General features: G+C 69.6%; 63 protein-coding genes, 1 tRNA gene and 1 other RNA gene (2 of these 65 running past the window's edge). 57 read left to right on the forward strand and 8 right to left on the reverse strand.

Annotated features, from left to right (window positions below; translation table 11 throughout):
• The 26 genes from RN743_RS13335 to selB all read left to right on the forward strand — a co-directional run.
• Positions 1-1,013 carry the 3' portion of an acetyl-CoA carboxylase biotin carboxylase subunit gene (locus RN743_RS13335; protein WP_310780522.1) on the forward strand. 478 nt of this gene lie to the left of the window's left edge, so the window shows 1,013 of its 1,491 coding nt (coding positions 479-1,491); its start codon lies off the left edge, out of view; its stop codon occupies positions 1,011-1,013.
• Positions 1,014-1,020: 7 nt separating this feature from the next.
• Positions 1,021-1,524, forward strand: a complete 504-nt coding sequence (locus RN743_RS13340) for an acetyl-CoA carboxylase biotin carboxyl carrier protein subunit (RefSeq protein ID WP_310780524.1) — start codon at positions 1,021-1,023, stop codon at positions 1,522-1,524.
• Positions 1,521-3,083, forward strand: coding sequence for a methylmalonyl-CoA mutase family protein (locus tag RN743_RS13345; protein ID WP_310780526.1), 1,563 nt, complete (start codon positions 1,521-1,523; stop codon positions 3,081-3,083). Before RN743_RS13340 ends, RN743_RS13345 begins: the two co-directional genes overlap by 4 nt.
• Before the next feature lie 42 nt (positions 3,084-3,125).
• Positions 3,126-3,458 (forward strand): zinc ribbon domain-containing protein, encoded by a 333-nt coding sequence (locus RN743_RS13350; RefSeq protein ID WP_310780529.1) that lies wholly within the window; start codon positions 3,126-3,128, stop codon positions 3,456-3,458.
• Complete coding sequence (argS, locus tag RN743_RS13355) at positions 3,455-5,143, forward strand: arginine--tRNA ligase (protein WP_310780531.1); 1,689 nt, start codon at positions 3,455-3,457, stop codon at positions 5,141-5,143. Before RN743_RS13350 ends, argS begins: the two co-directional genes overlap by 4 nt.
• Positions 5,140-6,096, forward strand: a complete 957-nt coding sequence (locus tag RN743_RS13360) for a PfkB family carbohydrate kinase (protein ID WP_310780533.1) — start codon at positions 5,140-5,142, stop codon at positions 6,094-6,096. The genes argS and RN743_RS13360 overlap by 4 nt, the downstream gene beginning before the upstream one ends.
• A 7-nt stretch (positions 6,097-6,103) precedes the next feature.
• Entirely contained in the window at positions 6,104-7,129 is a 1,026-nt protein-coding gene (purM, locus tag RN743_RS13365) for a phosphoribosylformylglycinamidine cyclo-ligase (RefSeq protein ID WP_310780536.1), read from the forward strand.
• On the forward strand, positions 7,126-8,286 hold the full coding sequence (ribD, locus tag RN743_RS13370) for a bifunctional diaminohydroxyphosphoribosylaminopyrimidine deaminase/5-amino-6-(5-phosphoribosylamino)uracil reductase RibD (RefSeq protein WP_310780538.1): 1,161 nt from the start codon (positions 7,126-7,128) through the stop codon (positions 8,284-8,286). Before purM ends, ribD begins: the two co-directional genes overlap by 4 nt.
• 12 nt (positions 8,287-8,298) lie before the next feature.
• Positions 8,299-8,907, forward strand: coding sequence for a riboflavin synthase (locus tag RN743_RS13375; protein WP_310780540.1), 609 nt, complete (start codon positions 8,299-8,301; stop codon positions 8,905-8,907).
• A gap of 17 nt (positions 8,908-8,924) precedes the next feature.
• Positions 8,925-10,139 (forward strand): bifunctional 3,4-dihydroxy-2-butanone-4-phosphate synthase/GTP cyclohydrolase II, encoded by a 1,215-nt coding sequence (locus RN743_RS13380; protein WP_310780542.1) that lies wholly within the window; start codon positions 8,925-8,927, stop codon positions 10,137-10,139.
• A gap of 56 nt (positions 10,140-10,195) precedes the next feature.
• Complete coding sequence (gene ribH, locus RN743_RS13385; protein ID WP_343219040.1) at positions 10,196-10,660, forward strand: 6,7-dimethyl-8-ribityllumazine synthase; 465 nt, start codon at positions 10,196-10,198, stop codon at positions 10,658-10,660.
• Positions 10,657-11,091, forward strand: a complete 435-nt coding sequence (gene nusB / locus RN743_RS13390; protein WP_310780546.1) for a transcription antitermination factor NusB — start codon at positions 10,657-10,659, stop codon at positions 11,089-11,091. Before ribH ends, nusB begins: the two co-directional genes overlap by 4 nt.
• A gap of 8 nt (positions 11,092-11,099) precedes the next feature.
• Positions 11,100-12,224, forward strand: coding sequence for a glycosyltransferase family 4 protein (locus tag RN743_RS13395; protein WP_310780548.1), 1,125 nt, complete (start codon positions 11,100-11,102; stop codon positions 12,222-12,224).
• Between the two features lie 6 nt (positions 12,225-12,230).
• Positions 12,231-12,578 (forward strand): HPF/RaiA family ribosome-associated protein, encoded by a 348-nt coding sequence (locus RN743_RS13400; RefSeq protein ID WP_310780550.1) that lies wholly within the window; start codon positions 12,231-12,233, stop codon positions 12,576-12,578.
• On the forward strand, positions 12,575-13,531 hold the full coding sequence (hprK, locus tag RN743_RS13405) for an HPr(Ser) kinase/phosphatase (protein WP_310780551.1): 957 nt from the start codon (positions 12,575-12,577) through the stop codon (positions 13,529-13,531). The genes RN743_RS13400 and hprK overlap by 4 nt, the downstream gene beginning before the upstream one ends.
• Positions 13,521-13,922, forward strand: a complete 402-nt coding sequence (locus RN743_RS13410; protein WP_310780554.1) for a hypothetical protein — start codon at positions 13,521-13,523, stop codon at positions 13,920-13,922. The genes hprK and RN743_RS13410 overlap by 11 nt, the downstream gene beginning before the upstream one ends.
• A 9-nt stretch (positions 13,923-13,931) precedes the next feature.
• The gene (locus RN743_RS13415) at positions 13,932-14,411 is read left to right on the forward strand and encodes a PTS sugar transporter subunit IIB (protein ID WP_310780556.1); all 480 of its coding nucleotides are present in this window, start codon (positions 13,932-13,934) and stop codon (positions 14,409-14,411) included.
• Positions 14,408-15,097 carry a PTS sugar transporter subunit IIC gene (locus tag RN743_RS13420; RefSeq protein WP_310780558.1) on the forward strand — a complete coding sequence of 230 codons (690 nt, stop codon included), beginning with the start codon at positions 14,408-14,410 and terminating at the stop codon, positions 15,095-15,097. The genes RN743_RS13415 and RN743_RS13420 overlap by 4 nt, the downstream gene beginning before the upstream one ends.
• A complete protein-coding gene (locus RN743_RS13425) occupies positions 15,094-15,822 on the forward strand; it encodes a PTS system mannose/fructose/sorbose family transporter subunit IID (protein WP_310780560.1) in 729 nt (242 codons plus the stop codon). The genes RN743_RS13420 and RN743_RS13425 overlap by 4 nt, the downstream gene beginning before the upstream one ends.
• Before the next feature lie 85 nt (positions 15,823-15,907).
• The gene (locus RN743_RS13430) at positions 15,908-16,210 is read left to right on the forward strand and encodes an HPr family phosphocarrier protein (RefSeq protein WP_310780562.1); all 303 of its coding nucleotides are present in this window, start codon (positions 15,908-15,910) and stop codon (positions 16,208-16,210) included.
• A complete protein-coding gene (ptsP, locus tag RN743_RS13435; RefSeq protein WP_310780564.1) occupies positions 16,207-17,955 on the forward strand; it encodes a phosphoenolpyruvate--protein phosphotransferase in 1,749 nt (582 codons plus the stop codon). The genes RN743_RS13430 and ptsP overlap by 4 nt, the downstream gene beginning before the upstream one ends.
• A gap of 106 nt (positions 17,956-18,061) precedes the next feature.
• Positions 18,062-19,204, forward strand: coding sequence for a methionine adenosyltransferase (gene metK, locus RN743_RS13440; protein ID WP_310780566.1), 1,143 nt, complete (start codon positions 18,062-18,064; stop codon positions 19,202-19,204).
• 36 nt (positions 19,205-19,240) lie between these two features.
• On the forward strand, positions 19,241-19,780 hold the full coding sequence (locus RN743_RS13445; protein WP_310780568.1) for a bifunctional nuclease family protein: 540 nt from the start codon (positions 19,241-19,243) through the stop codon (positions 19,778-19,780).
• Between the two features lie 254 nt (positions 19,781-20,034).
• Entirely contained in the window at positions 20,035-21,171 is a 1,137-nt protein-coding gene (locus tag RN743_RS13450; RefSeq protein WP_310780570.1) for a hypothetical protein, read from the forward strand.
• Positions 21,172-21,198: 27 nt separating this feature from the next.
• Positions 21,199-21,930, forward strand: a complete 732-nt coding sequence (recO, locus tag RN743_RS13455) for a DNA repair protein RecO (RefSeq protein WP_310780572.1) — start codon at positions 21,199-21,201, stop codon at positions 21,928-21,930.
• Between the two features lie 29 nt (positions 21,931-21,959).
• Entirely contained in the window at positions 21,960-23,870 is a 1,911-nt protein-coding gene (selB, locus tag RN743_RS13460) for a selenocysteine-specific translation elongation factor (protein WP_310780573.1), read from the forward strand.
• Positions 23,871-23,897: 27 nt separating this feature from the next.
• Here the strand turns inward: selB and RN743_RS13465 are convergent, their stop codons facing one another.
• Together RN743_RS13465 and RN743_RS13470 are read right to left on the reverse strand one after the other, a co-directional pair.
• The gene (locus tag RN743_RS13465) at positions 23,898-24,254 is read right to left on the reverse strand and encodes a hypothetical protein (RefSeq protein WP_310780574.1); all 357 of its coding nucleotides are present in this window, start codon (positions 24,252-24,254) and stop codon (positions 23,898-23,900) included.
• A complete protein-coding gene (locus RN743_RS13470; RefSeq protein WP_310780575.1) occupies positions 24,254-24,706 on the reverse strand; it encodes a PTS sugar transporter subunit IIA in 453 nt (150 codons plus the stop codon). Before RN743_RS13470 ends, RN743_RS13465 begins: the two co-directional genes overlap by 1 nt.
• 193 nt (positions 24,707-24,899) lie before the next feature.
• On the opposite strand from RN743_RS13470, the gene ssrA reads away from it, so the two are divergent.
• Positions 24,900-25,270, forward strand: a transfer-messenger RNA (tmRNA) gene (gene ssrA / locus RN743_RS13475).
• Between the two features lie 98 nt (positions 25,271-25,368).
• Positions 25,369-25,836 carry a GreA/GreB family elongation factor gene (locus RN743_RS13480; protein ID WP_310780576.1) on the forward strand — a complete coding sequence of 156 codons (468 nt, stop codon included), beginning with the start codon at positions 25,369-25,371 and terminating at the stop codon, positions 25,834-25,836.
• A gap of 30 nt (positions 25,837-25,866) precedes the next feature.
• On the opposite strand, the gene RN743_RS13485 is transcribed toward RN743_RS13480, so the two are convergent.
• Genes RN743_RS13485 through RN743_RS13495 form a run of 3 tightly spaced genes read right to left on the reverse strand, consistent with a single transcriptional unit; the run spans position 25,867 to position 28,576 of the window.
• Positions 25,867-26,847 (reverse strand): MlaD family protein, encoded by a 981-nt coding sequence (locus RN743_RS13485; protein ID WP_310780577.1) that lies wholly within the window; start codon positions 26,845-26,847, stop codon positions 25,867-25,869.
• Between the two features lie 42 nt (positions 26,848-26,889).
• A complete protein-coding gene (locus tag RN743_RS13490) occupies positions 26,890-27,732 on the reverse strand; it encodes an ATP-binding cassette domain-containing protein (RefSeq protein ID WP_310780578.1) in 843 nt (280 codons plus the stop codon).
• Positions 27,733-27,745: 13 nt separating this feature from the next.
• Complete coding sequence (locus tag RN743_RS13495; protein WP_310780579.1) at positions 27,746-28,576, reverse strand: ABC transporter permease; 831 nt, start codon at positions 28,574-28,576, stop codon at positions 27,746-27,748.
• Between the two features lie 207 nt (positions 28,577-28,783).
• Between RN743_RS13495 and RN743_RS13500 the strand changes: the two genes are divergently transcribed.
• The 3 genes from RN743_RS13500 (at position 28,784) to RN743_RS13510 (ending at position 29,816) form a co-directional block, all read left to right on the forward strand.
• Positions 28,784-29,173 carry a RidA family protein gene (locus RN743_RS13500; RefSeq protein WP_310780580.1) on the forward strand — a complete coding sequence of 130 codons (390 nt, stop codon included), beginning with the start codon at positions 28,784-28,786 and terminating at the stop codon, positions 29,171-29,173.
• 38 nt (positions 29,174-29,211) lie between these two features.
• Positions 29,212-29,307, forward strand: a tRNA-Sec gene (locus RN743_RS13505).
• 266 nt (positions 29,308-29,573) lie between these two features.
• Positions 29,574-29,816 carry a hypothetical protein gene (locus RN743_RS13510; protein WP_310780581.1) on the forward strand — a complete coding sequence of 81 codons (243 nt, stop codon included), beginning with the start codon at positions 29,574-29,576 and terminating at the stop codon, positions 29,814-29,816.
• Between the two features lie 7 nt (positions 29,817-29,823).
• Here the strand turns inward: RN743_RS13510 and RN743_RS13515 are convergent, their stop codons facing one another.
• Positions 29,824-30,567, reverse strand: coding sequence for a UDP-2,3-diacylglucosamine diphosphatase (locus tag RN743_RS13515; protein WP_310780582.1), 744 nt, complete (start codon positions 30,565-30,567; stop codon positions 29,824-29,826).
• Positions 30,568-30,651: 84 nt separating this feature from the next.
• Here RN743_RS13515 and RN743_RS13520 point away from each other — a divergent pair, with 84 nt between their 5' ends.
• From RN743_RS13520 to hemC, 18 genes are all read left to right on the forward strand, one after another.
• On the forward strand, positions 30,652-31,095 hold the full coding sequence (locus RN743_RS13520; RefSeq protein WP_310780583.1) for a thioesterase family protein: 444 nt from the start codon (positions 30,652-30,654) through the stop codon (positions 31,093-31,095).
• 660 nt (positions 31,096-31,755) lie between these two features.
• Complete coding sequence (gene lptE, locus RN743_RS13525; protein ID WP_310780584.1) at positions 31,756-32,268, forward strand: LPS assembly lipoprotein LptE; 513 nt, start codon at positions 31,756-31,758, stop codon at positions 32,266-32,268.
• A gap of 163 nt (positions 32,269-32,431) precedes the next feature.
• A complete protein-coding gene (locus tag RN743_RS13530) occupies positions 32,432-32,911 on the forward strand; it encodes a Na+/H+ antiporter subunit E (protein WP_310780585.1) in 480 nt (159 codons plus the stop codon).
• The gene (locus RN743_RS13535; RefSeq protein ID WP_310780586.1) at positions 32,908-33,189 is read left to right on the forward strand and encodes a monovalent cation/H+ antiporter complex subunit F; all 282 of its coding nucleotides are present in this window, start codon (positions 32,908-32,910) and stop codon (positions 33,187-33,189) included. Before RN743_RS13530 ends, RN743_RS13535 begins: the two co-directional genes overlap by 4 nt.
• The gene (gene mnhG, locus RN743_RS13540) at positions 33,189-33,509 is read left to right on the forward strand and encodes a monovalent cation/H(+) antiporter subunit G (protein WP_310780587.1); all 321 of its coding nucleotides are present in this window, start codon (positions 33,189-33,191) and stop codon (positions 33,507-33,509) included. Before RN743_RS13535 ends, mnhG begins: the two co-directional genes overlap by 1 nt.
• Positions 33,510-33,592: 83 nt before the next feature.
• A complete protein-coding gene (locus tag RN743_RS13545) occupies positions 33,593-34,087 on the forward strand; it encodes a DUF4040 domain-containing protein (protein ID WP_343219041.1) in 495 nt (164 codons plus the stop codon).
• The gene (locus RN743_RS13550; RefSeq protein WP_310780589.1) at positions 34,084-34,506 is read left to right on the forward strand and encodes a Na(+)/H(+) antiporter subunit B; all 423 of its coding nucleotides are present in this window, start codon (positions 34,084-34,086) and stop codon (positions 34,504-34,506) included. Before RN743_RS13545 ends, RN743_RS13550 begins: the two co-directional genes overlap by 4 nt.
• Positions 34,503-34,874, forward strand: coding sequence for a cation:proton antiporter subunit C (locus RN743_RS13555; protein WP_310780590.1), 372 nt, complete (start codon positions 34,503-34,505; stop codon positions 34,872-34,874). Before RN743_RS13550 ends, RN743_RS13555 begins: the two co-directional genes overlap by 4 nt.
• Positions 34,871-36,370, forward strand: a complete 1,500-nt coding sequence (locus tag RN743_RS13560) for a monovalent cation/H+ antiporter subunit D family protein (protein WP_310780591.1) — start codon at positions 34,871-34,873, stop codon at positions 36,368-36,370. Before RN743_RS13555 ends, RN743_RS13560 begins: the two co-directional genes overlap by 4 nt.
• Positions 36,367-37,833 (forward strand): monovalent cation/H+ antiporter subunit D family protein, encoded by a 1,467-nt coding sequence (locus RN743_RS13565; protein WP_343219033.1) that lies wholly within the window; start codon positions 36,367-36,369, stop codon positions 37,831-37,833. The genes RN743_RS13560 and RN743_RS13565 overlap by 4 nt, the downstream gene beginning before the upstream one ends.
• Before the next feature lie 3 nt (positions 37,834-37,836).
• Positions 37,837-38,148 carry a hypothetical protein gene (locus RN743_RS13570; protein WP_310780592.1) on the forward strand — a complete coding sequence of 104 codons (312 nt, stop codon included), beginning with the start codon at positions 37,837-37,839 and terminating at the stop codon, positions 38,146-38,148.
• A complete protein-coding gene (locus RN743_RS13575) occupies positions 38,138-39,880 on the forward strand; it encodes a Na(+)/H(+) antiporter subunit D (RefSeq protein ID WP_310780593.1) in 1,743 nt (580 codons plus the stop codon). The genes RN743_RS13570 and RN743_RS13575 overlap by 11 nt, the downstream gene beginning before the upstream one ends.
• Complete coding sequence (locus RN743_RS13580; RefSeq protein ID WP_310780594.1) at positions 39,877-40,317, forward strand: PaaI family thioesterase; 441 nt, start codon at positions 39,877-39,879, stop codon at positions 40,315-40,317. The genes RN743_RS13575 and RN743_RS13580 overlap by 4 nt, the downstream gene beginning before the upstream one ends.
• Positions 40,318-40,321: 4 nt before the next feature.
• The gene (locus RN743_RS13585) at positions 40,322-41,332 is read left to right on the forward strand and encodes a zinc-binding dehydrogenase (protein ID WP_310780596.1); all 1,011 of its coding nucleotides are present in this window, start codon (positions 40,322-40,324) and stop codon (positions 41,330-41,332) included.
• Positions 41,329-42,666, forward strand: a complete 1,338-nt coding sequence (locus RN743_RS13590) for a divalent metal cation transporter (RefSeq protein WP_310780598.1) — start codon at positions 41,329-41,331, stop codon at positions 42,664-42,666. Before RN743_RS13585 ends, RN743_RS13590 begins: the two co-directional genes overlap by 4 nt.
• Positions 42,666-42,890: a hypothetical protein gene (locus tag RN743_RS13595; protein WP_310780600.1), complete on the forward strand. Its 225-nt coding sequence runs from the start codon at positions 42,666-42,668 to the stop codon at positions 42,888-42,890. Before RN743_RS13590 ends, RN743_RS13595 begins: the two co-directional genes overlap by 1 nt.
• Positions 42,887-44,479 carry a class I adenylate-forming enzyme family protein gene (locus RN743_RS13600; RefSeq protein ID WP_310780602.1) on the forward strand — a complete coding sequence of 531 codons (1,593 nt, stop codon included), beginning with the start codon at positions 42,887-42,889 and terminating at the stop codon, positions 44,477-44,479. Before RN743_RS13595 ends, RN743_RS13600 begins: the two co-directional genes overlap by 4 nt.
• Entirely contained in the window at positions 44,476-45,438 is a 963-nt protein-coding gene (hemC, locus tag RN743_RS13605; protein ID WP_310780604.1) for a hydroxymethylbilane synthase, read from the forward strand. The genes RN743_RS13600 and hemC overlap by 4 nt, the downstream gene beginning before the upstream one ends.
• Here the strand turns inward: hemC and RN743_RS13610 are convergent.
• Positions 45,428-46,072: an HmuY family protein gene (locus RN743_RS13610; RefSeq protein WP_310780606.1), complete on the reverse strand. Its 645-nt coding sequence runs from the start codon at positions 46,070-46,072 to the stop codon at positions 45,428-45,430. The genes hemC and RN743_RS13610 overlap by 11 nt on opposite strands.
• A complete protein-coding gene (locus RN743_RS13615; protein ID WP_310780608.1) occupies positions 46,054-46,281 on the reverse strand; it encodes a hypothetical protein in 228 nt (75 codons plus the stop codon). The genes RN743_RS13610 and RN743_RS13615 overlap by 19 nt, the downstream gene beginning before the upstream one ends.
• Positions 46,282-46,409: 128 nt before the next feature.
• On the opposite strand from RN743_RS13615, the gene RN743_RS13620 reads away from it, so the two are divergent.
• The 8 genes from RN743_RS13620 to RN743_RS13655 form a co-directional block, all read left to right on the forward strand.
• The gene (locus tag RN743_RS13620; protein WP_310780610.1) at positions 46,410-47,300 is read left to right on the forward strand and encodes a P-loop NTPase; all 891 of its coding nucleotides are present in this window, start codon (positions 46,410-46,412) and stop codon (positions 47,298-47,300) included.
• Complete coding sequence (locus RN743_RS13625) at positions 47,297-47,740, forward strand: PCP reductase family protein (protein ID WP_310780612.1); 444 nt, start codon at positions 47,297-47,299, stop codon at positions 47,738-47,740. The genes RN743_RS13620 and RN743_RS13625 overlap by 4 nt, the downstream gene beginning before the upstream one ends.
• Before the next feature lie 27 nt (positions 47,741-47,767).
• The gene (locus RN743_RS13630; protein WP_310780614.1) at positions 47,768-48,037 is read left to right on the forward strand and encodes a ferredoxin; all 270 of its coding nucleotides are present in this window, start codon (positions 47,768-47,770) and stop codon (positions 48,035-48,037) included.
• The gene (locus RN743_RS13635; RefSeq protein ID WP_310780616.1) at positions 48,034-48,981 is read left to right on the forward strand and encodes an ABC transporter ATP-binding protein; all 948 of its coding nucleotides are present in this window, start codon (positions 48,034-48,036) and stop codon (positions 48,979-48,981) included. Before RN743_RS13630 ends, RN743_RS13635 begins: the two co-directional genes overlap by 4 nt.
• Positions 48,978-49,685, forward strand: a complete 708-nt coding sequence (locus tag RN743_RS13640) for an ABC transporter permease (protein ID WP_310780618.1) — start codon at positions 48,978-48,980, stop codon at positions 49,683-49,685. Before RN743_RS13635 ends, RN743_RS13640 begins: the two co-directional genes overlap by 4 nt.
• A 212-nt stretch (positions 49,686-49,897) precedes the next feature.
• A complete protein-coding gene (locus tag RN743_RS13645) occupies positions 49,898-52,159 on the forward strand; it encodes a universal stress protein (protein ID WP_310780620.1) in 2,262 nt (753 codons plus the stop codon).
• The gene (locus RN743_RS13650) at positions 52,156-53,568 is read left to right on the forward strand and encodes a radical SAM protein (RefSeq protein WP_310780622.1); all 1,413 of its coding nucleotides are present in this window, start codon (positions 52,156-52,158) and stop codon (positions 53,566-53,568) included. The genes RN743_RS13645 and RN743_RS13650 overlap by 4 nt, the downstream gene beginning before the upstream one ends.
• Positions 53,565-55,373, forward strand: partial view of a cytochrome ubiquinol oxidase subunit I gene (locus tag RN743_RS13655; RefSeq protein WP_310780624.1) — the 5' portion only. It continues 12 nt past the right edge of the window; 1,809 of the gene's 1,821 nt are visible here — the first part of the coding sequence; it begins with the start codon at positions 53,565-53,567; its stop codon lies beyond the right edge, outside the window. The genes RN743_RS13650 and RN743_RS13655 overlap by 4 nt, the downstream gene beginning before the upstream one ends.

Here is a 55,373-nt window from a genome sequence, read left to right on the forward strand (position 1 = left end):
CGGGAGGGGGCGGCAAGGGCATGCACGTCGTCTCGGACGCGGAGGAGATCGCCGGGGCGTTCGGGCGTGCGACGCGGGAAGCGCGGGCCGCCTTCGGTGACGGACGGGTGTTCGCGGAGCGCTTCCTGCGTGCCCCCCGGCACATCGAGATCCAGGTGCTCGCCGACGACGAGCGGACAGTGGACTTCGGCGAGCGGGAGTGTTCGATCCAGCGGCGGCACCAGAAACTGATCGAGGAGGCGCCGTCCACGGCGATCGGCGACGCCCTCCGGCGCCGGATGGCGGAGGTCGCCGTCCGGGCGGCCGAGGCGGTCGGCTACCGAAGCGCCGGTACGGTCGAGTTCCTGGTCGAGGGAAGGGAGTTCTTCTTCCTCGAGATGAACACCCGGATTCAGGTCGAGCACCCCGTGACGGAGCTGGTCACCGGCGTGGACCTCGTCCGGCAGCAACTGCGCGTCGCCCGAGGGCTTCCGCTGCTCGGAGGCGGAGCGCCGCCCGCGGCGCGCGGACACGCGATCGAATGCCGGATCAACGCGGAGGATCCCACCGCAGGTTTCGTCCCGTCGACCGGGCGGATCGACCGGCTCGAAGTCCCGACGGGGCCGGGCGTGCGCTGGGACGGCGGGATCCGCAACGGGTCGGAGGTCGGCCCGCACTACGACTCGCTGCTCGGCAAGCTCGTCGTCCACGCCTCGGATCGGGAGGCGGCGATCCGGCGCATGCGGTCCGCGCTCGAGGGGCTCGTCATCGGCGGCGTCGAGACGACTGTCCCGTGGCACCTCGCCGTGATGGACGAACCCGACTACCGGATGAACGACCTCTCCATCCGATACGTGGAAGAACACCCCGGACTCGGTGAGACCGCGGATCCCGAACTGCGCGATGTGGCGATGGCGGCCGCCGTGCTCCTCACGGATCGCGAGCGGCCACGGGTCGTTTCCGGCGGTGCGCGGCGCCCCCGCGGCGAAGGGAACGGGCTGTCGGCCTGGGTGCGGGCGGGTCGGGAGTGGTGAAGCGATTGTGAAGTACTACGTCGAGGTGGGCGGCGGGAACTTCGAGGTCGAACGGCTGGCCTCCGGACTGCGCCTCAACGGCGCGAAACGGGAAGCCGGGTTCGAGTGGCTGGCGAACGGCGAGGTCCAGCTCACCCTGGACGGCGCGAACCATCGCGTGTTCGCGCGCCGGACTCCCGGGGGCTGGCGGCTGACCGTGCGCGGCCGGACGTTCGACGTCAAGGTGGAGGATGAACGCACCCGGGCCCTCCGTGCGCTGGCCGACCGGAGCGCGGGGGGGCGGGGACCGCGGGAGTTGCGCGCTCCGATGCCCGGGCTCGTCACGCGCGTCGTCGCGGAAGCCGGGCAGCGCGTGGACGCGGGCGATGGGCTGGTCGTGATCGAAGCCATGAAGATGGAGAACGAACTGCGGGCCCGGGAACCGGGAACCGTGGCCGGGATCGCGGTTCGCCCCGGCGATGTCGTGGAGCGCGACCAGGTGCTCGTGACGCTCGAAGCGGAGACGTCATGAGCGAGCGGCGTCGGGTCTTTTCCACGACGAGCGGCATCGAGGTCGATCCCGTCTACCGCGCGGGCGATGCGAGCCGGGATTCGGCGCCGCCCGGCGAGTTCCCCTACACGCGCGGCGTATACCCCACCATGTACCGGGGGCGGTTGTGGACGATGCGCCAATACGCCGGCTTCGGGACGGCCGCGTCGACGAACGCGCGTTTCCGTTACCTGCTCGACTCCGGGCAGACAGGTCTTTCCGTCGCCTTCGACCTTCCGACCCAGATGGGGTACGACTCCGACGACGCCAGGGTGCGAGGGGAAGTCGGACGGGTCGGCGTGGCGATCGATTCGATCGAGGACATGCACCGCCTGTTCGAGGGGATCCCGCTCGAGCGCGTATCGACGGCCATGACGATCAACGCCACCGCCCCGGTGCTGCTCGCCATGTACGCGGGGGTGGCCCGGGAACGGGGAGTCGACCCGGCGGTCCTCCGGGGCACGGTCCAGAACGACGTGCTGAAGGAGTTCATCGCGCGGGGGACGTACATCTACCCGGTGGAGCCCAGCGTTCGGTACGTGACGGACGTGTTCGACTTCTGCGCCCGCGAGATGCCGCGCTGGCGTTCGATCTCCATCAGCGGGTACCACATCCGCGAGGCCGGCGCGACGGCGGCCCAGGAGCTGGCCTTCACGATCGCCAACGGGCTCGAATACGTGCGCCGCGCCATCGAGCGAGGGCTGGAAATCGACGACTTCGCTCCGGGGCTCAGCTTTTTCTTCTCGGCCGACCGGTTGTTCTTCGAGGAGGTGGCCAAGTTCCGCGCGGCCCGCCGTATGTGGGCCCGGCTCATGCGGGACCGGTTCGGAGCCTCGGAGGCGAGTTGCCGGCTGAAGTTCCACACCCAGACGTCCGGGGCCGCGCTGACGGCCCAGCAGCCGTTGAACAACGTGGTGCGCGTCGCGGTCCAGGCGCTCTCCGCCGTCCTCGGGGGCACGCAGTCGCTGCACACGAACAGCTACGATGAAGCCTTGTCGCTCCCCGACGCGGATGCCGCGCGGCTCGCGCTCCGCACGCAGCAGGTTCTGGCGGCCGAGACGGGTGTGGGGGACACCGTCGACCCCCTGGGGGGCTCCTGGTTCGTGGAGTCGCTCACGGACGACCTCGAGGCGCGCGCGGCGGAGTACCTCGCGCGCCTTGAGGAACTGGGCGGTCCGGTGCAGGCGATCGAGTACATGCGGGAGGAGATCCACCTCGCCGCCCGCCGGCACCAGGAGGCCGTCGAGAGCGGTGAACTCGAGGTTGTCGGCGTGAACGTGCACGCGGATGCCGAACCGGTCGAGATGCCGAAGGCGCCGGACTTCGCCCGCCTGGCGGAGGAGCAGCGCCGACGGCTCTCGCGGCTCAGGGCGGAGAGGGACGGCGCGAACGTGGAAGCTTCGCTGGGGGAGATCCGGCGAGCGGCGGCCGGAGATGCTAACCTCCTGCCCGTACTGATCGACGCCGTCCGGCGCCGCGTGACTCTGGGTGAGATCAGCCACGCGTTGCGCGACGTGTGGGGGGAATACCGTCCCGGCTAGCAGTCCGCGGCAAGACCCTGCGGGCATGCCGGGCGTTCCACGATGGACCCGGGGGCACGAGTGCCAACGTACGAGTACAGATGTCGCGGTTGCCGACACGATTTCGAGCGCTTCCAGCGCATGTCGGACGCGGCGATCCGCGTCTGCCCGTCGTGCGGGGAAGAGCAGGTGGAGCGCCTCATCTCGACCGGAGGCGGGATCGTCTTCAAGGGGTCCGGCTTCTACGCCACCGACTATCGGCAGCCGGCAGCCGATGGCGGCACGTCCGACGCGGCGAAGGCGTCGGACGGAGACTCGTCCCCGTCGCGGGACGGCCCCTCGGCCGCGTCCGAACCCACTCCATCCGGGTCATCGAAGGGCGGCTCCGGCTCTTGACGGGTGATGCCGGGCCGGCCCGGCTCGCCGAGGCGCTCGAATCCGCCCTTTCCGCCGCCGGGGCTCCGGAGGGCTTCTCTCCGGCGCTGGAGCGGCCGCGGGATCCGACGCACGGAGACTGGGCGTCCAACGCGGCGCTCGTGCTCGCGAAGAGCCTGGGCCAGCCTCCCCGGGCGCTTGCGGCGCGCGTCTGCGAACTGATCGACTCCGAGGCCGCCGGCATCGCGGCCGTGGAAGTCGCGGGCCCTGGATTCCTGAACTTCCGGCTCTCCGATCGATCCATCTGGCGTAGACTGGCGGGGGTCATCGAGGCTGGCCGCGATTGGGGGCGGACGCGGGCCTCGCCCGTGCTCCGCGTCAACGTGGAGTTCGTCTCCGCCAATCCGACGGGGCCGCTGCATGTGGCCCACGGTCGTGGCGCGGCGCTCGGCGACGCGGTCGCGTCGCTGCTGGAGTGGGCCGGACACGAGGTGACGCGCGAGTTCTACGTGAACGACGCCGGACGGCAGATCGAACTGCTCGGCGAATCCGTCGAGGCACGCTACGAGGAAACGGCGGGCCGGCCCGCGGCCATCCCCGAAGGCGGATACCACGGCGAGTACGTCCGCGACGTGGCGCTGGCGGTTCGGGACGCCGCCGGCCCCGGGGTTCTCGCCTCCCTCTCCCCGGACGAGCGCCGCGCGCACTTCAGGCGCGAGGCCGTGCGCCTGCTCCGCGATGAGCAGGCGGAGGACCTGTCGCGGTTCGGCGTCCACATGGACCTGTACTATTCCGAACGGTCGCTCTACGAGTCCGGAGCCATCGACCGCCTCCTCGATGCGCTGGAGGCCGGCGGCCTGATCTACCGCTCGCAGGGGGCGACCTGGCTTCGGACTTCGAGCCTCGGCGACGAGAAGGACCGGGTCCTCATCAAGAGCGACGGCTCCTTCACCTACTTCCTGCCGGACCTCGCCTATCACCTCGACAAGGCGAGGCGCGGCTTCGAACTCGCGATCGATGTCTGGGGTGCGGATCACCAGGGCCACGAGAAGCGGATGCTGGCGGCCCTGCGCGGGCTGTCGTACCCGGAGCTGCTCGAGGTCCTCATCATCCAGCTTGTCACGGTTCTGCGCGACGGCAGGGAGGTCCGGATGAGCAAGCGCGCGGGGCGCTTCGTGACGCTGGGCGAACTCGTCGACGAAACGGGCCCGGACGTGGCGCGATACTTTTTTCTCATGCGCCGGGCCGAGGTCCATCTCAACTTCGACCTCGATCTGGCTCTGGATACGTCGGACGCGAATCCGGTCTACAAGGTCCAGTATGCGCATGCGCGCATGTGCAGCGTGTTCCGCAGGGCCGGAATTGTTGCCGACGAGGTTCCGGCCGCGCTCGACGTCCCGGAGACCTTCGGTACCCCGGCCGAGCGCGAGGTCGCCCTGTCCGTCATGCGGCTTCCGGAGGTCATCGCGACGGCCGCGGCGGGCCGGGCTCCGCACCTGGTCTGCACCTACCTGGAGGAGACGGCGGGGCTCGTGAACGCCTGGTATCACCAGGGGAACCTGAACCCGGCGCAGCGAATCCTGGCGGATGTGCCGGAGCGGGCCGCGAGAATCCGGCTCGCGCGCGCGGTCCAGCTCACCCTGGGCAACGGGCTGCGGGCGCTCGGCCTCTCGGCTCCCGAGACCATGACCCGGGAGGACACGTGACGTACCGTGACCCCGAGGATGGCGGGGCCCCGGCGGCGCCGATCCTCGTCGTGGGCAGCGTCGCCCTCGATGAAATTTCGACCCCCGCCGGACACCGGGAGGGCGTGGTCGGCGGAACGGCGGTAAACTTCAGCGCCGCGGCCTCCCTGTTCGCGCCGGTTCAGCTCGTAGGGGTCATCGGGGACGATTATCCGACGGATGAGCTCGATTTCCTCCTCCGCCGGGGCGCGGATTTGTCGGGGCTCGAGCGGCGGCCCGGCCGCAGCTTCCGGTGGGGCGGCTTCTATCGCCGGGACATGAACACGAGGGAAACGACGTTCACCGAACTGGGCGTGTTCGCGGACTTCCATCCGACGATCCCCGAGGCGTTCCGAGGCGCGCCCTGGGCCTTTCTGGGCGCCATCGACCCCACCCTTCAGCTTGAGGTACTGGATCAGATCGAGTCGCCGGTGCTCGCGGCGTGTGACACGATGAACTACTGGATCGAGGGGACGCCGGAGCGTCTCGCCGAAGTCATCGAGAAGATCGACCTCATCACGCTGAACGACGAGGAGGCGAAACAGCTATCGGGCGAACACAACCTGGCCCGGGCCGCGCGCTGGATCCGGAACCGCGGCCCGCGGCACGTCGTGATCAAGAAGGGCGAGCACGGAGCCGTGCTGCTCACCGGCGACGGGTTCTTCCTCACGCCCGGCTTTCCGCTCGAAGACGTGGTCGACCCGACCGGTGCCGGCGATGCGTTCGCGGGCGGCCTGCTCGGATACCTGGCGCGCTGCGGTTCGATCACGGGACCGGCGTTGAGGCGGGCCGTGGTGTACGGCTGCGCGCTCGGGTCCTTCGCGTGCGAAGCCTTCGGCGCCGGCCGCATGGTGACGCTCACCATGGCCGAAGTGGAGGATCGGGTGCGAAGCTTTGGCGCGCTCACGAGATTCGATGTTCCAGCAGGGGCGTGACTGAGACATGAACGACGGATTGACGTACCGGGACGCCGGCGTGGACCTCGAGGCGGCCCGCGCGACCAAAGCCCGGATCTCCCGGCTCGTCCAGGGAACCCGGACGGATGCCGTGAGTTCGGACTTCGGTTCGTTCGGAGGACGGTTCCGGGCGACCCCGGGGCGGGAACTCGTGGCGAGCGCCGATGGCGTCGGGACGAAGCTGAAGATCGCCTTCATGGCGGACCGGCACGACACGGTGGGCGCCGATCTCGTGAATCACTGCGTGAACGACATCCTCGTCGAAGGGGCCCGGCCGCTCGTCTTCATGGACTACGTCGCCTGCGGTGTACTGGATCCGGATACCGTGACGAGCGTCGTGTCGGGACTCGCCGCTGCCTGTCGCGCGAACGGTTGCGCGCTGCTCGGGGGAGAGACCGCGGAGATGCCGGACTTCTACGCGCCTGGCGAATACGACCTCGCGGGGTTTGTGGTGGGCGAGATCGTCTACCCGGAGCTGTCACGCCGCGATCTCGAGCCTGGGGACCGTCTCATCGGGCTCGCGTCGAGCGGCATCCACACGAACGGCTACAGCTTCGTGCGCGCCCTCTTCCTCGACCGCCTCGGACTCGGGGCGCACGACCCCTTCCCGGGGGCCGAACGCTCCGTGTCGGACGTCCTCCTGCGTCCCCACCGGAGCTACCTGCCGATCCTCGAGCGCAGCCTCGAAGCGGGGCGCGTGCGGGCGCTTGCCCACATCACGGGCGGCGGAATCCCCGGGAATGTGGACCGGGTCATCGGACAGCATCTTGATGCGGTGGTGCGCACGGACCGTTGGCCGCGCCCGCACGAGTTCGACGTCATCGCGCGGGAGAGCGGGGCGGACGAGGCGGAACTCTTCTCCACCTTCAACATGGGGGTGGGGATGGTCGCGGTCGTGCGCGGGCGGGAGGCCGGACGGGTCCTCGAGGAGATCCGCGGCGCCGGGTGCGAGGCGTTCCTGTGCGGTGAGCTCGTTGCCGGCAGCGGCCGGGTGCACCTGGAGCACTCGTGACGGCGCGGGGATTCGACCCCATCTCCGGGGCCCCGCCGAGCCGCACCGAGGACCTGCGCCACATGCGCGAGGCGCTGGCCGTGGCGCCGCGCGGACAGGGCCGCGTGTCGCCCAATCCGCTCGTGGGCGCCGTCGTTGCCCGGGGCAACCAGGTTTTCGGCACGGGATGGCACGCGGAGTACGGCGGCGATCATGCGGAAGTGGTGGCGCTGCGCGAGGCCGGGTCGCGCGCGGCAGGCGCGACGCTGTACGTCACGCTCGAGCCGTGCCGCCACGAGGGGCAGACGCCGCCGTGCACGACCGCCATCATCCGCTCCGGCGTGCGCCGCGTCGTGATCGCCTGCCGGGACCCCAATCCCGAGGCGCGCCACGGGGCGGAAGAGCTGCGGCAGGCCGGCCTGGATGTCGAGATCGGGATCGAGGAGAACGCCGCGAAGCGGCTGAACGCGGCCTTCCTCTGGTTTCACCAGCGATGGGTGCCCTTCGCTTCGCTCAAGCTGGCGCTCTCCCTTGACGCGAAGCTCGGGGAGGAGAGCGTCCGCACGCCGGTGACCGGCATCCGGGCGCTGGACGAGGTCCACCGTCTCCGCTCCTGTCACGATGCGATCCTGATCGGCTCGAACACGATCGAGATCGACGATCCCCTGCTGACGGCCCGCGGAGAGGTCGTGCCGCGGGTGCCGCCGATACGGGCGGTCCTGGATACTACGCTCCGGCTCCGAACCTCGAGTCAGCTCGTGCGCACGGCCTCGCAGGCGCCGGTATGGGCCTTCGCCGACCCCGAGACGGACGGATTCGACGAGCGCGCAGGTCCGCTCCGCGATGCGGGCGTGGAGGTGATCGGAGTCCCGCGGAGCGGGGACCACAGGCTGGACCTGAGCGCGGTCTGGAACGAAATGGCGATCCGCGGCGTACTTTCGGTGCTCGTCGAGGGAGGGGGGCAGGTCGCCGCATCGTTGCTGCGCGACGGGCACATCCAGAGGATCCATGCCTTCATCGCCCCCATGTTCTACGGGCGGGACGGCGTACCGGCGTTTCCCGGTCTCGATCCGTCGACGCCCGGCGACTGGCTGCCCGTGCAGCGGGAGTCACTGGGACAGGACACGCATATCGTGTTCGAGCACCGCCAGCTCCAGGAAACCCTGGACAACCTCTGAGGGGCCCGACTCGTGTTCACCGGAATCATACGGGCGGTCGGCGAGGTCGCGGGCCGTGAGCGCCGGAAGACCGGACTCCGGCTGACGATCGCCCGCGTCCCCTTTATCGAACGGCTCCGGGACGGGGATTCGGTGTCGCTCGCGGGCGTGTGTACGACGGTCGTCGCTCTCGGAGAGGCGTCGTTCGATGTCGACGTCGTCGAGGCGACGCTGGAGCGGACGACGGTCGGGAGCTGGCGGGTCGGCGATCTCGTGAACCTCGAACCTGCGCTGTGCGCCGGGGACCCGCTCGGCGGGCACATGGTGCAGGGACACATCGATGGGGTGGGGACCGTGGCCGCGGCCAGGTGGGAAGCCGGGTCGGGTCGGCTCGAGATCGAACTCCCGGGCGGCCTCGAGAGGGTGACCGTGCCGCAGGGCTCCTTCGCGGTCGATGGCGTGAGTCTCACGGTCAACCGCCTGAGCGGGACCATCGCGCGTTTCGCCATCATCCCATATACATGGACCCACACGACCCTCGGGCGCCTCGTATCCGGCGCGAGCGTCAACCTCGAGGCGGACCTGATCGGCAAACACGTGGCGCGTGCCCTCCGACCGCACGCGGCCCCGGCGGACTCCTGAGACTTCGGCTGGCGGACATGCCCGCAGACACGGTGGAAGCGGCGATCGCGCGGATCCGCAGCGGCGGACTCGTGATCATCGCGGACGATGAGGATCGCGAGAACGAGGGGGACCTCGTCTGCGCGGCCGCGCTCGCGACGCCCGAGACGATCAACTTCATGGCCAGGCACGCGCGGGGCCTCATATGTCTCGCGATGCCCGACGAAATGGCCGATCGCCTCGATCTCCCGCTCATGACGGACGACCGGCTGGCGGACCCGAACAAGACGGCGTTCACCGTGTCGATCGATGCCCGCCAGGATTTCGGCGTGTCGACCGGGATCTCCGCGCAGGATCGTGCCCGGACGATCCGCGTCGCCGTGGATCCCCAGACCCGGCCCACGGACCTCATGCGCCCGGGCCACATCTTCCCGCTCCGCTCCCGGCCCGGCGGTGTGCTCCAGCGCGTGGGCCAGACGGAGGCTTCGGTCGATCTCGCCCGGCTCGCCGGGCTCACCCCGGCGGGTGTGATCTGCGAGATTCTGAACGAGGATGGGACGATGGCGCGCCGCCCGGATCTCGAGAAGTTCGCGGCGGAGTACGACCTCCCCTTCATCACGGTCGCCGCCCTCGTCTCCTACCGGTTGCGCACGGAGAGTCTCGTACGGCGCGTCGCCGAGGCGGATCTTCCCACGCCCTGGGGAGATTTCCGCATCGTCGGGTACGCGAACGAGGTGGATGGGCGCGAACACGTCGCGCTCGTGCGCGGCGACGTGGCGGGTGCGGAGGATGTCCCTGTGCGCGTTCACTCGCGTTGCCTGACGGGCGATGTGTTCCACTCCCACCGCTGCGATTGCGGCAGCCAGCTCGAGGCGGCGATGCGGATGGTCGTGGAGGCTGGTGCCGGGGTCATCGTCTATCTCGACCAGGAAGGGCGGGGGATCGGACTCCTGAACAAGCTCCGAGCCTACGAGCTGCAGGACGAGGGCCACGACACGGTCGAAGCGAACGAGGCGCTCGGTTTCCCGCCCGACCTGCGGAACTACGGAATCGGGGCCCAGATCCTCGTGGATCTCGGGTTGCGCTCGATCCGGGTCCTCACGAACAACCCGAAGAAACTCGCGGGGCTGGAGGGGTTCGGTCTCGTGATCCGCGACCGCCTGCCGCTCGAGTTCGGCGGGGTCGATGACCGGCTGGTCCGCTATCTCCGCACGAAGCGCGAGAAGCTGGGACACCTGACCGAATCCGCGTGAGAAGCGGGTCGGACACCCCTCGCGGCGACGGCCCCGACAGGTTCACCCGCGGGCGCCTGAAGGAGTACGAGGGCGCGGCTTCCGGAACCGGCCGGAGGGTCTGCATTCTCGTCAGCCGGTTCAACTCCCGGGTCACCGAACGTCTGCTGGAAGGCGCCGCGCGGGCGACCCTCGAATGCGGTGTCGCCGAGAAGGACGTCGATATCGTGTACGTCCCGGGCGCCTGGGAGCTGCCGCTCGCCGCGCAACGGGCCGTGACGCGCGGATACGCCGCCATCGTCGCCCTGGGCTGTGTGATTCGCGGGGAAACCGCGCACTTCGACCACGTAAGCCGGGCGGCCACGGACGGCCTCGCGAAGGTACAGCTCGACTCTGGCGTGCCGATCGGTCTCGGCGTCCTCACGCCGGACACGCTGGAGCAAGCGCTCGCGCGGGCCGGCGGCGAACTCGGAAACGCCGGCTCGGAGGCGGCGCGCGCGGCGCTACGCATGGCCGACCTCCACGAACGGCTGGGCGCGTGACGCCGGCCTCCCGGACGCACGTCCATTCGCGCGCGCGGAGCTGGGCGTTGAACCTCCTCTATGCGTGGGAGGTGGGCGGAAAGGGCACGCCGCTCGAACACGCGGCGCAGAGCCTCGTCCACCGCCGCATGTCCGACCGCTACCGCCCGCACGTCCGGCGCCTGCTCGAGACCGCGAGCCGCCACCTCGACGAGATCGACGCCACGATCGCCCATCACGCGTCGAACTGGCGGATCGAGCGCCTGCACGCCATCGACCGGAACATCCTGCGGATCGGGATCGCGGAGCTTCTGTGGTTCGAAGACGTACCGCCGAAGGTCGCGATTCACGAAGCTCTGAAGCTGGCCCGCCGGTATGGGAGTCCCGGCAGTCCGCGGTTTCTCAACGGCGTGCTCGACGCGGTGCTGAAGGCGCGGGAGGCCGGGTCCTGAGCGAACCCGTGGCGCGGCCGCTCCGGATCCTCCTCCTCAACTGGCAGGACCGGGAGAACCCCGAGGCCGGCGGCGCCGAGGTGCACCTCCACGAGATCTTCGGCCGGCTCGCGGCCCGGGGGCACCTCGTGCGGGCCGTCGTGAGCGGCTGGCCCGGCGCGGCCCCGTCCGCGACACTCGATTGCATCGACTTTCGGCGCGTCGGAAACCGGCACAGCTACGCATGGCGGGGGCGGCGGGCCGCGCGGGAGGTCGTGCACGACTTCGCCCCGGATATTCTCGTCGAGGACATCAACAAGATCCCGCTGTACTCCCCTCGGTGGGCCGGCGTCCCCGTCGTCGCCCTCGTTCCGCACCTGTTCGGGGCCACGGCTTACGCGGAGGCGTCGATCCCCGTCGCGACGGCGGTCTGGGCCGCGGAACGGGCGATCCCCCGCGTCTATCGCAACTGCCCCTTTCAGGCGATCTCGGAGAGCACCGCGCTCGATCTCACGAAGCGGGGCCTGCTCGCCCGCGACATCACGGTCATCCCGCCCGGCATCGATCACGACACCTATTGTCCGGACCCCGCGACGGAACGTGCGGAGGCGCCGACGCTGCTCTATGTGGGCCGCCTCAAGCGCTACAAGGGTCTCGATCTCCTGCTCGAAGCGCTGTCGCGGCTGAGCGGCCGGCTGCCCGACGCAAGGCTCGTCATCGCGGGGCGCGGTAGCGACGAACGCCGTCTCCGAAGGCTCGTGCGGGGCGCCGAGCTCTCGCACCGGGTACGCTTTCTGGGGTACATCTCCGAGGAGGAGAAGGTCGCCTGGCTGCGTCGGGCCTGGGCCGTGGTCTATCCCTCTCCGAAGGAAGGGTGGGGAATGACGAACGTGGAGGCCGCCGCGTGCGGCACGCCGGTGATCGCGAGCGACTCCCCGGGGCTGCGGGAGTCGGTGGCGGCGGGGGAGTCGGGAGTTCTCGCCCCGCATGGCAACGTCGCGGCGTGGGTGGCCGCGATCGACGAACTTCTCGGGCAGCCGTCGGTGCGCAAACAGCTCGGACGGGGCGGGATCGCCCACGCGGCTCGGTTCTCGTGGTCGCGTGCAGCGGATGAGACGGAAGCGCACCTTTACCAGTCACTCGAACCCCGATGAGGACCGATGCGAACCATCGTCACCGCGCGTAACGCCGATGTCTCGGACATCCGCGAGATCATCGAGACGCGCTTCACGAACCTGACCCGTTTCGAGCCGCGCGCGTCGAAGGCCGAGATCGTATTCACCGGAGAGAAGACGCAGGTGCGCGCGGCGGCCGTGGTCAGCGTCGACCGCGCCCGTCCCGTGCACGGGGAGGCGGCGGGCCCCGACCCGCGCACGGCGCTCGACCGGCTCGCGGACAAGCTGGGCAACCAGCTCCGCCGCAACCACGACCGGTACAACGAGCACTCGGCGCCGCCGATGGATGAGCTGTTCGGGAATCCCTTTGAAGCGGGCGGAGAAGCCGAGTGACCCTCACGGTCGCGTCGCTGCTTCGACGCAAGCGGGAAGCGTTTTCCCTCACGGTGGTGGCCGGCGAGTCCGGCCTCGAGCGCCGGATCGATGTCCCGGAGGTCTCGTCGCCGGGACTCGCGCTGGCGGGCTACCGCGAGCGCTTCGTGTCTCAGCGGGTCCTCATCTTCGGCGAAACGGAGATCGCCTATCTCCAGAGCCTCCGCGCCTCGCAACGCGCCGCCGCTCTCACGTTCGTGTTCGAGTCCGGCGTGCCCTGCGCGATCATTACGAAGAGCCAGGCGCCGCCTGAAGAACTCGTCTCCGCGGCGGAGGCGGCCGGCGTGGCGGTGCTGGAAACGCCTCTGAAGACGGGCGATTTCTACCGGAGACTGCAGCCCTATCTCGAGGAAGAGTTCGCGCCCCGGACTTCGCTCCACGGCTCCCTCGCCGATGTGTACGGGATCGGCCTCCTCTTCATCGGGCCGTCCGGCATCGGCAAGAGCGAATGCGTGCTCGATCTCGTGGAGCGGGGCCACCGCCTCGTCGCGGACGATCTCATCCTCGTGCACCGCCGCCAGAGCGACATTCTCCTCGGACGCGCGCACGAACACCAGCGCCATCACATGGAGATCCGGGGCGTCGGCATCATCGATGTGCGGGCCATGTTCGGGATCCGGGCCGTGCGCCAGCAGAAGCGGATCGAAGTCGTCGTCGAACTCGAGGTCTGGGGAGAGCGCGACGACTATGACCGAACCGGTCTCGAAGCGGAGGAGTGCGAGATCCTGGGCGTCAAGCTGCCGAAGGTCCGCATCCCGCTGAACCCGGGCAAGAACATCACGGTGATCGCCGAAGTCGTGGCCATGAACCATCTGCTGCGCTATTCCGGGGAGGACCCCGCGGCGGCCTTCGAGCGCGATCTCATCGAGCGCATGCGGCCGGTGCGCGACTACCTCGAGTCCGATGACGAATAGCCGGGTTCGCGGCGTCGTCGTGGCGCACGTGGAACTGGCTCATGCCCTCGTGTCCGCCGTCGAGGCCATCAGCGGCGTCAGCGGCGCGCTGCATGCCGTGAGCAACGAAGGCCTGGGGCCGGACGAACTCGCCGAAATCATCGGAGAGGCGGCGAAGGGCGCGGAGGCCATCCTTTTCGTGGACCTCGCGGGCGGCAGCTGCGGTCTGGCCAGCCTCCGGCATGTGCGGGAGAGCGGGGGCGGCGCGTGGATCACCGGCGTCAACCTTCCGATGCTGCTCGACTTCGTCTTTCACCGCGAAATGCCGCTCGAGGCGCTCGTCCCCCGCCTTCTCCGGAAGGGACGGGCCGGACAGCGCGCCCACCCGTCCCCGCCGTCCGGAACCGACTGAGCACGAACCGTGGCGCTCGAACTCCTCCGGATCGATGAGCGTCTGATCCACGGCCAGGTGCTCGTGGGCTGGGGACGTCCCCTGGACCTCGACTTCTACGTCATCGTCGACGAACCTCTCGCTTCCAGCGCGTGGGAGCAGGAGCTCTGGGCCAGCGCCCTCGACGACGAAGAAAGCGCCGAGTTCCTCGGGGTGGACGAGGCAGCGCGGCGCTTCGGGGAACTGAGCGCCCGGGTGGAGCGGGGCGCGCTCCTGACGCGGGATACGGCGACGATGCGGGCACTGGCCGAGCGTGGGTGCCTCGACGGGCGGACGGTGAACGTGGGAGGCGTGTACGCCGCGGCAGGGCGGAGGAAAATCCTCGACTACGTCCACCTCTCGCCGGAAGAGGTCGAGGACCTGCGGGCGATCGGTGAGCACGCTGCCGTGAGCGCCCGCAACCTCCCCACCGCACCCGAGGTCCGTCTCGACGCGCGGAAGCTCCGATGACCGGGGTCGAGCTCACGGTCGGCGACTGGGCGCTGGCCTGTCTGCTCGGCGCGGTCATCGGTCTCGACGAGGTGTCCTGGCCCCAGGCCATGTGGTCCCGGCCCATCGTGGCCGGCACGCTGGGAGGCATGCTTTTCGGGGCGCCCGCCGCCGGTTGCCTGGTCGGAGTCTGGCTGGAACTCGTCCTGTCGCGACATCCCTCCTTCGGCGGCGCGCGGCATCCGGAGGCCGGGCCGGCCTCTTTCACGGCGGGGGCGGCGTACGCGATCGCCGGCGGCGGCACCCCGGGCGGGATCGTCGCCGCGGTCGCGGTCGGGTGGGCGGTCGGGTGGACGGGCGCGTACTCGGTGACCCTCCTCCGGCGCGTGACGCCGCGCCTCGTCTCGCGGCCCGAAGGCTTTGGCGGGGGGGGCGCCGCCCTCGCGCGACGCCATAGGCTGGCGATGGCCCTGGACGGGTTGCGCGCAGGATTCCTCGTCGCCGCGCTGCTCGTGCCGTCGACGCTGTTCGTGCGTCTGCTGTCGACGCAGCCACCGGGCGCCGCGTGGTGGCCCGTCGTGGCGGGGCTCGGACTCGCCGGAGCCGCGGGCGTCGGGGCTCGCGGGCTCGGCGCGCGAGCCCGCCACTGGCCCGCGCTGGCGGCCGGATGCGTCCTGGGGACGGTCCTCGCCCGGGTGCTCTCGTGAAACCGCGCAGAAGGGATTTCGCACGCGCCATCCTGCGCAGCTTTTCCATCCAGGGTTCATGGAACGACCGCACGATGACGGGGCCCGGACTTGCGCATGCGCTGGCGCCGCTTCTGGCGCGGATCCACGCGGGCGATCCGGCCGCGTTCCGGCAGGCCGTGCAACGTCATTCGCGAGCCTTCAACGCGCATCCGTACCTCGCTCCCGTCGCGATCGGGGCCATCGCGCGCCTCGAATTCGATGGCGATGACCCCGACACCCTGTCGCGCTTCCGTTCCGCCCTCCGCGCGCCGCTTGGGGCGCTGGGCGACGGGGTCGCGTGGGCCGGATGGCGGCCCTTCTGCACATCCGCCGCGGCCATCGGGTTCGTGCTTGGACTCGACGCCCCGGTCGCGGCCGGCGCGTTCCTCGTTCTGTACAATGCCGGCCACCTCGCCCTCCGCATCTGGGGGCTGCGCTGCGGCTGGAGGTCCGGCCGGTCCGTGGCCTCCGCGTTGAAGCGCGCGCCGCTGCGCCGGCTGGAGAGAGCGTTCGTGTTCGCGAACCAGGTGCTCATCGGAGCCCTCGCCGCGCTGCTCATCGGCCAGCTTCCCGGAGCCGGCCTCGTCCCCTGGCGGGACGGCGGTGCAGTCATCGTGGCGCTAATGGGTTATCTTGTCCCCCGACACATCTCGGCGGTCGCCATGGCGAGCCTCCTCGCCGCGTGCGCGGTGTGGCTCCTGTGAGCGTCCCGACAGGCGGTGCAGCCTGCCGCGACGCGCGGCCCGACGCCGATCGTTCGCTCGACCGGAGCGGAAGGTTTCTGTGACGATGCGACACGAAGCAGCGGTACGTATTCGGAACCGGCTGGGGCTGCACGCCCGTCCGGCCGCGGAGTTCGTTAAGCTTGCGAGCCGGTTCCGTGCCGAGGTGAGGGTCGAGAAGGACGAACTGGAAGTGAACGGGAAGAGCATCATGGGGGTGATGATGCTCGCCGCCGAGGCCGGCGCCTCCATCCGCATCCGGGCCACGGGGTCCGACGCCGCCAACGCCGTCGACTCCCTCACCGAGCTCGTTCTGTCCGGGTTCAGCGAGGAACTCGCTCTGGACGTGGACGCGGACGGCCCGGCGTGAGCGAGGTTGTTCACGGGATCGGCGCCGCGCCGGGGCGCGCGCTCGGCGTGGTTCAGCGGATCGAGCGTCACGAGTGGCGGCCGGAGCACCGGACGATCCCCGCCGATGCCGTCGAGCGCGAGGTCGCGCGTTTCGAGGAGGCGCTGGCCTGGGCCGCCGACCGCGTCCGGGATACGCGCGAGCAGGCCGCGCGTTCGCTGGGCGAGGTCGAAGCGAACATCTTCGATCCGCAGATTCTCATCCTCTCGGACCCGGACCTCGTCGCGGGCACGATCCGCTATATCCGGGAAAACTTCCTCTCCGCGGAGCGCGCCTTCGACTGGCGCCTGACCGAACTTCGGACGGCGATCATCGATGCGGGGCACTTCATGGTCGTCGACCGGCTGGCCGACCTGCGAGACATCCGGTCTCGCGTCCTCGCGCGGCTCACCGGGCGCAGCGAAGACCCGCTCGCCCTTCCGAAGGAGCCCGGGCTCATCGCCGTCGACGACCTCACGCCCAGCTTCGCGGTGCGTCTCGACCCGGCACTCGTCCTTGGCGTGGCGAGCGGATCGGGGTCGCGGACCTCGCACAGCACGCTGGTTGCTCGCTCTCTGGGCATTCCGGCGGTCGTCGGACTCGGCGCCGACCTCGCGAAGATCGAAGACGGGACGACCGTTCTCCTCGACGGAGGCAACGGTCGCGTCCTGATCGAGCCCACGGAGGCGGAGAAGGCGGCACACGTGCGGATGGTCCGCCGGCTTTCAGCACGTCCCGCCGCCGACCTCACGCCCGAATCCGCGCCTCTGCTGACGGCGGACGGAGTCCGCGTCCATCTTCGCGCCAACATCGATCAGCCGCACGATGTGCCGGCGGCCCGGCGCGTGGGGGCAGAAGGGGTCGGGCTCTTCCGATCCGAATTCCTCGTCATCGGACGGAGGGTGATTCCAAGCGAGGAAGAGCAGTACGAAGCCTACCGCGAGGTCGTGGAGGGGTTTCCGAACGAGCCCGTGACGCTCCGGACGTTCGATATCGGCGGCGACAAGTTCCCGCTCTTTCTCGACCTTCCTCCGGAGGAAAACCCCTACCTGGGCTGGCGTGCCATCCGTGTGTGCCTGGACCGGCCGCAGCTCTTCCGCAACCAGTTGCGCGCCGCGATCCGCGCCGGAGGGCCGGAGGCCCGCATGCGGATCCTCGTCCCCTTCGTCATCTGCGAAACCGAGATCCTGCGCACGAAGGAAATCGTGGCGGAAGTCGGACGCGAGCTGGGTCAGGCGGAACCCGCCCCCTTCGGTGTGATGGTGGAGACGCCCGCCCTTGCCGACACGCTCGATCTCGTGGGGCGGCACCTCGATTTCATCAGTCTCGGCACGAACGACCTGACGCAGTATGCGCTCGCCGTGGACCGCGGCAACGCCCGGCTCCAGCACCTCTCGAACCCCATGCACCCCGCGCTCATCCGCAGCTACGAGCGGATCTTCAACACGGCCAGCGCCCTCGACCTCGACATCGGCGTCTGCGGAGACCTGGCCGCGGAACCGGTGGGACTCGCCCTCCTGCTCGGCCTCGGCTATCGGGATTTCAGTCTCGCGCCCGCGTCGATCCCCGAAGTGAGGGAACTCGTGGGACTCCTGTCCGTGGCCGAGCTGTCGGAACTCTGGAGCCGGGTCGGTCGTGCCGGCTCGCCCTCCGGGATGCCCGGCGAACTCCTCGCGCGGCTTGAGGACGCGATTCCGGTGGAGCCGTCGCCGCTGTACATGTCCTGATCACGCGGCGGCGACGTTGCCTCCGCCCGCCCGCGCGGCCACTATCTTGGCCGCTACGCCTCCTGCGGCGCTCCGCCGCGAACCTCGAAGTGGGAGAATCAGCCTCGTGAAGGGGATACAACCGTTTTCCTCCGAATCCGTGACCGAGGGACACCCCGACAAGGTCGCGGACCAGATTTCCGACGCAGTACTCGACGGCATCCTCGCGGAGGATGACCGGGGCCGGGTCGCATGCGAGACGCTCGTGACGACGGGCCTCGTCCTCGTGACCGGCGAGATCACCACGGCCGCCGGGATCGACATCGCGGCCATCGCCCGGGAAGTGCTGCGCGACATCGGCTACACGCGCGCCGAGCACGGAATCCGGTGGGACACGTGCAGCGTGCTGACCGCGGTCGACGAGCAGTCGCCGGACATCGCCCAGGGGGTGAATGTCGGCGGGGCCGGAGATCAGGGGATGATGTTCGGATACGCGACGGACGAGACGCCGCAGCTGATGCCCCTTCCGATCATGCTGGCGCACGCGCTGGCGAAGCGCCTGGCCGACGTACGGAGATCCGGGGGGATCGCGTGGCTGCGGCCGGACGGGAAGGCGCAGGTATCCGTCGAATACCGGGACGGCGAACCGGCCCGGATCACCACCGTGGTCGTCTCGGCCCAGCACGACGGCGACATCGCGCCGGATGAGATCGAAGCGGCGATCAGGGAACAGGTCATCGGGCCCGTGCTGCCGGGCGAGCTCTACGACGAAGGCCGGGCGCAGTGCCACATCAACCCCACGGGTCGTTTCGAGATCGGCGGACCGCAGGGCGATGCGGGCCTCACGGGGCGAAAGATCATCGTGGACACCTACGGAGGCGTGGGCCGGCACGGGGGCGGCGCCTTCTCGGGGAAGGATCCGTCGAAGGTCGACCGCTCGGCGGCATACGCGGCGCGGTGGATCGCCAAGAACCTCGTCGCGGCGGAACTCGCCCGACGGGCCGAAGTCCAGCTCGCCTACGCCATCGGGGTCGATGAGCCCGTCAGCGTGAGGGTCGACACTTTCGGCACGGGGCGCCGGCCGGACGACGAACTCGCCGGCCGGGTGACGGAAGTGTTCGACCTTCGGCCGCGCGCGATCATCGAGCGGCTCGGACTCCGGAAACCGATCTACCGCCGGACCGCCGCTTACGGGCACTTCGGCCGCGAGCCCGAAGGCGATGCGTTCACGTGGGAGAGAACCGATCGAACCGATGCCCTCGCCGGCTGACCCTCTACGTCGGGGCAGGAGGGGGAGGGGGCCGGAATGACGGAGTCCGGGATGCTGGAGGTCGCCGTGGCCAGCCTTGGACTCGACAAGACGACGGGTGCCCCCGTCGTCATTCTCAGGGAGAAGGACGGCGAGCGCTTCCTCCCGATCTGGATCGGACCCGGCGAAGCTTCGGCCATCGCGATGGAACTCGCCGGAGTCCAGTTCACGCGTCCCCTCACGCACGATCTCTTCAACGCCGTGGTGCGCGGGCTGGACAGCACCTTCGTCCGCGTACTCATCACGAAGGTGGTCGACAACACCTACTACGCGTCGCTCGTGTTCCGGCGAGAGGACGAGTTCATCTCCATCGACGCCCGTCCCAGCGACAGCATCGCGCTGGCGCTGCGAGCCGGCGTCCCGATTCATGCGGCGGAGAGCCTCCTCGAGGCGAGCGCGTTCGAGATCGACGAGACCGGAGTGGCCGAGGGGGAAGCGCCACCTCCCGGAACCGGGCCCTCCCGGGCCCCCGAAGAGCCGCTGAGCGACTACCTCAAGGGGCTTGACCCGGAGGACTTCGGTCGCTTCGAGCCCTGAACGACGCTACAACGGGGAGCCGTTTCCCGTGCGTGGCGGGGAGGCGGCGAGCGGCGCGTCGTCGCCGATGGAGGTCCTCCAAACGTTGTTCTGGCGGAAGCTCGCCGGACCCGAACGGGCGGAGCGGCGTCCGCTTGCCGTGCACCACCCGCGAGCGGACCTTGCCGGGAAGCACCGAACCGCCGGGGTGCCGGCGGCTCCCGGTCGGCGAACGGTCGCGGGCCGCACAGGGTTGGGCATCAGAGGAGCGGATCATGCGGAGACGTAGCTGGACACGGATTGGGGCGCTGGCGATCGTCGCCGGGTGTGGCGGTTCGAACGGGACGGGGCCGGATAACCCGGGCGTCGTCACGCCCGACCGCTCGGAATTCGCCGTTCTCAACTCCATCTCCGGGACCCTGCAGCAGTTCAACCGGATCGGCGGCGCGCTCGTCCCCTTCGGGCGTGACATTCAGCTTGGGGCGGGGTTCAGGGGCGAGACGGCGGATTTCATCCAGGATCTCTGGGTGACGGCGTGGGACGCTCCGGAGGGGAGCCAGGTCCTCTTCGGTTCCTTCTCCACCGACGAACGGACGACGGCCGTCTTTCCGAACAACGCCATCGTGGACCCCGGTAAGCCCACCGTGATCTTCGATGCGGGCGGTACGGTGGGCGCGCTCATTCCCGCCCGGGCGCTGGACGAGGTGTACGTGGCCTTCCCGGGCACTCCGATGGCGCAGATCGCCGTCGAGGCGGTGGGCACCTTCGTGGAGCGAGTGATCCCGGCCGGGCAGTTCCTCGTCTCCGCCGACGGCAACCTCGACGACGCGGACGGCGGACGCGAACCCCTCGGCCCGCCCCGCATCGTCCTCCACGAGTTCATCAGCGGCAGCTACTTCGACGAGCTGAGGCTTCCGGAAGGCACGGTCGGGGTCACCGAAGCCATAGTGCTCGAAGACAACATGCTCCTGCTGGCCGGCGGGGGAGTCGATCCGGCGACCTCCGCCGGGCTGGGGGACGGGAATCTCGTCGAGATCGACATGTCGGCCCGGAGCGTGCAGGACGTGAACGCCCTCGGCGGAAACGGACTCTCCATGGAGGCCGGGCGGGACGGGCTCGTCTATGTCGTGCGAACGAAGGGTGTCGACACGGCGGAAACGGACGTGCTGACGTTCAGCTTTGCGGTTCGGTCGTGGATGAACGGGCCGGAAAACCCGATCCAGCCGCGCGACCGGGACGGCTCGAACCTCAACTGCCGGGTCGCGGCCGGATTCCTTGACGGCCAGATCCTCTGCGCCACCTACGTGGCCGCGGGCCAGGGACGTCTCGTTCTCCTTTCGGCCGAGGGCGAGTTCATCCACGAGGTGCCGATCGGGGCGGGAACGACCGATATCCTGCTTCGCCCGAGCTGACCGCGCCCGGGACCGGCAGTCCGCCGAGTGGGACTCGTAACGACCCGGGCGGTGGTCCTCCAAACGTACCGGTACAGCGAAACCAGCAAGATCCTGCGCCTGATGACGTGGGAACTCGGCCCCTGCTCAGCGCTCGCCCGCGGGGCGCTGCGTCCTCGAAGCCGCTTCGGCGGCCTGCTGGAGCCTTTCGTGGAGGGGGAGGCGACCTTCTACAGCCGGGAGGGACGCGACCTGCATACCCTCTCCAACTTCGAACTCCTCCGCGACCGGCGGGGCATCGACCGTTCGATCGAACTCTTCACGATCGCATCCGTGCTCTGCGAACTCGTGATGCGCCTCGCCCCGGAGCACAGCGATGCGGAGCTGTACCGCACGCTGACAAAGGGTCTCGACGGGCTCCACCGCCGGGTCCGGGAAAGGGCGTCGGCCGGCGGCCTCGAGTACGTCTGGGGTGTGGTCAGCGCCCTGGGGTTCCGCCCGGAGATCGAACGTTGCGTCGGTTGCCGGAATCCCATCGGAGCCGCGGGCGCGCGCTTCGACTTCGAGGCCGGCGGGCTTCGCTGCGCCTCGTGCGGTCCGATAGGGCCCGAACTTGATCCGGGGGAGCTCAATGCCCTTCGGATCCTCGTGTCCGGCGGGCCGGCGGAACGGAGCCGCGCCAACGGCCGCCAGGGCCGCTGGCTGGCCGAGTTCATCCGGCACCACGTGGCGGAGGGGGCGCAGTTGAAGTCTCTGCCTTTTCTGAGTCGGCTGGACTGAACGGCCCGTGAAGAACCGGTGAAGACACGGTGAGCGAGGGCGCGAGCGATCGGCGCGGGATCGTGATCGGGACGGCTGGCCACGTGGATCACGGCAAGACCGCCCTCGTGCGGGCGTTGACGGGGATCGAGACGGATCGCTGGCTGGAGGAGCAAAAGCGGGGGCTCACGATAGACCTGGGCTTCGCGCGGCTCGACCTCGACCCCGGCCTGGAGACGGGAGTCGTCGACGTCCCGGGACACGAGGATTTTCTCAAGAACATGCTCGCCGGGGCCACGGGCATCGATGTCCTCCTCCTGGTCGTGGCGGCCGACGAGGGCCCGATGCCTCAGACGCACGAGCACCTCGCGATCGCGCGTCTTCTGAACGTCCGGCGCGGGGTCGTCGCGCTCACGAAGCGGGACCGGGTCGATGAGGACTGGCTCGAACTCGCGAGCGAAACGACCCGGGAACTGCTGGACGAAGACCCCGCCCGGGCGTCGTGGGAGATCGTACCGGTCTCCGCCCTGACGGGCGAAGGGATCGAACCGCTGCGAGCCGCGCTGCGCAGGTCGACCGCGGAAATCCGCGCGCGCAGCGTCGAAGACCGCTTTCGGCTCCCGGTCGACCGGTCCTTCTCCATCCGGGGCACGGGTACCGTGGTGACCGGCACGGTATGGAGCGGATCCGTCGGCGTGGGCGACACCGTGCGCATCTTCCCGGGGGGCGGCTCGGCCCGCGTGCGCGCGCTCCAGGTGCATGAAGACCCGCGTCGCCGCGTCGCCGCCGGCCGCCGGTGCGCCGTCGCGCTCGTCGGCGTTGCGCCGGCTGCGGTGGCGCGGGGCAGCGTGCTGGTGGATCCGTCCGAGTGGGGGTCGAGCGAGCGTCTCGGCGTCCGTGTACGGGCGCTCGGGAGCCGCGACCGGCCCCTCCGGCACGGACAGCGCCTGAGGGTCTACCTCGGCACCCGCGAGGTCATGGCCCGACTGCAGACGGCCGATCGCCAGCCCGTCGCGCCCGGAGCGACCGCCTGGGCCGTGCTGGCCCTCGAGGCGCCGCTCCTCGCCCGGACCCGCGATCGGGCCATCCTCCGCTTTTATTCGCCGGTGACGACGATCGGCGGGATCCGCGTGGCGGAACTGAACCCGCCGCCCGACTGGCCGGCGCGGACGGGAGCCTGGCGGCGCATTCTCGACGGCGCCCCGGCGGAAGCGATCGCCGCCGCCGTCGCCCTGGAGGGCCTGCGCGGGCTTCCCGTCGCGACATCATCGATCCTCCTCGGCCGGCGCGCCCCCACGCTCGAGACGGCCGCGGAGGAGGCCGGCTGCGTGCACATCGGCGACCGCTGGTTCGCCGCCGACGCCGTGACCGAGGCCATGGAAGCCGTGGAGCAGAGCGTGACCCGTCTCCACGCCGCGGATCGCCGCGCCCCCGGCGTGTCGAAAGAGGCCGTGCGCTCCGCGATGGCGCCGTTCTGCGACCTCGAACTGGCGGAGACCGCCGTACGTCGCCTCCTCGCCGGTCGTGGCCTCCTTGAGAGCGGGCCGCGGCTGGCTCTTCCGGGCCATGCCCCCCGCCTCACCGCGCAGGAGGAGGAGGGGCGCGCGCAACTCGCCGGGACGATAGAAGCCGCCGGTCTGCAGCCACCGCTCGTCACGGAGTTGGGGAAGAAGCTGCGCCTGGACCGCGCCGTGCTCGACGACCTCCTCCGGCTGTTGCAGGAGTCCGGCCTGACGAAGGCGGTCACGCCCGAGCTGCACGTCGCCGTCGGGGCACTGGAGACGATGGAGGCGCGAGTGCGAGAGCTTCTCGCCGATGCCGCGCCGGTCCCTCCCGCGCGGTTCAAGGAGACGTTCGGGCTCTCCCGGAAGTACCTGATCCCGCTCCTCGAGTACCTGGACCGGGAGGGCGTGACGCGGCGAACCGCGAAAGGGAGGGTCCTCGCCCGCCCCGCCGACTAGCAGTCCGTGGCTGCCGGCAGTCCGGGTTCAGCCGACGTGGTAGAGGAAGCAGCCGCAGTACTCGCACGATTCGACGCGGAGATTCCGATCCGCCTCGGAGGCGCGAGCCGTCGAAACCGCCACGAAGCAGCCGTAGCAGATGCCGTTGATGACGGGTGCGACGACGCGCGGCGCCTTGTCGGCGATGCGGCGGTAGCGCTCCTGGATCCCCCGCGTCAGCCTCTGCGCCAGTTCCTCGACCTTCTCGTCGAGCAATCGGATCGCGTCTTCGATCTTCACGTCGAAGACATCCGCCTCGAGGTCCGTCAGCGTTCCGTCCGAGAGACCTCGACGCTGCATCCGCAGGTCCTGAATCTCAAGGAGGAGTTCGAGTTGCTGGTCCACTAGAGACCCTTCGCATCGAGCAACTCGATGAACTGGTCGGGACTCGAGATTTCAGCGAGCAATTCCGGCACGTCGGCCTCCTTGCCGAACTGCGCGATCTTCCCCAGCACCGGGAGATACTGATTCGAGACCTCGAGCGGCGGTGCGACGATGAGGAAGACGTACCGAACGGGCTTTTCGTCGATCGCCTTGAAGTCGAGACCCGAGAGCTTTCGGCCGAATGCAACCCTCAACCGGGTCACGACGAGCGAACGGCAGTGGGGGATCGCGATGCCGCGGCCGATCCCGGTCGAGCCGAGATTTTCCCGCCGCTTCAACATCTTGTAGAGGATTCCTTCAGACTTTCCGTCGAGACCCATACACGACACAAGTTCCTTCAGGGCCTCATCCTTCGTCTCCGCCGCCAGGTCGAGCTTGATGGCGGACGGAACGAACAGTTCTCGAAGCTGCACTTGGATCTATGTCTCCTCCCCGCGAACGCGGGGCGCATATCGAATCAACGGGAACCGGCGCCGCCGGACCCGGCAAACTCCGAGTATACCCGTGCCGGTTTCCGGCTGTCAAAAGAACTCCGGGGCCGCTCCCGGAACTTGCGCCGCACGCCGGGATAAACGACCGTGTGGGGTAGCCTTTGCGAGTATTCGGGGGGGCGACACGGCTTCGACGCGTGAACCGGAAGCCGCGGAAGCGTGCCGAGGTGCCCGGGGCCTCGTTAAACACCGGGAAATCTTCAGGTGCCAACAACGGTTTGGCTCTGGCTGCGTAAATCTGCGTAGCCCGTCCCCGAGAGATCCGGGCCCGAGGACCTCCCGGCGGACGTCGATGAATCGGGCTGGTCGCCCCGGCGCGCCGTGAGCCGCGGGTGACGAGAGCACGGCGAGAGCCGCGTACACGGCTGGTTTCGCAAGGGGTTGTTCGTGAACCCTCGCGGGATGAGACCTGATCACGGACTACGCACGTAGATGCCGTGGCGGATGGGCTCGCGGACGCGGGTTCGATTCCCGCCGCCTCCACTATTGCGATCGGTGCAGTGCTCCGCCCGGGGCGCCTCCCTTTCCGGGAGCGCCTCGGCTTTTTTTGCGGCCGGCCCGTCAACGGGTCGAGGAGGTTCCGGATGATCGAAGAACTGCAGCGCAAGATCGGGGACGAAGCGGAGACGCTCCTCCACGAGCTGAACGTCATCCTTCCGAAAGAGATCGAGAAGGCCGTCGCCCAGGGCGATTTGCGGGAGAACTCCGAGTACACCGCCGCCCTGGAGCGGCAGGGTTTCGTGCGGGCGCGGCTCGACTACCTGGCGCGCCGAATGTCGCAGCTCGGGGAACTCGATATCGAGAACATCCCGACGGACCGGGTCGGGTTCGGATCGAGAGTTGCGGTGCGCGACCTGGAGGACGACGAGATCGAGTCCTTCAACCTCACGATCGGTGACGACGTCGACATCGAGAACAACGACATCTCGATGGAATCGCCCATCGGCCGGGCGCTCCTCGGGAGAAGGAAGGGCGAACTCGTGAGCGTGAGGCTCCCCGCCGGCGCGCGCGAGTTCGAGGTCGTCGATTTCGAGACGCTCCACGACCTCTAGCACTGCCGGCCCGAAGCCTCCGTCCGGCCGCTAGAAGACCCGGATCGGCGGGATGAACTTGCCGGGGTCGGCCCGCACTTCGGCGAGGAACGCGTTCAGGTCCACCACGACCTTGAGGAACTCTTCGTACAGCGTCTCGTCGCCGATGAGCTGCCCAACCGCCCCTTCGCCGTCCTCGATAAGACCAAGGATGGTGTTGGCCCGGGTCGCGGACGATGCGATCGCCCGATACAGGGAGTCCGACGCCAGCATCCGCCCGAGCGTCCCTTCGCCGGCCGCCAGCGCCGCCGTCACCGTGTCGAAGCGGGCGGTGGAGGACACGAGGCGGTCGTACAACTCCGGATCCTCGAGCAGGCGGGCCAGCGAGCCCTCCCCGTCCGCGATCGGTCCCAGCACGGCCGCGAGGTTCTCGTTGAGGTCGACGAGGCCGTCGTAGAGCGCTTCGTCGACAAGGAGGCGTCCAAGCGAACCCTCGCCGCTCGAGACGCGCTCCAGCGTCGCGGAAAGATCGTTCGAGAGCTGCGTGAGACCGAGGACGGCGTCGGCCGCCTGCCCGAGGAGTTCGTCGTAGCTCAGCGCGGGCGCCGTTCCGATGGTGTCTCCCGGAACGAGGACCGCCGAGTCGGGAGATCCCGGTTCGATGTCGATGAGACGGTCGCCGAGCAGTCCCTGCGTCCGCACGCGGGCTCGCGAGCCGCGCCGGATCTGCTCGCGGACATCCACGTTGACTCCGAGCCAGACCGCGACCGCCGCCTCCGAGTCACCGCGCTCCTCCGGTGCGATGAATTCCACGCGCTCAACCTGGCCGACGCCTCGCCCGGCCACCTGGACGGGGGCTCCGGGGCGGAGCCCCGACGCGGATTCCATCAGCGCGACAAGCTGATAGCGCTCGCCGAACACGTCCCCGATCCGGCCCACGAACAGCACGCACAGCGCGAGCAGGACGAGAGAGACGATGAGGACGAACCCCACGCGCATCTGGTCCCAGGTGATCGGTTCCGACCGTCGCATCGTATCCCTGTGCCCCCTGTCTGACCGGTTGGCGGTCCGTGCTTAGCCCCGGAAAGCCCGAACATAGCGGTCTTCCGTCGCGTGCATCTCCTCCGGAGTTCCGCTGAAGATAATCTTCCCGTCCTTCAGGAGCGCGGTCTCGGTCGCGATTCTCGCCGCGGACCGCACATCGTGGGTCACGACGACCACGCAGACATGAAGCTCCCGCCGCAGCTTCAGGATCAGTTCATCGATCCTCCGCGTCGTGATCGGATCGAGCCCGCTCGTCGGTTCGTCGAACAGGAGGATGGGGGGGCGGTGCACGATCGCCCTCGCGATGGCGACGCGCTTGCGCATACCTCCGGACAGTGCGGACGGAAGCAGCGGGAGAACCATCGTCGGGTCGAGGTCCACGAAGGACAGCACCTCCTCCACGCGGTCCCGGACTTCGTCATCTCCCAGCTTCGTATGCTCGTAGAGCGGAAAGGCCACGTTGTCGAACACGTTCAGGGAATCGAAGAGAGCCGATCCCTGGAACACCATTCCCATCCGTTCTCGCAGCGCCAGGGCCTCCGGACGCGAAACGGCGCTGATGTCGCGTCCCTCGATGAGTACCTCGCCGCGGTCCGGGAGGAGGAGCCGGAGCATGAGGCGCAGGATCGTCGACTTCCCGACCCCCGACCCGCCGAGGATGCAGAGCGTTCCGCCCCGCGCGACGCCCAGCGAGACGCCCCGCAGCACCTCGTGATCTCCGAACGAGAGCCACACGTCCCGCAGTTCGACGATCTCGGGCTGCGCGGATCCGCCTCCGTGGGTCTCCAGCTCGCGGCGAATCTCGTCGCGCAACTCCGCCTCGAAGGCCTCGCTTCCCGGCTCCGGCCCGCCGGCGGGCGTGCGGTCGCTCACGTCGGATCCTCGCTCACCATTGGAAGATGGCGAGCAGGATCTGGGTGAGGAAGTAATCCACGGCGAGGATGAGAATGGAGGACGTCACGACGGCCCGCGTCGTCGCGCGCCCGACCCCCTCCGTACCGCCCTCCGCCCTGAGACCGTGGAAACAGCTCGTGAGCGCGATGATCCCGCCGAACGCGAAGGGCTTGCCCAGTCCCTGAATCAGGTCGATGGGGACGACCGTGAACACGAAGCCGGTCTGCGCGAGGGTTTCCCACACGGAGTTGATGTACAGCTCGGCCGTGAAGTCCAGCGTCAGCACGGCGATGAGGAGCCCGCCCAGGATGGCGATGGCATCGCCGATGATCGTGACCACGGGGAGCATCACGAGGGCGGCCAGGAAACGCGGCACCACCAGTTTCCGGATCGGGTCCACACCCATCGTCCGGAGCGCGTCGACCTGCTCCGTGACCCGCATCGCGCCCAGGGCCGCAGCCATGCCGGCCCCCGCGCGGCCGGTGACGATGAGCGCCGTGAGGACGGGTCCGAGTTCGCGGATCGTGCTCGCCCCCACCAGTCGGCCGATGTAGACCGTCGCCCCGAAACGTTCCATCTCCACGGCGGCCTGGAGAGCGAGCACCATCCCCGTGAAGAGGCCCGTCAGCATGACGATGAAGATCGAGGCGACCCCGATCGTGTCCATCTGCTGCACGAGGTCGCCGCGATAGAAGGGCCGACTCAAACAGGCCCTCGCCACGCGCACGAGAAGCCTGAAGTACGCCTCGACCGCGAAGGCCATGCGGAGTGCGGCATCGCGGGCGAGTCTTGCGGCGGAACGGCGAGCCGAGCCGTTGGGCACGATCTTTGGCGCTCTCCGGGGGATCGAAGTATGTTCGCCCGACCGCCAGAACGCGTTCGAACGCAACGACTCGCCTCCAGCGATGAGGCGTACGGGCGAGGTTACCGGCTCCCACCGATCCGATGCAAGGCAACGGCGACCCACGGGCACGCCGCGTCCTGCCCGGTGGCGGCGGCCGGTCGCCCGCCCCCGAAAGGAGCCTCGAGCATGCAGACCGGACCGGTCCACACCGACCATGCACCCGCCGCCGTCGGCCCCTACTCCCAGGGGTACTGGGCCGGCGAGCTGTTCTACTCCGCAGGGCAGGTGGGGCTGGTTCCGTCCAGCGGCGAGCTGGTGGGGCCCGACGTCGTATCCCAGGCGGAGCGCGTGATGACGAACCTCGCGGCCGTGCTGGACGAGGCGGGGCTCGCCTTCGGAGATGTCGTGAAGACGACGATCTTCCTCGCGGACATGGGCGATTTCGGTGCCGTGAACGAGGTCTACGCCCGCCATTTCGAGCCCCCGTTTCCCGCGCGCTCGACGGTCGCCGTGGGTGCGCTGCCCCTGGGGGCCCGGGTCGAGATCGAGGTGATCGGGCGCGCCCGATCGGGGTGAGATCGGTCGGACCGGAACGACGAACGATGCGGATGACCGGGAGCGGATGGTGACTGGTGTCGCCTGCGGTCTTCAAAACCGTTACGGGGCGTTCGCGCGTCCCGGGTGGGTTCGATTCCCACACGTTCCCGCCATTTTCGTCCTCGCGGCCCTTCTGACCGGCCAGGGCCTGGACCCCTCGCCGCTGTGCGGGCAGGATCCTCCGCCTCCCGCGGCCGCACCCGATTCCGCCGCGGCGGAATCGAGCCCCGCCGCCGACACGACGGGGGTCCGGCGCCCGCCCATCTCCCCGCTTGGCGCCTTCGGCCGCTCCCTGATCCTTCCGGGCTGGGGACAACTGGAGGTCGGGCGCCCGGCCCGCGGCGCCTTCTACTTCGCCGCGGAGTCCGTCTTCCTGTTCATGGTCTTCAAGTCGGACGCGCGCCTCTCGGCGGCGAAGGAGGAGTTGCCGCCGAACGAAGAGCGGATATCCAACCGCACGGGGCAGCGGGAGAACTGGATCGTCCTCGCCGGATTCTTCGCCTTTCTGAGCGGTCTTGACGCCTGGGTGTCCACGCAGTTCTGGGACTTCGAGCCCTCGATCGGCCCGCCCGCCGATGGGTCTGTCGGGATCGCCCTCGGCTTCAAGGTCGATTTCCCCTAGGCAGAGCTCAGCCTGCGCCGGGTCCCTGGTACGATTCGAGGCGGATCTCGTCCGGTGTCACGACGGCGAAGCTGTTGTGATGGAGCCAGTCACCCGAGTTGAGGTAGAACCTCCCCGGTGCGAGTTCGGTGACCTCCGGCCGGTGCGAGTGTCCGAACACGACGAGGTCCACATCCTCGTGAGCGGTCAGCACCTCGACCGCGTGCCGCGCGAGGAGCGACGCCCGGGGCGACTCGCTCCTCGCCCCCCCCGCCTGCGCCCGCCGTGTACCGCTGGCGAGCCGCGCGAGGGGGACCCCGAGGTCGGGGTGGACCCAGCGAAAGAGCCCGCGTGCCAACGGACTGCGGGCGGCCCGGCGCAGGACCCGGTAACCCCGGTCCGCGGGGCCGAGTCCATCGCCGTGCGCGATGTACGCCCGCCGCCCGGCGATGCGTCGCAGCGCCGGCTCTTCGAGGATTTCGACCCCGACCTCGTCACGGAGGAAGCTCCCCCCCCACGCGTCGTGGTTCCCGCCCATGAACAGCACCGGCATGCCGCCTTCCACGAGGTTCCGCAAGCGGGCGAGCACGTCGAGCTGCCCGCGCGGGATCACCTGCCGGTATTCGAACCAGAAGTCGAACAGGTCGCCGTTGATCAGGAGTTCGTCGCCCCAGCGCTTCGCCTCCTCGAGGAAGGCAAGAAACGCGCGCGCGTTCTCCTCGGCGACGGCCCCGAGGTGGATGTCGGACACGACGACGGTGCGTTCGGGCATGGGGCCGAAGCTCGGCGCGCCGGGCGCGGCACGTCAAACGGTGAAAGTTCGACACCCGGTGCGTCGCGGGAGCATATTGCGGGCATGGAAGGCGCAAACGGAGTCGGAACGACGGAAGTACGCGTACGGTATGCCGAGACCGACCAGATGGGGCGTGCGCACCACCGCCACTACCTCGTCTGGTGCGAACTCGGACGCACGACGCTCATGCGCGAGCGCGGCGTGTCGTACGCGGAACTCGAGCGCGGAGGCCTCTGGCTCCCGGTGTCCCGGGTCGAGGTCGAATACCGGATCCCGGTCGAGTACGACGAACTCATCCGCATCCACACCCGGGTGGAACGCGTCCGCAGCCGCGAGGTCGTGTTCGCCTACCGGATCGCGCGCGCCTCCGACGACGCGACGCTCGCCCGCGCCCGCACGGCCCTCGTGTGCACCGATGCGCGGGGCCGTCCGCACCGCTTTCCGGAGGCCGTGAGGCGGCAACTGCAGACTCTGCCGGCCGTCGCCGCCCCGCCGACCGCCACATGAGCCGTGCGCCCGCGCGCCGCGTCCTGCGGCTGCTCCTCATCGTGCCCCTCACCGCGTGCGGCGGCGGTTTCGAGCGCGGGGCCCCGATGCCGGATGCGGAAGAGATCGCGCGGCGCGCGCGCGCCGACTCGGGCACGGAGCAGCCGATGCACGTCGTCTTCCGGTGGGAATACGCCGGCGAGAGCGGCAACTTCCGCGGCGACGGCGCGGCCCGGGTGAATCCTCCCGACCGCTTTCGTCTCGACCTCTTCTCGACGGGGGAGGGAAGCCTCCAGGCCACGCTCGTCGACGGGGTTCTGGCCACGTCGGGCGACATCGAGGGCGTCGAACTCCCCCCGACCGTCTTCCTGTACGCCATGGCGGGCGTGTTTCGCCCCGGCGACATGCCTCCCGCCGCCGGCTTCGAGATCCCCGGTTCCCGCGTCCTCGAGTTCGCGGTCGAAGAAGGCGCGACGCGGAGCTATTATCTTGAGGAGGGACGGCTCACCCGCCTCGAGGAGCGGCGAGCCGACCGCCGCGAACGCTGGATCGAACTCGAGTGGGGAAGCGACCGCAGCTGGCCCAGGGAAGCCCGATATCGGGACATCGTGGACTCGAGCGGGGTCCTTTGGGAGCTGGTGAGCGCGACGGCTCAATCACAGCCATACGACGAGGAACACTATGTCCTGCCGATTCCGCGCCGGAGCGATGGCCGCGATCGCGATGCTCGCCGTGCTGGCCGGGTGCTACGGTTTCTCCGGCGGCGGCGGGCTGCCCAGCCACATGCGCACCGTGTGGGTCGCCCCGATCGAGAACGAGAGCACTCAGTTCGGCATCGCGGAGTCGCTGATGGACGAACTCCTCACGGCGGCGCGCCAGCGGCTGGGGCTGCGGCTCGCGTCCGAGGAGGAAGCCGACGCGGTCATCACGGCGCAGATCCGGCGCTACGCCGATGAGGCGGTCAACTTCGACGCGGTCGGGGGCGTGGGCGCGGACGTCTTCCAGCGTCGCGTCACCGTCAGCGTTTCCGTGGAGATCCTCGATGTGGCCGAGAACCTCATCATCTGGGGCAATCAGAGCCTGACCGGGACCGGCGAGTATGAACCCGGGGCGGAAACCGAAGACCAGGCGTTGATCGTCGCGCTGGAGAACCTCGTCCAGCAGATCGTCGACGGAGCGCAATCGCAGTGGTAGACTGACCGGCGTCGATCGCCGGGACGGGATCGGGCGGGAGCCTCTCGCGCCCGCGCGACCGGTTCGCCATTCTGTGGTCGACTTGTTTACACGGGCCGATAACCTTCACTCAACGTCCGGGCGCCGACATGCCGCCAGCCGCTCGACCCGCCACCCCGAATCCGTGACGTACGCCGTCGGCCTCGTCGCCATCCTGGCGGCCGTATGGCTCATCTGGTCGGGGCACTTCGAAAACCCGGTCATTCTAAGTCTGGGGGCGGTGTCCATCGGGCTCGTCGTCTTCATCTCGCTCCGCATGAGGATTGTCGATGACGAGGGGGCACCGATCCAGCTCCCGCTGGGGCTGGTCCGCTATCTGCCCTGGCTGGTGATCGAGATCGTGAAGGCGAATGTCGCCGTAGCCCTGCGCATCGTGAGCCCCGGGCTGCCGATCCAGCCCCGCGTGATACGGGTGCGGGCCGGGCAGCGCACGGACATCGGTCGGGTCATCTACGCGAACTCGATCACGCTCACGCCCGGCACCGTGACGGTCGACACGGAAGGCGATCACATCACGGTCCACGCCCTCACCCGCGAGGCGGCGGAAGGCGTGCTCTCGGGCGAGATGGACCGGCGGGTGGCGCGGGTCGAGGGGCGCGGATGACCCTCGCCGCCGTGGTCGCCGCGATCATCGTCACGATGGGACTCGCTCTCGTCCGGGCCGCGAAGGGTCCCACGGTCTTCGACCGCATCCTCGCGCTGAACATGTTCGGGACGAAGACCGTGCTGCTGATCGCGGTCATCGGATTCGTGACGGGCCGGCCGGATTTTCTCGACCTCGGACTCGTCTACGCCCTCATCAACTTCATCGGCGTCATCGCGGTGCTCAGATTCTCGAAGTACGGCAATTTCGCGGACCCGGACCGGGAGAAGGCGACGTGATGCCGGAGTCCGCGTTCGAGATCGTGAGCGCCGTGCTCATGCTGACGGGCGCCCTCTTCGCCGTCATCGGCGGGATCGGGGTCGTGCGCCTGCCCGACTTCTTCTGCCGCATCCACGGGGCCGGGATCACGGACACGCTCGGAGCGGGGCTCATCCTCACCGGGCTCATGTTCCTGTCGCCCGGGTGGATCGTGACCGCCAAGCTGGTTTCGATTCTCGTCTTCCTCTGGATCACGAGCCCGACATCCACGCACGCACTGGCCAATGCCGCGCTGGAGACCGGACTCCGACCGTACGTCGACGAGGCGGAGGAGGCGTGATCGATCCCGTAGCCCTGGAGATCCAGGTTGCGACGGCGCTGCTCCTCACGCTGCTCTGCGCGACGGCGGTCGCGGTGCTGCGGATGCGCGGGCTGTTCGCGGCCGTGATGTTGATGGGCATTTTCAGCTTCCTCGGCGCCGGCTGGATGCTCCTGCTGGATGCTCCCGACGTCGCCCTCACCGAGGCCGCCGTCGGCGCCGGGATCTCGACGATTCTCGCGCTCGCCACTCTGGCCCTCACCACGCGCAAGGCCAAGCGGCCGGTGCGACCCGCGGTGTTGCCGCTGGCCGTGGTGACGATCACGGGCGTCGCGCTCGTGTACGGCACGCTGGACATGCCGCGGTTCGGCGACCCCGAGGCCCCGGCCAGCAACTATCCGCTGCCCTCGTACGTCGAGCGGACGGACCACGACATCCACATCCCGAACGTCGTCACCGCCGTGCTTGGCAGCTACCGCGGCTACGACACGCTCGGAGAAACGGTCGTCATCTTCACCGCCGGCATCGCGGTGCTCGTTCTCCTCCGCGGAAGCCGCAAACGCCGGCCCGCGGCGGACGGCGGGGAGGACGACGCGTGACCGATCACACCATCCTGCGCGTGGTCAGCAAGTTCCTGCTGCCGTATGTCCTCCTCTTCGCCCTGTACGTCCAGTTCCACGGCGACTACGGACCGGGCGGAGGGTTCCAGGCCGGCGTCATCTTCGCGGCCGGGTTCGTGCTCTACGGGCTGATCTACGGACTCACGGCCGTGCGCCGCGTGGCGCCGGAGCGAGTGATCGAAATCCTGATCGCGGTCGGCGTGCTCATCTTCGCCGGCACGGGCGTTCTTACGATGCTTCGGGGCGGCAACTTCCTCGAGTACGGCGTCCTGACGCCGGCGTATCCGTCGTCGGGACAGCACTACGGGATCCTCGTCGTCGAACTCGGCGTCGGAGTGACGGTCGCCGCGGTGATCATCGCGATCTATTCGACCTTCGCGGGACGCGGGCGCCAGTGATCGAGTCCATCTTCGACTCCGCGCTCGGACTGTACAACTACTGGGTCGTCATCTTCCTGATGATGACGGGGTTCTACATCGTCATCTCGCGCGGGAACCTCATCAAGAAGGTCATCGGACTCAACATCTTCCAGGTCTCGGTCTTCCTCTTCTACATCACCGTCGGAAAGGTCAGCGGAGGCACGGCACCGATCACGGCCGAGGGGTTCGAGGTCTACAGCAACCCGCTCCCCAGCGTCCTCATCCTGACCGCGATCGTCGTGGGCGTCGCGACGACCTCCGTCGCCCTCTCGCTCGTCGTCCGCATCCGTGAAGCGTACGAGACGATCGAGGAGGACGAGATCTACGCGCAGGACGACCCCCGATGAACTGGCTGACCTCGGCGGTCGGAGATCAACTGCCGGTCCTGCAGGTCGTCATTCCGCTCCTGGCGGCGCCGCTCTGCATCATCCTGCGGCGGCGCTCCCTGGTGCTGCCCTTCGCGATCATCGTGTGCTGGGCCGCGTTCGGCGTCTCCGTCGCGTTGCTCCAGGAGGTGCTCGAGGTCGGCGCCATCACCTACGAACTGGGGGGCTGGGCCGCGCCGTGGGGCATCGAGTATCGCGTCGACGCCCTCGGCGCCTTCGTGCTTCTCTTCGTGTCGGGAATCGGCGCGCTCGTGCTGACCTATGCGCCGCGCAGTCTGATCGATGAGGTTCCCGCCGGCCGGCAATACCTCTTCTGCACGCTCTACCTGCTCTCCCTCACCGGCCTGCTCGGAATCGCGATTACCGGCGACCTCTTCAACGTCTTCGTCTTCCTCGAGATTGCGGCGCTCTCCTCGTACGCCCTGATCGCGCTCGGAGGGCGCAGGCAGGCGCTGCCCGCGGCGTTCCAGTACCTGGTCATGGGTACGATCGGGGCCACGTTCATCCTCATCGGCATCGGTCTCATGTACCAGATGACCGGGACGCTGAACATGGTCGACATGGCCGACCGGCTGCCCGCCGTCGAGGGCATGCGGACGGCGCTCGTCGCCTTCGGCTTCCTCACCGTGGGCATTGCCCTGAAGATGGCGCTCTTCCCGCTCCACGTCTGGCTGCCCAACGCCTACGCGTACGCGCCGTCCGTCGTCAGCGCCTTTATCGCGGCGACCTCGACCAAGGTCTCCGTCTACATCCTGCTGCGCTTCATGTTCAGCGTGTTCGGGCTCGAATTCTCGTTCGAGCACCTCGGGCTGGGGCGCGCGCTCATGCCGCTCGCCCTGGCCGGGATCTTCGTGGCCTCCACGGTCGCGATCTTTCAGCGCAACATTAAGCGGATGCTCGCCTATTCGTCGGTGGCCCAGGTCGGATACATGGTCCTGGGAATCAGCTTCGCGACGGCGACCGGGCTCACCGGGGGCATCGTCCACCTGTTCAACCACGCGCTCATCAAGGGCGGGCTCTTCATGGCCATGGGGTGCATCATGCTGCGGCTGCACTCCGTCGACCTCGATGACATGGCCGGGATCGGACGCGCGATGCCGTGGACGATGGCCGCGTGGGCGCTCGGTGGCCTCGGCCTCATCGGGGTCCCGGCGACGGCGGGCTTCATCAGCAAGTGGTACCTCATCGAGGCGGCGTTGGAGCAGGGCAGCGTCCTCGTCGCGGTCCTCCTGCTCCTCAGTTCGCTGCTGGCCCTCGTCTACGTGTGGCGCGTGGTCGAGACCGCCTTCTTCCACGAACCGAGCGAGCGGGCGCGCGAGGCGCGCGAGGCGCCGCTTTCGATGCTGGTCCCGACGTGGGTGCTGCTCGGCGCGACGGTCTTTTTCGGCATCTACACGGCGTACTCGGCGGGCGTGGCGGAGCAGGCGGCGGAGGCCGTGCTCGGCGGGCTCCGGTGAGCGGCATGGTGCCGCTGTACTGGGCGCTGGCGATCCCGCTCGCCGGCGCCGTGCTCATCGCCCTGTTCGGCCGCTGGCCCAACATCCGGGAAGCCGTCACGCTCGCCACCGGCGCGGCGCTCTTCTGGTTCGTCGCGTCGCTCCTGCCGCACGTCCTTGCCGGCGCGACCCCCGGGGTGCTCATGGTGCGGCTGCTTCCCGGCGGCCTCTCCCTCGTGCTCCGGCTGGAGCCCCTCGGGATGCTCTTCGCCCTGGTCGCGGCCGGGCTCTGGATCGTCACTTCGCTGTACTCGATCGGCTACATGCGGGGACACGCGGAGGTGCACCAGACGCGGTTCTACGTCTGTTTCGCGGTCTCCATTTGCGCCGCCATGGGCGTGGCGCTCGCGGGCAACCTGCTCACGCTGTTCCTCTTCTATGAGGTGCTGACGCTCTCGACCTACCCGCTCGTCTCGCACCACGGGACGCCGAAGGCGATGAAGGGCGCCCGCACGTATCTGGGCATCCTCGTCACCACATCCGTCGCGTTTCTGCTCCTCGCGGTCGCGTGGACCTGGGTGCTCGCCGGCACGCTCGACTTCCGCGTCGGGGGGATCCTGGCCGGCCAGGCGAGCGACGGCGTGCTCCTCGTCCTGCTCGCGCTCTTCGTGTTCGGGACGGGGAAGGCCGCCCTCATGCCGGTCCATCGCTGGCTGCCCGCCGCCATGGTCGCGCCGACGCCCGTGAGCGCGCTCCTGCACGCGGTCGCGGTCGTGAAGGCCGGCGTGTTCACGATCATGAAGGTCGTCATCTACATCTTCGGTCTCGACCTGCTGAGCGCGACCGGGATCAGCGTGTGGCTCATGTACGCCGCCGGCTTCACCGTCATCGCGGGCTCGCTCGTGGCCATGGCGCAGGACAATCTCAAGCGGCGCCTCGCATATTCCACGGTGAGCCAGCTCTCCTACATCGTCCTCGGGGCGGCGCTCGCGAACGCCTGGGGCGTGGTCGGCGGCAGCATGCACATCCTCATGCACGCCTTCGGCAAGATCACCCTCTTCTTCTGCGCCGGCGCGATCTACGTCGCGGCGCACAAGACGGAGATCAGCGACATGCGCGGGCTGGGCCGCGCGATGCCGATCACGATGGCGGCCTTCCTCATCGGGGCCCTCAGCGTCATCGGCGTCCCGCCCCTCGGCGGGAGCTGGAGCAAGTGGTACCTGGCACTCGGGGCGCTCGACGCCGGGCAGATCCTCTTCGTCGCCGTCCTCATGGTCAGTTCGCTGCTGAACATCGCGTACCTCGTCCCGATCCCCATCCGGGCGTTCTTCTCGAAACCCGCCGACGGGTCGGACCCGCCGCGCTTCAAGGAGGCGCCGGCGTTCTGCGTCGCGGCGCTCTCGTTCACGGCGGTCGGCTGCATCGTCCTCTTTTTCCTCGCGGACGATGTGTACCGCCTGCTCGTCCCCCTGGGCGGAGGGTAAGCCATGGCCGCTGACACGCACGACACGGGCGGACGGACGAAGGACCGGGGCCGGCACTACTTCGACGATCCGAAGCGCTGGAAGCGCCTGATCGCGATCCTGGTCGTGGTGTGCGGCGTGCTGTTCGCGCTCGACTTCGTGAATTTCCTGCAGCAGCGAATGGGGTGGTGGGAGTTGCGCCACCCGGAGCGCGACTGGGAGGGCCTGCCGCCCTTCTACGCGGTCTACGGCTTCCTCGCGTACACGGCGATCGTCTACACCGCCAAGCTGCTCCGGAAGGGCGTAATGCGGGACGAGGACTACTATGATCGGTAGCCTTCCTCCCGCCGCGATCATGATCCTCGGGGCGTTGCTCGTCCCCCTCCTCCGGGGCCGTGCGCGCACGGGCTGGGTCCTCCTCCTGCCCGTCGCGAGCCTCGCCGCCCTTCTCGCGGTGGGCGAAGGAGAGTTCGGGCAGATCTCGATCTTCTCGTACGAGCTGACGCTCGTCCGGATCGACGGGCTGAGCCGGATCTTCGGGTGGCTCTTCCACATCGCGGCCTTCATCGGGCTCATCTTCGCGCGGCGCGGAGGGAGCGCGCTGGAAGATGCCGCGGCGCTGGTCTACGCGGGCGCCGCCATCGGAGCCGTGCAGGCCGGCGACCTGATCACGCTCTTCGTCTTCTGGGAGCTTCTGGCCCTGAGTTCCGTCTTTCTGGTGTGGGCGCGCGGCACGGAACGTTCCTACCGGGCGGGGATCCGCTACCTGATCGTGCAGGTCGGCTCCGGGGTCGTCCTCCTGGCCGGCATCATCGCCCACGCGCGGGCCACGGGCTCCGTCGCCTTCGACCACCTGGGGACGGGGACCCTGGCGACGGGGACGCTGGGGACGAACCTCATCCTCCTCGGAATCGGCATCAAGGCGGCCTTCCCGCTGCTGCACAACTGGCTCACGGACGCCTATCCCGAGGCCACCTACAGCGGCGCCGTCTTCCTGAGTGCGTTCACGACCAAGGTCGCCGTTTACGCCCTGGCGCGGGGATACCAGGGCGAGGAGCTGCTGATCTGGGTCGGCGTTGTCATGACGATGTTCCCGATCTTCTACGCCGTGATCGAGAACGATCTGCGCCGGGTGCTCGGATACAGCATGATCAACCAGATCGGCTTCATGGTCTGCGGCGTCGGAATCGGCACCGAGATGGCCGTGAACGGGGCGGTTGCGCACGCCTTCAACGACGTGCTCTTCAAGGGGCTCCTCTTCATGTCGACGGGGGCGCTGCTCTACCGCGCGGGCACGACGAAGTGCAGCGAGCTGGGCGGACTCTACAAGAGCATGCCGAAGACGGCGGGTTTGTGCGTCGTCGGCGCCGCCTCCATCTCCGCCTTCCCGCTGTTCAGCGGGTTCGTGAGCAAGTCGATGGTGATGGCGGCGGCGCTGGAGATGAACCTCGACATCGTGTGGCTCTTCCTCCTGTTCGCCTCGGCCGGCGTGCTGCACCACGCGGGGATCAAGATCCCGTTCTACGGCTTCTTCGGGCCCGATTCCGGGATCCGCACGAAGGAGGCGCCGACGAGTATGCTCATCGCGATGGGGATGGCGGCCTTCCTGTGCATCCTCAACGGGTCGTGGCCAACGCTGTTCCTGTATCCGAACCTGCCGTACGAGGTGACGTACGTGCCGTTCACCCCCGCGCACGTGATCAGCCAGCTGCAGCTGCTCTTCTTCGCCGTGCTCGCCTTCGTGTGGCTGCGGCTCACCGACCGGGAACCGCACGAGCTGCCGTCGACGAACCTCGACGCGGACTGGTTCTATCGCCGATTCGGCAGGGGGCTGGCGCTCGCGGCGGGGGGCGTCTCGTCGCGGCTGCGGGAAGCCGTCGCGGCGCGCACCGTGGTCGCGGCCGGCGACGTGATCGGATCGGCCAGGCGCTACATGGGCCCGAGCGGCGTGTTGGGGCGTACCTGGCCCACCGGAGTCTCCGTCATATGGGTTGCGATCCTGCTCCTGGTGTTCCTGCTCCTCTACTACGCGACTACGCCCGTCACGAACGCCCTCCCGCCGCCATGACGGAGTCCGGCGCGGCGCGGACCGACGGGGCTCGGGATGCGGGCGCGCGGGCCCTGATCGAGTCCATCCTCGCCGACTCGGAGGCGATCGTCGCGCTCGGCGTCACGCTCGAAGAACTGGGCGACGACACCGCCGTCCTCCGGATGACCATGCGTCCCGACCTTACCCGAGACGGCACGATGTACCACGGCGGTCCGGTCGCCTCGCTGATCGACATCGCCGGGGACATGGTCGTCGCCGTGCGGGCCGGAGGCGGCGTCCCGACGATTTCGCTGCGGGTCGACTACCTGCGCCCCTGCACCGGCCCGTACCTGCTGGCCACGGCCCGTTTGCGGCGTCACGGCCGTACGATCTCGGTGTCGGACGTCGACGTGCACGACGATCAGGGGCGCCTCTGCGCGGTCGGACGGGGGACCTACTCGTCGCTGGCGGGCTGATGCGGTGAGGGCGGTCCTCTACGACGGGCACGGCGACGCCGACGAACTCTACCTGGGCGAGGTCCCGGACCCCGAACCCGCTCCCGGCGAAGCCCTGGTCCGGATCCGCGCCTGCGGGCTCAACGGCTTCGACCCGATGATGCTCGGCGGCACGACGGGGCTGCGGGTCCCGCTCCCCATGACGCCGTGCGGCGACGCGGCGGGAGAGATCGCGGGCTTCGGGGCCGGGACGGACGCGGCCGGACGGCGGGTCGGGGACCGCGTTCTGATCGACCCGTTGATCGAAGGCCGCGGCATGCTGGGCGAGAAGGCTCCGGGCGCGGCCGCCGAGTACCTTGCCGTCCCTCTCGGCAACCTGCTGCCGATCCCCGAAGGCGTCTCGTTCGAGCAGGCCGCAGCCCTGCCCGTCGCGTACGGGACCGCCCTGCGCATGATCGAGGACCGCGCCCGGGTGCAGGCGGGCGAGACCGTGCTGATCCTGGGCGCGACCGGCGGCGTGGGCTGTGGCTGCGTCCAGCTCTGCAAGCGAATCGGGGCGCGGATCATCGCCACCGGCGGCTCCGGACGGAAACTGGAACGGCTCCGCGCGCTGGGTGCGGACCACGTGCTGCCCTCCGACTCCGCCGAACTCGTGAGGCGGGTGCGGGCGATCGCGGGCCGGCCCCGCTACCACGATCCCGACGCCGGCGGCGTGGACGTCGTGATCAACTACATCGGCGGGGCCTCGTGGGCCGCCAGCCTGAGGATGCTGCGCTTTCAGGGCCGCATGGTCACCTGCGGGGCGACCGCCGGCTACGACCCGCGAACGGACATCCGCTACATCTGGAGCTTCGAGCAGTCGATCGTCGGATCGGACGGGTGGAGCCGCGAGGGGCTGGCGCGGCTGCTCGACATGGTGGCCGGGGGCGAACTCGACCCGGTGATCCACGCCGTCAGACCGGTCGGCGAGGTCCGCACCGCGATGCGCGAACTGATGGAGCGCGCCGTATTCGGCAAATCGATCCTGACTCCGTGAACTACCCGATCGCCCGCAAGATCCCGCGGGCGGTCCTGGACGCCGAAGCCGACCGGCTGGCGGCGCTCGCCGACGCTCCTTTGCACCGGAAGCTCGGCGGCTACGCCCGCCTGGCCGGGCCGGGGTTCATGGGCGCGGCGCTCACGCTCGGCGCCGGTACGCTCACCTCCTCGATGCTGTCGGGCGCCACGTTCGGGTACCGCACGCTGTGGCTGATCTGGCTGAGCGCGGGGCTGGGCCTGTTCATGATGGCCGCGATGGCCCGTTTCACCTGCAGGGGCGGCTTCCGCGTGATCCCGGTACAGAACCGGCGCCACTCCTGGGTCATCGGGTCGCTGATGACCGGACTCGTCGGCACGGCTGCGGTCGCCGTGATCTTCAACTTCGGCCAGGTCGCCCTCGGCACCCATCTCATCGAGTCGCTGGCACCGTTCGCCGGCTTCACATTCCCCGCCGAGTACAACTGGCTCATGTACTGTGGGGTCACGAGCGCGCTCATCCTCAGCTACGGGCGTCGGGGAGGCCGGGGGACGCGGCTTGTCGAGGCGGTCATGAAGAGCGGCATCGCCGTCATGATCCTCGCTTTCGGAGCCGTCCTGCTGCTCGTGGGCGTCGACTGGGGCGCGGCGGCGCGCGGCTTCTTCGTGCCGTGGTTGCCTGGCGGCGGGGAGGGCCTGGATCTCTTCATCGCGTCGTCCGCCGCCGCCGTCGGCGTCATGGACTGGGTCTTCTTCCACTACGCGGGCCTCGGCCGCGGCTGGGGGCGGAAGCACGAATCGCTGGCCCGCTTCGACCTGATCGCCGGGCTCTTCCTCCCGTTCGTGGTCATCAACTTCCTGGTGATCGGAGTGTTCGCGGCGACGCTGTTTCCGCAGGGGATCACGCCGGACTCCGCGCCCGCACTGGCGGCCGCGCTCATGCCGCTCCTCGGGCCCACATGGTCGCAGATCCTCTTCTACGCGGGCTTCCTGGCCGTGCCGATCACGACGACGGTCGGGATGAGTCTGGCCGGGGCCATGGCCGTCCACGAGGCCTTCGGCTGGGAGCCCGACACGTCGTCGTGGCGCTGGAAGGTCAGCGCCCTGCTGCCGCAGATCGCCTTCCTTGCCGCATGGAACGCCCGTCCGGTCTGGCTCGTGATCGCGATCGCGGCCTTTCTCTCGCTGGCGAACAACGTCGTCGGATGGTCGATGTACCTGCTGCTGAACGACCGCGAACTCCTCGGCGCGGACCGCTGCCGGTCGTACCTGTGGAACCTCGGAATCCTGCTCCAGGTCACCCTCCTGAACGCGATCGCCGTCACGTACGTCTTCAACCGGCTGGGGTGGTGGTGATGGGCGCCGTCGACCGGCTACTCGAACGACGGGCCGGGCCGTGGTCCGGGCGGGTCTGGGGACTGCTCCTCAACCTGGTCGCGAACGCCGTGGCGCTGTGGGGCGTCTCGTCGGTCATGCGGACCGGCGACGGCTGGACGTGGGTCGCCGTCGGCTGCGCGGCCACGGTCGTTTGCATCGCCGTGCTCGCGCGCCCCTCGCGGTCCCCGGGGTCGGAGGAGTGAGCGGCGCCGGGCGGAGCGACCGATCCCGCGGCCGCGATTCCAACCTCGGATACTGGCTCCGCGACGCCGCCGAGGCCTTCCCGGGCCGGGTCGCGCTCATCGACCTTTCGGGCCCCGTCCCCCGCGAAGTCACGTACGCCGAAATCGACGAGCGGATGGATCGCGTGGCGAACCTCCTCTCGGATGCCGGCATCGGGGCGGGCGACCGCTTCGTTCTGAGCGTCGGCAACCGCTTCGAGTTCGTCGAGATCCTCTTCGGAGGCATGCGCTGCGGAGCCGTCCCCGTTCCGCTCAACTTCAAGCTGTCGGAGGACTCGCTCGCGCACATCGTCCGGGACGCGGCCTGCCGGGCCGCCTTCGTCGAGACCGCGGCGACCGAGCGCTCGGTCGCGGTCGTCGAACGGTTGGGGATCGAGAGAAGGTGGGACGTCGGCGGCGACGGCATGGGGGGCGAGCGGGGAGGCGCCGGCTGGCTGGACTACGAGAGCGCCCTCGCGGGATCGTCGCCCCGGTTCGATCCCCCGCGGCTCGATGCCCGCCGCCCGGCGTTCCAGCCCTACACGTCGGGGTCGACGGGCAAGCCCAAGGGCGTCGTCCTCTCCCACGAGGGCCAACTCTGGTGGGTGCGCTGCCTGCGGAAGTACTGGCCGGCCGACCCCGGCGACCGGGCTCTCGTCGCCGTACCCCTCTACCACAAGAACGCGATGGCCGGGGCCATCAAGCCCCTGCTGCAGGCCGGGGCCTCGGTCGTGATTCTGCCCGGCTTCTCCCCGGAACCGTTTCTTCGGGCCCTCAGCGGGTACCGCTGTACGCAGGTGGGCGCCGTCCCCGCCGTGTTCGCGATGGTCCTGGATCGGATGGATCTGATCGAGAAGCTCGATTTCTCGGCGCTTCGGAAGGTCACGCTGGGCTCCGCCCCGGTGCAGCCCGAACTGATGGACGCGGTCGAGCGCGCGTTCGACATCGAAGTCGGCGAGAGCTACGGGCTCACCGAAGGCGGGCCGGTCATGATCGGACCTGGGCCCGACGGACGCCCGACCCCGAGGGGAAGCTGCGGCGCGGCGTGGCCCGAGGGAGAGATCAAGCTCGTGCGCGATGGCAGCGAAGATCCGGAGTACGGAGAGCTATGGGTCCGGAATCCCGGCGTCACGACGGGCTATCACAATCTGCCCGAGGTGAACGCGGCCCGGATCCGGGACGGCTGGCTCGCCACGGGCGACCTCTTCTTCCGCGACGGGGAGGGCTTCTACTACTTCCGCGGCCGCACCGACGACATGTTCAACTCCGGCGGCGAGAACATCTATCCCAAGGAGGTGGAGGACCTGCTGCTCTCCCATCCCGATGTCCGTGACGCGACCGTCGTGCCCGTGCCCCACGCCCTCAAGGGTGCGGTCCCGGCCGCGGTGGTCCGGCTCAGAACCGAGGCGACCGTCACGGCCGAATCCCTCAAGCGGTACACGCTCGAGCGGGGACCCGCCTATGCGCACCCCCGTCGCATCGCGATCGTGGAGGAGATGCCGCTCACCGGCGTGGGGAAGGTCGACCGGGCGGCGATCCTCGGCGTGCTGGGAGACGGCGGCGCGGGGTGAGCGAGCCGCTCGTCGTCGGGGCCAGGAGGTCGCCGCTCTCCCGGGCGCAAGCCGCCTGGGTGGGCGAACGGCTGCGCGAACGCTGGCCGGAGCTGTCCGTCGAATACCGGTTCATCTCCACCGCCGGGGACCGCGATCCCGGGACGCCGCTTCCGGAGATCGGGGGGAAGGGGCTGTTCACCGAGGACCTCGAACGCGCCCTCCGGAAAGGGGACATCGACGTCGCGGTGCATTCCCTGAAGGACCTGCCGACGGACCTCCCCGATGGATTGACGCTGGGCGCGGTCCCCTCCCGCGAAGATCCCCGCGACGTCCTCGTGGTCCGCGAATCGCCGGTTGCCGCGCCCCGGGACACGGGCGGACGCGACCTCCTCCGACGTCTGCCCTCCGGCGCACGGGTCGGCACGTCGTCGCTGCGGCGCGCCGCGCAGTTGCGCGCCGCGCGGGCCGACCTCGAGCCGCGGCCGATCCGCGGGAATGTCGACACGCGGCTCCGCAGGCTGGAGGACGGCCGCTTCGAGGCGCTGGTGCTGGCGGCAGCCGGGCTCCGGCGGCTCGGTCTGTGGCCCCGGGGCGCCCGCATCCTGGATGAGGACTGGCTACCCGCTCCCGGCCAGGGCGCGCTCGGGCTCCAGTGTCGGGACGGAGAGGATGGCATGGCCGCTCGCGTCGGGGCGCTGGACGACCCGGGCGTCCGAGCCGAGGTGACCGCCGAGCGGGCCCTGCTCGCGGCGCTCGAAGGGGGTTGCCGGGTTCCGATCGCCGCCCGCGCGTGGCTGCGGGGGGGAGATCTCTGGCTCCGCTCAGCCGTCTACGACGTGGACGGTGGCCCGCCGGTCGAAGCGGCCGGAACGGGGTCGCGCGCTTCGGCCGGCGCACTCGGCCGCGGGCTGGCGGAACAGTTGTTGAAGGCGGGGGCGTCCCGCCTCGTGGAGCGGGCGCGGCGGCTCAGCCCGTGAGGCGGCGCGAACCGTCTCCCTGGAATCCGTACATGAGAGTCACGCATCCGGGCGTCGCCTGCGGGCAGTAATAGCTCAGGATCCTCAGCTTCGCGTAGCGCCCCTCCGCCGTCCGGATCACGTAGGTCTCGTCCTTCGGTTCGAGGAGGTGGGAGAAAAATCCGTACCGGTACCAGCGTTCGAGTCCGGGCGTCGCCGGGCCGTCCTCCAGCGCGCCCTCCGTCGTCGCGTAACCGGACGCCGGAGCCTCCGTCACAGCCTCCCACGGGGCGCCGATGGCGATCGCCCCCCCGGCCCCGGGATATCCGCTGCCACCGTTGACAACGAGGTGGTACCGGTTGAGGGCGAGGTCCCAGCCGGCGAGCGGACCGCCGACCGCGCTCCCCTTGTCGAAATCGAAGTAGACCCAGTGCGAGCCGTCCCGGGCATCGACGGTGACGGTGTCCACGACGAACCGGTCCACGGGGGGGCGCGGGCCGACGGGAGAAGGAACGAAGGTCACGGGGTCGGGCCTCGTGAACGAGCCGGCAACGACGACGACGAGGATGAACAGGAACACGGCCCCCGCGACGTACAGTACAACCGGCCGGTCCCCGTCCGTCCGGTCCCCGCCCTTCACCGTCCTCGGTGCCACGGGGAATCGTGCCGCGTTCCGCTCAGGAACCGGGCCAGGTTGGCGAGATAGTAGGCGAGCGCCGCCGTCGCGAGCGCGAAGATCACGCCGATTGCCAGCGCCCCGAGACTCCCGGCGCTCGCGAAGATCCGGAATTCCCACGCGGCGAAGACGGCGCAGAAGACGATGGCCGTCGCGATGAGAAAACGGTGAAACCCGATGATCGACATGGGATGTTCCGATTCACGGTGGACTTCGGTCCGTCTGCCGGACATCGTACGAAGGCGGGACGCGAGCCGAAACTTCGCCTCCATCCCCTGTTGACCCTCTGCCGGCCCGATTGGAGCTTCCACTCCCCATGAGTTCCGGATTTCGCACCTACCACGAAGTGGACGAACTGCGCTCGGATCTCCCGGATCAGATCGCGGCCGGGGACGAGCGCGTGTCCGTGCGGCTCGCTTCCGTCGCCCGCGTCATCGCGGTGATGAGCGGCAAGGGCGGGGTGGGGAAGAGCCTCGTCTCCGCCCTTCTCGCGACCGCCCTCGCCCGGGGGGGGGATCGCGTGGGCCTGGTCGATGCGGACCTCAACGGCCCCAGCGTGCCGCGCCTTCTCGGCATCGAACCCGAAAGCCTCGCCGAATCCCGGGATGGGTTCGCACCGCCCGCTTCGCGCGCCGGAGTCCGCGTCATGTCGATGGCGTTCCTCACGGAGCCGGACCGCGCCCTCACGTGGCGCGAGCCCGCCGACGCCGGCTTTGTGTGGCGTGGCGCCCAGGAGCGGGGGGCCCTGCGGGAATTCCTGTCCGATGTCGCGTGGGGAGAACTGGATGCGCTCCTCGTGGACCTGCCGCCGGGTACCCAGCGGCTCGCCGAACTCCACGCGCTCGTCCCCGGAATCGCCGGCATCGTCGCGGTCACCATCCCGAGCGCCGCCTCCCGCGACGCGGTGGCGCGTTCGCTCGATCTCGCTCGGAGACGCGGCCTTCCCATCCTGGGACTCGTGGAGAACCTGTCGGGGGTTCGCTGCGACGCCTGCGGAGAGCTTGCTCCGCTGCACGCCGGTGACGCCGGGGCCGAACTGGCGGGCCGTTTCCGGGTTCCCCTGCTTGCGCGCCTCCCCTTCGATGCGGCGCTGGGGGCCGCGGCGGACGAGGGACGGCTCGAGGAATGGCTGGCGGGCGGGCGCGGAGCCGCGGAGGCGCTCCGGAAGGTGGTCGACGTGCTTCACGCGGCGCGCGCGGCGCGATGAAGTTCCTCTGCGTGGACTGCGACCGGCAGATGGCCTTCGACGAGCGGGCCGTGCCCGGCGACGGCACGATGGCCGCCGTCTTCAGGTGTCCCTCCTGCGGGCGGAAGACCGCGATGCTCGCCAACCCCATGGAAACGCAGCTCGTGAGTTCGCTCGGCGTGAAGGTGGGAGGCCGCACCGTCCCGAACGAGAACTTTGAAGGCATCCGCGCCGGCGTGGAGCAGGCGCGCGACGAAGCCCCGTCCGCACCGCCGTTGACGAACCCCGGACCCGTGCGCTGGAACGTGGACGCGGTCGAGCGCCTCGGCCACGTGCCCTCCTTCGTGCGGGGGATGGTGAAGAAGATCTACAACGAATACGCCCGGGAACGCGGGATCGAGGAGATGACGCCCGCCGTCATGGACCGGGCCCGGTCCGATCTCGGCCTGGAAGGCATGTAGCCGGCGGTGACGGATGGCGGCGGAGGGGTGAGCGATACGCGTGAAGGGGCGGGGGCTCCGGATCCGTCCGTGGAACGGGAGGTCCACGGGCTCCGCGCCGTCATTGACCGCGACCTGTGCGTCGGCTTCGGGGACTGCATCGAGGAGGCGCCGGAGGCCTTCGATCTCGACGAGGATGGGGTAGCGGTGTTCACCGGCCCGGAGCATGCCTCGCGGAAGCGCTTCATCGAGGCGTGCGCGTCCTGTCCGGTCGATGCGATCACCGTCCTGGAAGACGGGATAGAGATCGTTCCGTGAACCCCGGCGCCGCGGCGAAGCCCCCGCTGGTGACGGCGGAGGCGGTCGCCTACCGCTACCCCGATGGGAGTCCCGCCCTCCGGGACCTCTCGCTCGAGGTCCGGGAGGGAGAGCGCCTCGCGCTCCTCGGCCCCAACGGGTCCGGCAAATCGACCTTCCTCCGACTCCTCGGCGGCGACGGCGCTCCGGGGCTTCGTCGGGCCCCCGGTGTCGACGATGCCCGGCAGCGCTGGCTCGCCCCCGACCGGCCCGCCCTGCGCACGTGGCTCAGCGGGCGCGACAACGCGGCCGTCCTGCTCGAACTCCACGGCGCCGGACCCGGCGAGGCGCGCGCCACGGCGGACGCGTGGCTCGCGCGCTTCGGGCTCGAGGCGGACGCCGGCCGCCCCGCCGGCGCCTACTCGAGCGGCATGCGGAGACGGCTCGCGCTCGCGACCGCGTTCGGAACCGCGGCCCCGTTGCTCCTGCTCGACGAGCCGCTGGCCGGGCTCGATCCCGGTGGTCGGGCGGCCTTCGCCGAAGCCCTCGCCGACCACGCCGCCGACGGGGGGACCGCGGTGCTGTCCGCCCATGATCCCGTCTTCGCCGCCGCGCACTGCGACCGTGTCGCGTTCATCGTCGACGGGCGCTGCGCGGTGGTGGACACCCCGGCCCGGCTCCTGGAGCGCGTCGGCGCCCGCCCCCGCGTGGAGATCCGGTTCGCCGCCGGGCGGAGCCCCGACCCCGACACCCTGGACCCCGCGCCGGAGGACGTGCGCACGTCGGTCTGGGACGAGAGCGCGGTGATCCTCGAGGTCGAGGACCCGAGCCGGGCGCTTCCCGAGACGCTGGCCTGGGTCCTGCGCGGCGGGGCCTCCGTCGCCTCGGTCGCCGTCCGGGAACCCAGTCTCGCGGACGCCTTTGCGACGCTCACGGGCCGGCGTCTGGAAGAGAGTTCCGAGTGACGATCTGGCGCCTGGCGTGGCGCACGGCCCTGCGGCGGCGGCGGTTGTTCCTGTGGAACGTCGGGGTCCCGCTCCTCCTCCTCACGCCCGTGGCCCTCAGCGCGACCGCGGCGCCGCACCGGGTCGCCGTCTTCGGCGTATTCATCGTCTTCTTCGGAGCCTTCGGCTCGGCCATCCCCGCCGTGCGCGACGCCCGCGACGGGTGGCTCGATGAGATCCTTCGCACCGGCTACTCCGCACCCCGCTGGCTCCTCGAGCGCACGCTCGCGGGCACGACGATCGACGCGCTCCAGCTCGCGCCCGCGGTCCTCGTCCTCCTGTGGTCGGCCGGCGGCGCCGGTGCGGGACCCGTCGTCCTCCTGTCGGCCCTCGCGACGTTGTGGTTCGCGAACCTGCTCGGTCCCCTTGTGGCGGCCGCGGTGCGTTCGCTCGCCGAAGCGGCCCTCGCTTCCGCCGCGCTTTCCCTCCTCCTCCTGCACTTCGCCGGCTTCTTCCGGACCCCCGTTCCGGGCTGGACCTCCTTCGTCGCCGAGTGGAATCCGTACGCGCCGCTGCGGGCCGCGCTCACGGCGGGCACCGGCGGGATGCCCATGGACGCTTCCGTCTGGCTCCGCAGCCTTCTCGTCGCGGCCGGCGTGACCTTCGGGGCCGCGGTTTTGGCCTCGGATTGGAGCCGCCGCCTCCGCTGGCCGCGAACTCCCTAGTGCCGTTTGACTTTCCCCGTGGGCAGCCGCACCTTCTTGGCGCATAAGCGGGGTTCCGGACCTTCCGGCGGCCCCGACAACCTTGGATCAGCGTCGCCGAATTCCTCGTCCGTGGCCGATTCTCGCGGACTGCGTACATCCGGGCTTCGCAGCCGGGCGAGGCTGGTGCGAGCAGCGTGAACCGGCCGCAGCACGCCGTCCAACGGAGCGCCATGTATCGAGAGGTATTCGTCCCGGTCGATAACTCGCGCGAGTCGGACTGGGCCGTGGACCGGGCCATCGAACTCTGCGCTCGCTCCGGAGGCCGCATCACCGGCTCTCACGTCTACGCCGCGCGCCTCCACGACATCCGGTTTCGCCAGCTCGAGATCGGCCTCCCGGCCCAGTTCCAGGAGCCGGCGGAGATCCGCAGGCAGCGCAAGATCCACGACAAGCTGATCGAGAAGGGGCTTCAGCTCATCTCGGACAGCTTCCTGGACCAGCTCCACCGCCGCTGCTCCGAAGCCGGCGTGACCCTCACGCGGCAGCTTCTCGAGGGCATCAACTACGAGGAGATCATCAACGAGGCGAACCGCGGCGGCGGACGTCTCCCGAGCCTCATCGGTTTCGACCCGAACATCGCCCACAACTACGACGGCAGCGAGAAGCAGCGCGCGGACGTCAAGCTGGGCGAGAACGGCCGGCTCGTGGCCGAGGACGAAGAGCAGGAGGACAAGCTCGCCGGTACCTCCGGTCGCGACTACGACCTCGTCACCATCGGCGCCCACGGCCTCGGGCGGCAGGAACGGAGCCGCCTCGGCGGCGTCGTCGCGCGCGCGCTCCGCGGGATCGAGAAAGACGCGCTCATCGTCCGCGACGACCGGCCGCTGGAGGGTGGCAGGTGGCTCGTCGGCGTGGACGGGTCGGCGTACGCCTACAAGGGCCTGCGCATCGCGCTCGACATGGCCCGCGAATACGGCGCCAAGGTCTACATCGCGAGCGCCTTCGACGTGCAGTACCACCACGTCGTCTTCCACAACATCAAAGACGTGCTCTCGGTCCAGGCCTCGAAGGTGTTCAAGTTCGAGGAGCAGGAGGAGCTCCACAACAACATCATCGACAAGGGCCTGCTCCGCCTCTGCAAGGCGAACATCAAGCGGGCCGAGGTGATGGCGAGCGAGTATCCCGAGGTCGAGATCGAGACCCAGGTGCTGGTCGGGAAGCCGTTCGACGTGCTCCTCAAGTGGGCCGAGGAGATCGATCCATCGCTCATCGTCGTGGCCCGCCACGGCTCGCACCGCATCGAGGGCACGGACATCGGCTCGCAGGCCGACAACCTCGTCGCCCTCGCGGACGCGAACATCCTGCTCATCGGCACCGGGAACGTCCGGCCCGAGGAGATCCCCTGGATCGAGGAGGACGGCGAGGCCGGGCTCGAGTGGGCGCCCGAGGCGGAGGTGAGGATCCTGCGCGTGCCGCCGTTCGCCCTCGGGATCGCGCGCAAGGCCGTCGAGGAGTTCGTCCTCGAACACTACGGACCCGGGAGCCGCTACGCGGCCGCCTTCGTCCCGAATCCGAAGGACGAGAAGCAGTACCGGGCGGCTCGGCCGCCGGCGGACGGAGACGCCGTGGCCGGCAATGGGGCGAGCGGCACCGCGAAGGTGGCGCGTGACGCGCTGGAGACCGGCGCGGCGCCTTCGATCGCCGAGGTCGGAGAGGCCGCCAACGGGCGCGGGAACGCGGAGAAGACCGAACTCTGGAATCGCGACCAGCTGCCCGTCGTGACGAATGATCGCCTCGACGAGGCGATCAAGAAGCTCCTCCCGACCCACATGCAGCTCGTGATGGGGATCGGCGACGCGGAGGAACTCGCCCTCGCCGAGGTGAAGGCGGACGAGGCGATGAAGCGCACCGTGGTGGAGACGAGCGACGCCGACGCGTTCGAGGCCCCGCTTCCGGTGATGGCGAAGTGCCCGGTCACGGACAACCAGATCCCGCGCGACCGCACGGCCGCCGACCCGATCGTCTGGACGCACGAGGCGTTCGAGCGCCTGGGGCGCGTGCCGCTGATCGCCCGCCCCCTCGCCCGGAACACGGTGGAGCGCTTCGCCCGCGACCAGGGCATGTGGCGCGTGACCACCGTCGTCATGGACGAGAACAAGGACGCGATGATCGCGGCCGACGAGTTCGACCTCGACACGATGCTCGTGATGTTCAACGAGTTGAAGGCGAAGCAGGCGCGGGCCGAAGCCGCCGGCGTTGACGGCATGAGCGAGGAGATGAAGCGCTTCATCGAGGAGGCGAAGGCCTCCGGGGTGACGCGCTGTCCGATCCGCGACATCGAGCAGCAGGCGGCGGACTGTCCCGTCGACTTCAAGATGGTGTCGCCCGACGATGCCCGCGCGGCGGTCGAGAAGTTCGCGCGCACGGAGCTCGGGGACGAGTCGGAAGCGGACGCCCGTCCCGCTTCGGAGCAGGGGCCGCGCGCGAAGTGACCGGGGCCCCGCTGGCCGCGGAAGCCGTCGCGAACCGGAGCCCCGCCGTGCCCGGTTCGCTCTGGGACGGCGCCCCCGCCGCCGCGTCTCCGCGGGCCGAACCCGATGCCGCCATCCCGCACGTCGTCGCCTGGAACCTGACGCGCCGCTGCAACCTCGCCTGCGCCCACTGCTACATCTCCGCCGGGTCGTGGCATGCGGATGCGGACGAGCTCGATACCGCGGCCTGCTTCCGCGTCATCGATCAGATTCTCGAAACGAGTCCGTCCCCGCTCCTCATCCTCAGCGGGGGGGAACCGCTCGTGCGCTCCGACCTCGAGGCGATCGCGGCCTACGCCTCGGAACGCGGCGCCACCGTCACGGTGGGCACGAACGGCACCGGGCTCACCGACGAACGCATCGCCTCGCTGAAGGAGGCCGGCGTGCAGGGCGTCGCCCTCAGCGTCGACTCCCTTGAGCCGCGCTATCACGACCGCTTCCGGCACGGCGAGGGCGCGCTCGAAGACACCCTCGCCGCGGTCGACCGGCTGGCGGAGCACCGTCTCGACTTCCTCATCCAGTTCACGGTCACACGCGGGAACCGGGACGAACTCGATGCCATCGCCGCCTGGGCGGATGCGAAGGGCGCGGTCTGCCTCAACGTCTATTTCCTCGTCGAGACGGGCCGGGGAGAGGGAATGCGCGGCCTCGCCCCCGAAGAGAACGACGAGCTGGTGGCCCGGCTGGCGGAACTGCAGCGGGACTTCCGGGGGCGGCTCATGATCCGCTCCAAGTGCCAGCCGCAGCTCATGCGGCACGTGTACGAGCGGGACCCGGACTCGCCACTCCTGAACTACCGGACGCGCTGCCCGTGCGGCGTCCAGTACTGCCGCATCACGCCCGAGGGCAAGGTGACGCCGTGCCCCTACATGCCGGAGGTCGCCGGCGACCTCTCCGAGGCGTCGTTCGGCGAGATCTGGCGCGAGGCGACGGTCTTCCGGCTGCTGCGCGAGGGCGAACCGGGCGGCAAGTGCGGACGCTGCGAGTACCGTGCGCTGTGCGGCGGTTGCCGCGCCCGGGCTTACGCGGTGGACGGGGACCTGCTCGGTCCCGATCCTTCCTGCGGCTATGAGCCGGCGCCGGGCATCGCGGCCGCGATCGAGCCTCGCCGGCCGGTCACGTACGGCTCAGCGGTCGAGCGGAAGCTGCCGTGGAGCGCCGAGGCCTCCGCCCGGCTCAACGCCATCCCCAGCTTCGTGCGGGGCGTGGTGGCGCAACGGGTGGAAAAGTTCGCGCGCGAGCGCGGCCACGCCGAGGTGACGATCGACGCGATGACCGAGGTCCGCCGGGCCATGCCGGTGGACTTCTCGAAACGGATGCCCTTCTTCGCCCGGAGTCGGCGGAGCGCGGGACGGGGGGATAAGCGATGAAGCGCTGGTTGACCCGTGGCGTCGCGACGCGCGGCGTACTGCTCGCCGCCCTCGCGCTGGCGGTCGCCATCCCGCTCCTCGCGCAGGCGCCGGGCCCCGACTACGGGGAGTTCAACTTCCTCGGACTCGACCGCCGCGGCGCGGTCTGGATCGCGGCCCAGTTGCACCTCCTGTTCGCGGCCTTCGTGCTCGGCGTGCCCATGTTCGCCGTCGTCATCGAGGCGATCGGGATGTTCGGCGGGGATGAGAAGTACGACAAGCTCGCGAAGGAATTCACCCGGCTCCTGCTCGTGGCCTACAGCGCGACCGCGATCTGGGGCGCGATCCTCGTCTTCTTCCTCTCGACGCTCTACCCGCGCTTCTGGGGGTATCTGACGGCGATCTTCGCGCCGTCGATGTGGGTGTACGCGGGCCTCTTCTTCCTCGAATCGTTCACGCTCTACCTCTACTACTACGGGTGGGACGCGTGGAAGAAGGGCGCGGCGAAGAAGGCCCACTGGTGCCTGGGGATCATGCTCAACGTCTGGGGCACGATCGTCATGTTCATCGCGAACGGGTGGCTCACCTACATGATGAGCCCGCCGGAGGGACTCACGGCGGACACGGCCCCGCAGACCGTCCAGCTGTGGAGCGCGATCAACAACGCGACCTGGATGCCGATCAACATCCACCGGCTGCTCGCGAACGTGGTGTTCGGCGGCGCGATCGTCGGCGCCTACGCGGCGTACCGGTTCCTCACGAGCAAGACCGACGAGGAACGCGCCCACTACGACTGGATGGGTTACACGGGCAACCTGATCGCGATCGGCGCGCTCATCGTCCTCCCCTTCGCGGGCTACTGGCTCGGACGGGAGATCTACGAGTTCAGCCAGCAGATGGGCATCACGATGATGGGCGGCTTCATGAGCTGGCTCTGGATCATCCAGGCCTTCCTCATCGGCATCCTCTTCCTCGCGGGCAACTACTATCTGTGGATCGGGATGGGACGGATTCCGGGGGCGGAACGGTTCCAGCCCTACATCAAGTGGATGCTGCTCGTGCTGGTCCTCGGCGTGATCGTGTGGGCGACGCCGAACACGATGATCGCGGATCGCGATGAGATCGCGGCCATGGGCGGGATCCGGCACCCGTTCCTGCAGGTGCTCGGGGTGATGAGCGCGAAGAACACGGCCGTCAACCTGATGATCCTGACGACGTTCCTCTCCTTCCTAATGTACCGGAGGGCGAACAAGGATCCGGTGGTGCCGTGGGCGCGAGCGGGGACCATGCTGCAGGGGGCGGCCTTCGCGCTGTGCGCGGTCATCGTCGTGTTCTACGGCGTGTACGGCTATTTCGTGACCGCGATCGTGCGGATCGGCTTCTCCGTCTACCAGGTGCTCGCGGTCCTGGCGACGATCCTGTTCGTCATCGGGATCGACATGGCGATGCTGCGGGGCGCCCGCTCCCGGGGCGAGATCCGGTGGGGGCGGATGCCGGACCGGTCCCAGTACGCGCTCCTCATCCTCGCCGTCACGTTCACGTGGCTCATGGGGTTGATGGGATTCGCGCGCAGCGGGATCCGGCAGCACTGGCACGTCTACGAGGTGATCCGGGACACGAGCGAGCAGGCGTTCACGCCGGCGCTTGGGCCGGCGGCGACGATCATCAGCATCTGCGTGCTCATCTTCTTCGCGCTCGTCGGCCTCATCTTCTGGCTCGGCGGCCTGGCCGAACGCTCCGTGTACCGGGAGGCCGAGGCGAAGGTGAAGGCCGGACAGGAGGGGCGCGCCGCGCTCGGAGACCCGATGCCGGCGCCTTCCCTGGGC

The sequence above is a fragment of the Candidatus Palauibacter scopulicola genome, assembly GCF_947581915.1.
Lineage (GTDB): Bacteria > Gemmatimonadota > Gemmatimonadetes > Palauibacterales > Palauibacteraceae > Palauibacter > Palauibacter scopulicola.

What these genes read in the sequence shown, in the direction of transcription:
- RN743_RS13500 (WP_310780580.1), top strand. Translation starts at nt 28,784, where the DNA reads ATGCAGACCGGACCGGTCCACACCGACCATGCACCCGCCGCCGTCGGC.
- RN743_RS13345 (WP_310780526.1), top strand. Translation starts at nt 1,521, where the DNA reads ATGAGCGAGCGGCGTCGGGTCTTTTCCACGACGAGCGGCATCGAGGTC.
- lptE (WP_310780584.1), top strand. Translation starts at nt 31,756, where the DNA reads ATGTCCTGCCGATTCCGCGCCGGAGCGATGGCCGCGATCGCGATGCTC.
- RN743_RS13450 (WP_310780570.1), top strand. Translation starts at nt 20,035, where the DNA reads ATGCGGAGACGTAGCTGGACACGGATTGGGGCGCTGGCGATCGTCGCC.
- RN743_RS13480 (WP_310780576.1), top strand. Translation starts at nt 25,369, where the DNA reads ATGATCGAAGAACTGCAGCGCAAGATCGGGGACGAAGCGGAGACGCTC.
- RN743_RS13380 (WP_310780542.1), top strand. Translation starts at nt 8,925, where the DNA reads ATGCCCGCAGACACGGTGGAAGCGGCGATCGCGCGGATCCGCAGCGGC.
- RN743_RS13520 (WP_310780583.1), top strand. Translation starts at nt 30,652, where the DNA reads ATGGAAGGCGCAAACGGAGTCGGAACGACGGAAGTACGCGTACGGTAT.
- RN743_RS13445 (WP_310780568.1), top strand. Translation starts at nt 19,241, where the DNA reads ATGACGGAGTCCGGGATGCTGGAGGTCGCCGTGGCCAGCCTTGGACTC.
- RN743_RS13580 (WP_310780594.1), top strand. Translation starts at nt 39,877, where the DNA reads ATGACGGAGTCCGGCGCGGCGCGGACCGACGGGGCTCGGGATGCGGGC.
- RN743_RS13615 (WP_310780608.1), bottom strand. Translation starts at nt 46,281, where the DNA reads ATGTCGATCATCGGGTTTCACCGTTTTCTCATCGCGACGGCCATCGTC.
- RN743_RS13545 (WP_343219041.1), top strand. Translation starts at nt 33,593, where the DNA reads ATGCGCGGGCTGTTCGCGGCCGTGATGTTGATGGGCATTTTCAGCTTC.
- RN743_RS13410 (WP_310780554.1), top strand. Translation starts at nt 13,521, where the DNA reads ATGACGAATAGCCGGGTTCGCGGCGTCGTCGTGGCGCACGTGGAACTG.
- RN743_RS13645 (WP_310780620.1), top strand. Translation starts at nt 49,898, where the DNA reads ATGTATCGAGAGGTATTCGTCCCGGTCGATAACTCGCGCGAGTCGGAC.
- RN743_RS13560 (WP_310780591.1), top strand. Translation starts at nt 34,871, where the DNA reads ATGAACTGGCTGACCTCGGCGGTCGGAGATCAACTGCCGGTCCTGCAG.
- RN743_RS13575 (WP_310780593.1), top strand. Translation starts at nt 38,138, where the DNA reads ATGATCGGTAGCCTTCCTCCCGCCGCGATCATGATCCTCGGGGCGTTG.
- RN743_RS13350 (WP_310780529.1), top strand. Translation starts at nt 3,126, where the DNA reads ATGGACCCGGGGGCACGAGTGCCAACGTACGAGTACAGATGTCGCGGT.
- RN743_RS13535 (WP_310780586.1), top strand. Translation starts at nt 32,908, where the DNA reads ATGACCCTCGCCGCCGTGGTCGCCGCGATCATCGTCACGATGGGACTC.
- RN743_RS13595 (WP_310780600.1), top strand. Translation starts at nt 42,666, where the DNA reads ATGGGCGCCGTCGACCGGCTACTCGAACGACGGGCCGGGCCGTGGTCC.
- RN743_RS13620 (WP_310780610.1), top strand. Translation starts at nt 46,410, where the DNA reads ATGAGTTCCGGATTTCGCACCTACCACGAAGTGGACGAACTGCGCTCG.
- RN743_RS13515 (WP_310780582.1), bottom strand. Translation starts at nt 30,567, where the DNA reads ATGCCCGAACGCACCGTCGTCGTGTCCGACATCCACCTCGGGGCCGTC.
- RN743_RS13420 (WP_310780558.1), top strand. Translation starts at nt 14,408, where the DNA reads ATGACCGGGGTCGAGCTCACGGTCGGCGACTGGGCGCTGGCCTGTCTG.
- mnhG (WP_310780587.1), top strand. Translation starts at nt 33,189, where the DNA reads ATGCCGGAGTCCGCGTTCGAGATCGTGAGCGCCGTGCTCATGCTGACG.
- RN743_RS13400 (WP_310780550.1), top strand. Translation starts at nt 12,231, where the DNA reads ATGCGAACCATCGTCACCGCGCGTAACGCCGATGTCTCGGACATCCGC.
- RN743_RS13485 (WP_310780577.1), bottom strand. Translation starts at nt 26,847, where the DNA reads ATGCGACGGTCGGAACCGATCACCTGGGACCAGATGCGCGTGGGGTTC.
- RN743_RS13625 (WP_310780612.1), top strand. Translation starts at nt 47,297, where the DNA reads ATGAAGTTCCTCTGCGTGGACTGCGACCGGCAGATGGCCTTCGACGAG.
- purM (WP_310780536.1), top strand. Translation starts at nt 6,104, where the DNA reads ATGAACGACGGATTGACGTACCGGGACGCCGGCGTGGACCTCGAGGCG.
- RN743_RS13430 (WP_310780562.1), top strand. Translation starts at nt 15,908, where the DNA reads ATGCGACACGAAGCAGCGGTACGTATTCGGAACCGGCTGGGGCTGCAC.
- RN743_RS13510 (WP_310780581.1), top strand. Translation starts at nt 29,574, where the DNA reads ATGGTCTTCAAGTCGGACGCGCGCCTCTCGGCGGCGAAGGAGGAGTTG.
- RN743_RS13570 (WP_310780592.1), top strand. Translation starts at nt 37,837, where the DNA reads ATGGCCGCTGACACGCACGACACGGGCGGACGGACGAAGGACCGGGGC.